Here is a 57,671-nt window from a genome sequence, read left to right as displayed (position 1 = left end):
CCATGCGGTTGCCGTGAGGTAAGTTTCCCTCCCAGTCACGCCACAGCGATGTGGGCCAGACCCAGCGACCATCTTTTAAAAATGTGATCGGGCTACACATTTCAAATTCCGAATTAGCCAAAGGCGGCTTGACTTTTTCCGGCCCCTCCCAAGTCTCTCCAGAGTTACTGGACCGCATCAAAAGCAAATCGGCGGGGACCATTCCCAGAGTTTCAGGATTTGAGAGTCCCTGATCTGGGTAATCGGTTCGGTCAAAGCGAATCAAATTTGCAATTAATTCGCCGTCATCCGTGATTGCCACACGTCCGAACATGGATGTGATTCGGTCTGTTGTATCAGGACAGAGGCGGCCCTGATACTTCCATGTCCGGCCCTGATCATAGGAACGTGATAGATGAACCTGCGCGTTAGTTGCTTCAAAGGCTTCACCCAGCATGTACATTCCGAGCAGTGCGCCATCGGGTAATACGACTACAGAAGGGAAATAAGCGTGGATACTCTTGACGTGCGGTTTGTCATTTTTGAAGAGGATCCCTGTTTCCAGGTTGTTAAGACGCATTTCTCTCTCTTTCCTGTTTTCGCATAAAAGCAAGTACATCACGGCGGCCCGCCTGGATTTGCTCACTCATGATTTTGCGAGAGAGTTCAGCGTCTCGTTTTGTCAGTGCTGCTAATAACTGCTCTTTGCCTGCACAGGTTTCTTCCGCGCTTTCCGGTGTGATGATTTTGTGTTTCAACTGTCGCAGGGCATAGAACACAGCCGTGATGGCCCGATTTTCCTGGATGACTTTTTTCAGTAGACGATTACGCGAAGCATCCACCAAGATCTCATGAAATTCTGTTTCACAGTCGACCCAGCGATTGAACTGCGCCGGAGTCGTGTGTTTTGCGTTACGTTCTACCATTGTGGCTGTGATTTCACGGTGTTCATCAATGATAAACTGTAGATCTTCTAACTGCTGGCGTGAAATATATAAAGCGGCTTCGCTTGCAGCAAAACTTTCCAGGAGGTCTCTTAGAACGTATAGTTCGTCTAAATCTTCCCGGCTGAGTTGCCTGACGAATGCCCCCGAGCCCTGAATGTGTTCGACAAAGCCTTCAGAGGCAAGACGACAGATGGCCTCACGTACGGGGATCGCACTGACTCCCAGTTCTGATGCCAGTTTCCTGTTAACCAACCGAGAACCAGGGGGCAGAACATTACGTTCCATTTGCTGTTTGATGTATTGATAGGAGTGCTCGGTCAGATTTTTGGGCGCTTCTTCCATAATGACTCAGTTATTCGGTTAAATCGTTTTATTGTAGATTTGCACCCTTTAATATATCGTGATATATCGTCTGGGTCAAGTTTCTAATATAGTTTAGGATGCTGATTCTCATCGAGGTGATTCCGATTTGCAATCGTGGATATTGAAGGTTGCGGATCAGGCAGTGAAATTTAGAAACGCCTTTGAGGGATTCTCCGTCAGTATCCCTGAGATTATTTCAAAATCCTTCCTGTGCAGGAGTGCTGGCACGATATGAAATTCTTGTGGCCACAAAAATAAACGACAATTGCAACACTGATGGCATATTTTCTAACCAATGATTTCAAGTATGCAGACTGGCATCGCCAAATTCCCGACTGGTAGTATCAAAATTCCTTGATGCAGAGTATGGTAATTAATTTGGCTACCTCCATCAGGACAGTCATATCTCAATTGAGGCAAAAGGAAATCTTTGGAAAGGTCCCTTTCATTTACCCCGCATACAACTTGTTTGCTGGAAGTTGTTGGAAGAACAGAGGTGTTAATCAGCAGCAGTTGAATGAGAGAGACACCCGGTACATTATTCGTCTGGATGTTTCAACTTCCATTCTTTCAATGGAATCATGGGTTTTCCGGGACCAGAGGAGATGAATTCAGAGTTCGTTGCCCGGTCATAGATCACCATTCCGGGGGTGATTTCAATTTTAAAATCACTGTCTTTTAGCTTAGGGTTAAAGACGCGACGTTTGACACACATTGTTTTAGTGATTGGTATTTTCGGTTTGCTATAGTATGTTTCCGTCCATCTTGCAGGCAACCAACCCTGTTTAGTCAATTCATGTTCGATTTCGATATCTGAATAGAGTTGGTCTCGATAGAAGGATGACCACTTTACTATGGCGCTTTCGTGCGCAGGGTCAACAATTATGTTATAGTAGCCTTTTCCTCTTAATTTGGATGGCATTGTTTGGAGGAGGATGCATTGTCGACCTTTATATTTGACTAGCTCTTGCTTAAAGAAATGTGATGTTACCGAAGTTCTTAGTAACTTTTGAGGAGTTACCGGTGAGTTGTGAGTATAAATGCTACCGTGCCCAGTGAGTAATAGGATGTCAATATAGTGTGAAAAGAACATTCCATATGGTCTCGAACCGGTTAGATGAAGCTCTGACTGGTATTTACCTGGTTTCCAGCTGTCACTCGTATTCTTGTCAATCGGTTGATAATTGAAATATTGTGTTCCATCATATAAATCTACTTCGTAATAGGGGATAAAGGACCTTATAGGGGCACATAGGACTTCACTTTCCTCAGTTCTACGAACACGATTGTTCTGGAAATCAAGGAGTAGCTCGGTAGAGACATTATATTCTGAATCGTGAATGGGAGTGACCCCCTGATTCTCGTCTATTCTGAGATATGAATCACGAGGAACAATCACGTGTCCGCGGATCTCATACAACATGGAGTCCGCAATTTTCTGTCGGGCGTTCCAGTCACTGAGCATCTTTGTCATCAGGGTGTCTGTCTTTTCAGCACCATTGCTCAAATTGGTAAAGATTAATAGCCAGCAGCCGAACGACAACACGCAATTGCTTCGAATACAACACATTGTTGATGAAACCTCCAAGTGAATTTCATGTACCATCTGAATGGAATTCTTGCTCGGAATCGTACTCAGCGCGTGAAATCCCCACAAGATGAATTTGATATGAGGGATCTCACCGCTTATACCGGTTGCTGTCCTATCATTTCATGGTCAGTCTGAAGAGCGGATTATTTTTTTTTCAGCTTGAGGTCCGCCAGGTAGATTGCCGTGATGGGCTTTCCATTCTCGTCTTTTTCGTGACTGGAGTAGTAGGAGATCAGCGCATGATCGGGTTCCAGAATGAGGATTCCAGGGTATGAATTATCACCACCGCTCGGAAGAGTTGCGAATTCGTGCAGTTGATCGTTTTGGAACCAGTACAGCGACGTCACCGGTTTTCTGTTTTTTAGCTGACGCCCTCCTACCAGATAATGTTTCCCCCACTTTGCTAGTAAAGGGCCACCGATGTAGCGATCCAATTGTTTACGATCCCAGGTTTCAAAGGGAGGCCGCGAACGCATGACCCAGGCCGGCTTGGATCCGCTACGACCGATGGCCAAGAGATCGCCGTTCTTCTCAAATAGGAACGCCGTTTCGTCTCCCTGTTTTTCATTGAATAGGCTCGCGGTTTTCCATACTAAACCGTCATCGCTTTCGAGTATCGCGGTTTCGATGAGTTCGCGATCTTTATCCCCTTCTGTGAAATGTTTGATGCGTCGACCACAGAGGTACGCTTTGCCGTCATAGGAGGCGGCCCGCCAGATATAATGACCGTAGGTGCCTTCCAGCATGATCGGTTTGGACCACTTTGTACCATCGGCGGTCCAGACCGCATATCCCAGATGTTGATTGAGGGTTCTGGTTTTTGGGGGAGCATCGCCGCAGTACCAGGTTCCCGTATACACAAACAGTTTGTCTTTGAAGATCAAAAAATGAGGGTCGCGTACATCGCGTTTGGGAACGGAGAATTCTTCGACCTGCTTCCAGGTTATGGTATCATCGCTCTGCATCACCAGAATGCGTGAGCTGGGAAACAACATGTGGCCACCCGGACATGTGCGAAAGGTGAGATAGTATTTTCCTTTGAACTCAATCATATCGGTAAACGCATTGTGTTCTCCATTATGAAAGACACGCCGCACGTTGGTGACTTCCACTTCGGGGAGTGTGGAGTTCTCTCCCGCGAGCAAAGCAGGTAGATTTATCAGGCAGCCAGAGAACAGGGCCAATAAGGGAATCAGAGAGGGGATCTGTTTTTTCATTGTAATGGACCTCAAAGAATGTTGGTATTCAATTTATCAGGGAATATCTGGTTTGGACATCAATAAGTATTTCAAATGGGATCGCATCACAGAACGTGCTCGTTCCACATCCCGGTCTTGAATTGCGCTGACGAGTTCAAAGTGCTGCCAGATGATGCGGTCGTTCACGTCGTCTTCTAAAACGGGGGACTCTCTCGGAGGGTAAGATGTTTCAAAGAGCGTCGCTAATAGCTTCTGCATGTCCGCGATAAACGATGAACCTGACATTTCCAGAATCAGCCCATGGAATTGTCGTTCGAGTTCGGTGCGTTGTTTGCGGTTCTTCTTTTTACTCGCAATCAGTTTGAACTCTTCGGCCAGAGTTGCCAGTTGTTCGATTTGTTCCTCACTCGCATTTTTGACTGCCATTTCCACAGCACCCACTTCCAGGGCATAGCGGAACTGTGCGAGATCGGCCAGTTTTTCCTGTGACCTTGCCAGAGACGGCAGGCAGTTGGCCCAGACTTCGACCGGATCGGGATGGCGAACAATGAGTCCTTTTCGTTTACGGCCTTCCAGCAATCCCAGCGCACACAAACGATTCACAGCTTCGCGGGCGATTCGTCGCGAGACGTTGTATTCCTCTGCCAGTTCGGCTTCGGTGAGAAAAAAATCACCATCATTGAACTCAGCAGATTGGATCCGGTGTCGAATGCGTTCAGACAGTTCCAGTGCCAGTGAATTCTGTGGCTCTTTGGTTATAAGTGTCATTATAGTGTGTTTTTAACGATTTTATGATTGAAAAATGGATGTTTTTGATTATTATATGGCATTTAATAGCGGTGTCAAATTCAAAGGCAATAAAAACGAAATGACCCTCTTACAAGAACATACATTGAATTGCGAGATCCTCGTCGCCGGTGGTGGGATGGCGGGCTGCTGTTGTGCTATCGCTGCGGCCCGTTGTGGGGTCAAGGTCATTTTATGTCAGGATCGTTCTGTTCTTGGCGGAAATGCCTCAAGCGAAATTCGCATGCATATCGTCGGGGCGAATGGAACAGGCGGCTTTGATCGTGGGGTGGAGCTGGAAACAGAGGCCCGTGAAGGGGGAATCATCGAAGAGTTGCGGCTGGAAAATTGTGTTCGCAATCCTCAGCGGTCAGCTTCGATGTTTGATTTGATCTTATTTGAGAAATGCAAGACGGAGCCAAATCTCACTCTACTGCTCAATACTGCGGTGACCGCCGTCACGTTAAACGGTGATCAAATCGAGCATGCGATTGCAGAACGTCAAAGTTCCGAAGACCGTTTTACGATCAACGCAAAGGTTTTCATTGACTGCACCGGCGATGGTCGACTGGCAGCAGAGGCCAGAGCCCTGTTTATGGAGGGGCGAGAAGGGCGGCAGCAGTTCAACGAATCACTGGCTCCTGAAACGGCAGACAATCATCGCCTGGGTTCTACGATTTTGCTGCAGGCCCGCCGTCATGATCGACCGATGCCTTTTATCGCACCCGAGTGGGCGCGGAAGTTTGAAAAAAACGAATTGAAACGGCGACTCTATGCGACACCCGGTGAAGAGCAACCGACGCATGAATACGGTTACTGGTGGGCAGAGTGGGGCGGTGTACTGGATACGATCAAGCAGAACGAAGAGATCCGCGATGAGTTGTTAGCGGTCGTGATGGGGATCTGGGATCATGTGAAGAACGGGCCGCCGGGAACGCCTGCAGGAGACGATCCCTTTGAAGCAGCGCACTGGGCGCTGGATTGGTTTGGTTTTCTCCCCGGCAAACGTGAAAGCCGACGGTTCATCGGTCAACATATTCTGACCGAACAGGATCTGCTTACTTCACGCGACTTTCCCGATGCGATTGCCTTTGGCGGCTGGTCGCTCGATCTACATCCCCCGGAAGGCATCGACGCACCCGACCTTGAGCCCTGTACTCAACATCCGGTGCCCTCGCTGTATAATGTGCCTCTGTCTGCCTGTATTTCAAAAAATAGAGCTAATCTGATGTTTGCTGGCCGTAATATTTCGGCAACGCATGTGGCCTTCTCTTCTACCCGAGTGATGGCAACCTGTGCGGTGATCGGGCAGGGGGTTGGGACCGCAGCCGCGTTCGCGGTACAGCAGAAGTCGCCGCCGTCGGAATTAGTTTCGAATCAAGGTGTGATGGCACAAGTTCAGCAACAGTTGTTGCGGGAAGATGCGTATCTGGTCGGGATTCAGAATCAGGATCACAACGATCTTGCGCGAGCCGCATGTTTTTCAGCCAGCAGTGAGCAGGTTGGCTATGAAGCGGCGAATGTGGTTTCAGGTCAGACGCGCTGCGTGCACGGACCTGCGGGGGCACCGGAGGGCCGTGCGAATCCTGGAGGTCACCGCTGGTTGTCTGATCCCAAAGCGGGTTTACCTGCTACATTACAACTGGAGTGGGATGTGCCGATTCAACCGCGTGAAATTCAACTCATTTTTGATACGGGCTTGCATCGGCATCTGACACTCAGTCATCATGATGGATACACGTCAAAGATGCAGTGGGGAGATCCGCAGGTTGAAACGGTGCGCGATTATCGCATTGAAGCCTGTGATGGAAAAACCTGGTTTCTGTTAGCAGAGGTTGAAGGGAATTACCAACGTCGACGTATGCACGAAGTCGAACTAACATCGTCAGTGTCAGCAGTCCGTGTTGTTGTGACCGCATCGAATGGTGTCAACCATGCTCGGATTTGTGAAGTACGTGTTTACTGAGGACTGATTTTTTAACCACGAAATACACTAAATTCACGAAAACATTAATGATCATCCAATTAAAATATCTTTAATCGTGTGTGATACAATCTCTGCTGCTTTCAACAATTTCTCATATAGAAAAATTTCGTGTATTTCGTGGTAGTAATCTTTCCATTGATTCAGTTTGGGTAGTAACTTGATGCAACAGCGTTTGTTTTTGTATTTTCTGATGATCTGTATCGTTTCTACCATATTGTCATTTAAGACTGGTTTCGTTATGGCAATAGATTCAGAAGCTGAGGAAATGAAGATCGAAACCGAGGAGCTCTTTCCACGGATTCTGGGAGTGACGTTTTTTAGCCGGAATCTCAAGCAACGAAAACGGGCTGTGGTTGTCTTGCCCGAACATTGGCAACAGATCAAACCGGAAAAACGCCGCATGTTGGTGATTTTGCATGGTCGTGGTCGACATGAACTCTCATTAATTGAAGACAAGGCCGTTCGCAAGCAGTTACTCGATTCCGGTCTGTTTGTGATCCTGCCGGACGGCGATGATGGCTGGTATATTAATTCGCCGGTGCGCAAGTCGGACGTTTATGAAACATATCTGGAAGAAGTGCTGGCAGTCGTCACTCAGGAATTTCAGTTGCCCACTGCACGTCAACAATGGGCGATTGCCGGCTGGTCGATGGGGGGCTTTGGTTGTGTGAACTTCGCCGCACGTCATCCCGATCGATTTATTGCTGTCAGTTCGATGATTGGGTTACTCGATTTTCCGCGAACCGGCTTACCGAAAGGTCAGTCGTACCGTGTGCCCACCGCCCGCTTTGGTTCGGACGAAGCGGTCAGGAAACAGTTTAATCCCATTGAGCGGGCCGAGAAGCTGAAGGGGATGTCCGTGCTCATCATCACCGCTGACAAGGCATTCGACCGGACGATGAATGAACATTTTCGAGAACGGCTGATTGAACTGAAGCAACCACCCGAATGGATCATGCTTAAAGGGCGGCATACGTTTTCTGTAGTGAGTGAAGCCATTCCGCATGTGTTGGAGTTTACGAAACAGGCTCTACAATCCAAATAGGCTCTTTTAAGGAACCTTTGCAGTATTTCAGCGTGCCTTTATACTTATAGAGATTTTTGATTTTGATAAAATAAGTTTCTTATTTTTTGTTTGCACTTTTTGCCACCGCAAACAATACACTAATAACTAAAATGGTAAAAAATATAACCCTAACTAAAATCCTGACAATATTGTAGGGTTTCTTTTCAGTTGAATCCGAGTTGGGAATTGGAATATCAGGAGTTTCCATAAACTCAAACGCTGAAAAAACATATTCTGACAGGTTTCGATTTTTAATTAGAAGGCTGCTATCCATCAACTGTAATTCGTAAAGATAGCCATTTGCTATGAAAATTCGAATTATTCTAACGGAACTATTTTCCTTAAAACGAATATGAAATTGATAACAGGGAACTTTTCTGAAGGTGATCATTTCTCCGCTTTGTATTGAAATAGAATCCTGTTGATTAAAAGGACTCTGGATCTCTTTTATTAAAGATTCATTGAGCACGACACCTGCTGGAATTTTCTTTGCTGTGAATAAGAGCTTCGTCCCAATGTCATCATAAAACCCTGCCAGTGAATCAGGGGGTATCTCTTGTTCAATCCACTTAAATTGAGGCGATGGCAAGGTGAGTTTACAAGAATATTCTGGAAACTCCATTACGATTGGAGTTTCTTCATCAACCGAATTAAGGTTGAGTAATATTAATGAAGTGAATACAAAAAGCATGATTCTTTCTCGAAAATTTTTTTTATATTACTGAGATTTCATTTTGTTTGAAATGATATCTGACAGGAATTTGTAATCGGATTTACTATTTGTGGCTCACGAAATGATAACTCTAAGTCTTTAACAATTCATAGTTTCCACTCTTCAGAATTCATTCGAAATCTCTTTCCTGCCTTATTAAAAATATCTTTTTTAAAAAATGTGCGTTAGATTGGTGGGGTTTGATCTAATGAACTTACACGGTGTTTTGTTTTGACGTTGATTCATCGGCTTGAGGCCAGAGAAGGTTTTTCGTTTTGCAGAATCAGGAACTTGATGAAGAATACGTCGCTTTAATTGCAGGCAGTCAGCCTGTATTGCGCGGTTTATTGATGGCGTTGATTCGTCGGGCCGCGGACGTGGATGATGTGTTGCAGGAAACGAATACCGTTTTGTGGCGGAAGCGTACTGAGTATGACTGGCAGTTGGATTTCACGCCTTGGGCGTGTCGGATTGCTCAACTGCAGGCGATGGCGTTTTTTAAGCGGGTACGGAATCGCGGACAGGCGGCCCTCGATGATCGGACACTAGAGCAGATCGCCGTCATTGCCACACAGCAGGCGGTCAATACAAAATCACACGCTGAAGCGCTCGCGTATTGTATGGAAAAGCTCTCGCCGGAACATCGTCAGTTGGTAGAAAACCGATATTGTGAGTCGATGCCCGTGAATCAGATTGCTTCACAAGCAGGACGCTCGGCCGATGCAGTTTCGATGACCTTGTATCGGATTCGTAAGACACTGATGGAGTGTATTCAAAAGACGGTAGCCCAGGAGGCGCATTTATGAATCAACCCAATGATGCCATTCGCAAAGAACTGGAGGCTCTGACCTGCCGTCTCCTGGATAAGCAGTTGACTACGGATGAAGACGCGCGGCTGACCGAGATTCTCAATACATATCCCGATCTCATTAAAGATTATACGAATCAAATTCATCTCGATTCACTCTTGTCTGCCAGCTTGTATGAATCGGTCCCGGAAGGAATCAATGTTGTAGATCAGGAAAATTTATCTCACGAAAGTCAGACAACTCATTTGGGAATCCCTGCCGCGGAGCTCCCTGCTTCCCGTCGATTTTCTTTTCTGTCGCAAGGGATCGCGTTAGTCATGGTGGTTCTGTTGGTCAGTGCTGTTGTTTGGTTGAACCAGAAGGTACCGCCTCGACAAGAAAACCAAATCGCATCTCGCCCGGACTACGTCGGTATGCTACTCGATACGGAAGATGCGGTTTGGGGACATGACGATCTCGAAGAAGACATTCCCTATGGCACGCAGTTTAAAACAGGGCAATCTCTGTGGTTGAAATCGGGAATTGCCCGTATTCGTTTTCAGAGTGGTGCGGGAGTGGTATTAGAGGGACCAGCAAAAATTGAATTTCGTTCTCCTTTGAATGCACTGCTGCATCATGGAAAACTGGCTGCGTATGTACCTGATGAGGCGCAGGGGTTTTCTGTGGATACTTCCAAAATACGAATTGTTGACTTGGGAACGCGTTTTGGCACGGTTGTGGATCGGTCGGGCGAAGCGGAAGTGCATGTCTTTGAAGGCGAAGTTGATGTGAAACCAGTGACGTCCGCGAACAAGAAGCTTGCCAACCTCAAAGCCAGCCAGGCACTACGGTTTTCGAATGGAACAGTGCAGGGAGCAGAAATCAGTGTGACGCCAGCGAAGTTTGCGGATGTGCCGACGCTCGAACAACTTGTCGCGGCGAAGTCCGGAAACTATCCACCGCAAGAGACAATCCATTTTGAGAATCACCAGCCATTGAATCAAATTTCTCTGATCAAGGAGAATTCTGCTCTGCCTGAGGGAATTCTGGTGGGTGAGGATTTTGAATATCCGTCGACTTCGCTCTATCAACAAAACGGCGGTATCGGATTTGATCATGAAGGCTGGTGGGTTGATCAAAATTTCACCCGGTTGATGGTTCCTGAGAAACGAATGCAGTGGGAGGGACTGGATGGGGGACCGATGATCTTAGAGGCCCGCGGTCGCCATCATGCCTATCCCTCACTCGCACATCGGATGGCCCGCAAACTGGAAACACCACTTAAAGATGATTTCTATTTCAGCGTCCTGGTCCAATATCACGGCCTGGATGGAGATGACTTCTTCGGTCTCTGGTTTGATGATTCAAAGGGTCGTTTGGGAAACAGTCATTCCCTGGTGCCGAGTGTCGGGTTTAAAGAGGGGCAGTTCTTCGCTCGATTTACTGTGAAAGATGAAGTCTTATTTCAAGAGCCCGTCGATCATGAAACGTTTTTGCTGGTAGGCCATCTTGCCAGGAAAAATGCTCCTCATTTTAATCATCTGGAGTTCTGGGTGAACCCGGTTGGTGATCGGGTAGAAACCCCGGATGTTGTTGTAAACCTACCGAAAGAGGGGAAACTCCTGAAATCGATTAACGCTCTAGGCATGCGGATCGGGCAATATACTGAAGTGACCGATTCGCTTTTTCTGGATCGGCTCGTCATTGGTGATTCGTATGAAGCAGTCACACAACCTGCTGCTGTTCAGAAATAGTTTATCAATGTTTGTACTGAAAGTTTTGTGATGTTTTGCGCTGTGCGGGCTTTTCTTTTTAATACAAGACTACTTTCCATACTGGTTTGTGGGACGCTGCTCTCTCACATTCAGCAGATCTCGGGAGAGGAATCACGACTGGCACAGGGATTAGTCAATCCGACATTCGATTCACACAAAAAAGAACAACCGGGATTTGGCTGGAACGGAGGCTGGGTACTTTCGAAACAGCAACCGGCTCTGTTTGTCGATGTGAAGCAAAAGAAATCACAAAACAAACAGCAACAGGCCATTCAACATGAAGCGCTGATTCAAGGTTCCGGCAAACGCAATAATCCGTTGCGGAGAGAGTTGCAGGAAACCTATCAGGGGCAGGAACTGTTTCTGCGGTTTCGATTCCGTTATGCGGTCGATGAAAGATTGCGTGATCAGGGGGAATTTTTTGTGTTCTGGCTGGATCGTTATGAAGGCACTGATGAGGCGGTCCACGCTTCACACATTCCGAATATCGGCGTGCATGTGGCTGCCAGCGGTCCGCAAAAGGGGAAAGTCGTGTTTATGGTTCGAATTGGGAGTCATAAAACCGCCTGGAGTTCTGTTGAGCTGGAACGCGATCGGGATTACCAGATTGTTGGCAGATTATCGAAGCCGGAAAAATCCTTGCGTGCAGGGTTTACTCGATTTGATTTGTGGGTCGATCCGAAACCAGACGAATTCGACCAACCCGTGGCCACCGCGGTGAATCCGCAGAGTGTCAATGCGGTGCGTTGGGTCGGTTTTGCGACTGGGTATAAAACGGAAGTGGATGACCGGATTTATGTGAGTGATCTGGTATTGAGTCGCACCTGGAGTGATGTGCTCGATTTATCACCGTCACAAATTCCTTCAATGAATCAGAAAAAACAGCAAGCCTGGCAGTCGCAGGTTGATTTTCGTAAAGAAATTTATCCCTTACTCAAACAACGCTGTTTTTCCTGTCATGCGGGCACGAATCCCGATTCCGGATACAGACTGGATGTGTATGATGAATTGCTTGGGTTCAGTACCGGCGAAGAATTGATTGTGCCGGGGGAAAGCGCACAAAGTAAGCTGATTCAGTTAGTCTCCTCAAAAGTCGCCGAGGAACGCATGCCTCCTGTAGATTCAACGCAGCCGTTGTCTGAACAGGAAATTGCTTTACTAAGCGCCTGGATTGATCAGGGGGCAAAATGGGATCATCAGCTACTACCGACGCCTAAAGCCGAATCCGATCATTGGGCCTTTCAAATCATTAAGCGTCCCGTAGTGCCCGTGATGCAAAACTCCAAACGCGTGCGTACGCCCGTAGATGCGTTTATCGAGCGCGCGTATCAGAAACAGGGCATTCAACCCGCTCCCGAAGCCGACAAGGGAACATTGATTCGGCGACTCTATCTGGATCTGATCGGTTTACCGCCAACGGCAGAGCAAATCGAGACGTTTGTGAACGATACGGATCCCCGCGCGTATGAAAAACTGGTCGATCGCTTATTGGCATCGAAACATTATGGCGAACGTTGGGCGCGGTACTGGCTCGACCTCACGCGCTGGGCGGAGAGTCACGGTTACCAGCATGATCTGCCGCGACCTTATGCCTGGCGGTATCGTGATTATGTCATTGAGAGTTTTAATAACGATAAACCCTTTGATCAGTTCATCAGAGAGCAGTTGGCGGGAGATGAACTGAAGCCCTATGCAGACGAGCATGTGATCGCGACCGGTTTTTTAGCATCGGCTCGAATCAGCGGCAATCAGATGGATAAGGCGGCACAGCGAAATGATGTGCTGGTGGATATTGTGAATGTCACCAGCAGTGCGCTGCTTGGTCTGACCCTGGAATGTGCTCAATGCCACAACCATAAATTTGATCCATTGACACAGCGTGACTATTATCGGCTGCAGGGCTTTTTTGTGAATGGTCAATTGGGGAACCTGTCACTTCAGGGTGAATCGCTTTCCAACCCTACTGACATGAAAGCGTGGATGCCGAAAGGGACGTTTGATTTTTATCAACGCGAAGCGAAGAAGCTAATCAAACAGAAGCGATTTCAGCACACGACGAAACCGCATACCTGGGGCTATTATTCTCCGTTAACAGGGCATGGAAACATCGAGCGGCTGCCGGTAGTCAACCGTGATCCGATCCCGTATTCCAAAGAACGCTTGAAACTGACCAAATCGCAAATCCTGATTCGCGGCGATGTGCACAAGCGGGGACCGGAAGTAGGAAAAGGCTGGCCGGCGGTACTGGGGGCCACTTCGAAATCGTCAGAAACGATGTCACGGACCGCACTGGCGGACTGGATGACGGACCGGAAGAATCCGCTGGTATCCCGCGTGTGGGTCAATCGGCTCTGGCAGTATCATTTCGGACGGGGTCTGGTGGCAACCCCCAGTGATTTTGGTGTACAGGGCGAGAAACCGACACATCCCGAGTTGCTGGACTGGCTCGCGGCTGAGTTGATGGATCAGGGCTGGAGCACGAAGCACATTCATCGGCTGATTGTGCTTTCATCAACCTATCGGCAGGCACGTTCCTTTAACGAAACCAACTTAAAACAGGATCCCGAGAATCGACTGCTCTGGAGCTGGCCTCGTCGTCGGCTGGAAGCGGAAGCGATTCGCGATTCGATTTTATGTGCGACGGGTGAACTCAAACGCGATCTCGGAGGACCGAGCGTGCCGCAGGAACGCGAAGAGGAAAATTTGCGACGTACAATTTATCTGTTTCAGCGGCGGAGTGAAAAGCCGTCCGTGATGGCGATGTTTGACGCGCCGGACAGTATCGCCAGTTGTTCCCGTCGGCAGGTGTCGACCGTCGCGCTGCAACCTCTCTTTATGTTGAACAGCCAGTTTATGGATCGACGGGCGCAGGTCCTGGCGAAAACGATTGTTGAGGAAGCCGGCGATCATCACGGTCAACAGGTCGAGCGTGCGTTTTTACGAGTATTGGGTCGCAAGCCGACTGCACAGGAACAGAAGCGTGCGCTGCTCTTTTTTGAAGGAGAGAAACCTGTTGATAACCAGAAACGTCGGCTATCGATGCTCTGTCACGCGTTGCTGAATTTGAACGAGTTTATGTACATCCCTTAATTCAGAGATTTTTAATGTTATCTGATGAAATGAATCAAAATTGGTTTTCTCCCGGCATCGATCGACGATTTGTGAGTCGGCGTGAAATGCTGGGGCAGAGTGTGCTCGGCTTTGGTGCAGTGGGATTATTGTCTTTGCTGGCCGATGAAGGGCTGTTGTGTGCAGAAGAGGGAACTCACATCAGTAGCGGCGAACGTCATTTTCCCGCGACCGCTAAAAGTGTGATCTTTCTCTTTATGTCGGGAGCACCGAGTCAGGTTGATACGTTTGATCCGAAGCCATTGCTTACCGAACTGGAAGGGCAGGCGGTCCCTCCGAGTATTGCCGCCCGCGTACCAAACATTCCGCGTGCGGGCCTGGGTTCCAAGCTGATGGCATCACCGTTTTTATTCAAACGATATGGTGAGAGTGGCATTCCCGTTTCGAATCTGTTTCCCGAGACCGCACAGATGATTGATGAAATTTGTGTCTTGCGGTCGGTAAATCATCGGGTGCCCGTACATGGACCGGGAGAGTGTATTGCGTTGACTGGTTCGGCCATTGGTGATCGACCCAGTCTGGGTGCCTGGATGACGTATGGGCTGGGAAGTGAAAGCCGCGATCTGCCAGGGTTTATTTCGATGCTTTCCAACAGTACCGGTCCCGCCCCGCAGACACCGGGTTGGGGGGCAGGGTTTTTACCATCGCGATTCCAGGGGACACTGGTGGATGGAAAGCGGGGGATTCCGTATACCCAGATGCCGTCCGGTTATTCGAATCAGAATCGCCGTCAGCAACTCGATTTCATCAAATGGATGAATCAGGAGCATCTGGCGCAGCTCGGTCAGGATTCTGAACTGGAAGCGCGGATTGCCTCTTACGAACTCGGGTTCCGCTTGCAAACCTCCGCACCGGAAGTCTTTGATCTGGAGAGCGAAACGGCTGAGACTGCCAAACTGTATGGTCTGGATGATAAGCCGACTGCGGAATTTGGCAGGCATTGTCTGATTGCGCGTCGACTCGTGGAGCGCGGTGTAAGGGTAGTGCAATTACGAAATGGAGGTTGGGACGCTCATGGTTCGCTCAAGGCCAATCATCTGAAACGGTCCCGGGCGACGGATCGACCAATTGCGGGTTTGCTCAAAGATTTGAAACAGCGCGGTTTACTGGAGGAGACTCTGGTGATCTGGGGAGGCGAATTTGGACGAACGCCGACCACGGAAGGCTCTGCAAAGGGGGACCGCCGCGGCCGCGACCATTTACCGACGACCTATTGTATGTGGATGGCCGGAGGAGGCATGAAGGGGGGCCAGATCATTGGCAGAACGGACGACCTGGGATACACGCCCGTCGAACGTCCCGTCTCTCCCACCGATCTACACGCCACACTGCTTCACGCATTGGGTATCGATCAGCACAAACTGTTTTACATGCATAATAATCGAAAAGAAATCGCCACCGTATTAGGGGGTGAAGTCATTAATGAGGTGTTTTAGTTCCGATTTTCATAATCGTTTTTAAATCTTATCGAAGGAAGAAATCATGAGTTCATCAGGCAGAAGAGAGCGGCATGGCTTTACTCTGATTGAATTGCTGGTGGTGATTGCCATTATTGCCATTTTAATCGCATTATTATTACCGGCAGTCCAACAGGCGCGCGAAGCCGCGCGTCGCAGTACATGCAAGAATCAATTAAAGCAAATTGGCCTGGCGTTACATAACTATCATGAGACTCATCGGATCTTTCCGCAAGGGGGCTATGGGCAATCGATTGGTTCGGGAACCGGTAGTTCGACGGCCAATAACGTGAGTATGAGCTTTCTTGTGATGATTCTTCCGTTTGTGGATCAGGCGCCTTTGTATCAAACGTTTAATCTCAATCGTGGCTATGCGTTTTCCGATAATCGGCAAGCCTGTCTGAACGTGCCACCGGTTTATCATTGTCCTAGTTCCAATAAAACGAAATCCACGCATACGAGTGAAGTCTTTAATTCCACACCGACATTCGCGTCACACTATGTCGGCAACATGGGGCCGGTGGGAACGAATGCAACTTCTTCGGCACCTTATCCGCTGGAGTGTGAAAACCCCTCATCGGGTACTTCGATTCCCAATTGCCGGAGTGGAAATGATGTTTCCAATCTGGGAGTCTTAGGTGGCCCTCGTTCCCAGGTGCGGCTGCGGGATATCCTGGATGGCTCTTCCAATACCATTATGGTCGGAGAAATGTCTGCCCATAAATATCTGGCCGAAGCGATTGCCCCTCGGTCCTGGAATCGTGGCTGCCATAATGATTCATGTGGTAGCAGTAAGAACGTGAAGTTTGGAATTAACGTGCACGGATTCGTTTCCGGCGAATTCAATAATATGAGCTTCGGTAGCACGCACGAAGGGGGCGCTCACATTCTGATGAGTGATGGCAGCGTGCATTTTGCTTCCGAAAATATCGATTTGAATGTGTATCTGGCGACAGCCAGCCGCGAAGGGGGCGAAACCAATACGCTTGAGTTCTAATCGTATCGATTCAATCTGCATCTCTCCTGAAGTTGTTTCTCGTGAGATGCTTTTTTCATTAAAACCTATAACTGAGTTGGTAGTCTGATCATGTTTCATTTGAATGTTTCCAAGCTGACAGTGATGTTATTGGGCGGTCTGTGTTGCTTGTTAAGCCAAAGCTGTGGATCAAGCGGGGGAAGTGAAACATTGTATGATGTTTCAGGGACGGTGACTTATGCCGGCAAACCCGTTCCCTATGGTTCTGTGTTGTTCGTCGCAGATGCTGACGAAGGAAATACCGGACCTCAAGGTGTAGCGTCGATTGAAGATGGTAAGTTTGATACGGCGAAAGCAGGGCGGGGCGTCGTTGGCGGCGCGTATACGGTCATCATCAAGGGACGCAGTACACAGTCTTCACAAGAAGAGGACGAAGGGGGCGCAGATCCCCCTCTCTTTTCCGATTTCCAAACTACGGCCGTCTTTCCCGAAGAGAACTCAGTCCAGAAATTCGAGGTACCGGAGAACCGAACACAAAGCAACGAATAATTGCGTTTCCGTCTTACAGATTGAACTCGATACCTTGTGCAAGTGGCAGTTCGGTTGAATAATTAATCGTGTTTGTTGTGCGTCGCATGTAGGCTTTCCAGGAGTCAGAGCCTGACTCACGCCCTCCGCCGGTCTCCTTTTCACCTCCAAAGGCGCCGCCAATTTCTGCGCCACTGGGGCCGACATTCACGTTGGCGATGCCACAGTCTGATCCGACGGGTGAAATGAACAATTCTGCTTCCCGGATATCATTTGTCATGATGGCTGAGGAGAGCCCTTGCGGAACCTGGTTGTGCATTTCGAATGCTTCTTCCAGCGTGCGATAGCGCATGACATAGAGAATGGGGGCGAACGTCTCCTGTTGCACGATTTCGGTCTGGCTGTGCATCTCCACAATTGCCGGATGCACATAACAGCCACCCGCGGGAACATCTTCCAGGATCGGGTTCCCATAATGGACTGTGCCCCCCTGACTTTCAGCGGTTCGCAGCGCGTCTTGCATGGCATCCAGGGCAGCCTGATCAACGAGGGGACCGACCAGCGTGCCGGCACTCAAGGGATTTCCGATGGGTAATCGCTGGTAGGCATTCTTGAGCGAATCTAGTAATTGATCGGCAAGCGTTTCGTGCACAATGAGGCGACGCAGTGTGGTGCAACGTTGACCACAGGTGCCAACGGCGGAGAAGAGCGCGGAGCGAACCGTCATTTCCAGATCTGCGGATTCGGTGACGATCATGGCGTTGTTACCTCCTAATTCCAGCAGGCTGCGTCCCAGGCGACCGGCGACAGTTTTGGCGACGGCGCGGCCCATGGGGATCGATCCCGTTGCCGAGATGAGAGGGATTTCCTGATGCTCGGTTAACGCTTTGCCAATTTCCGCGCGTCCTATGAGCAGGTTCGAGATGCCATCGGGGACCTCGGGAAAATCCTGCGCGACATTATTGACGATTTGCTGACAGGCAATCGCACACAGCGGCGTTTTTTCTGAGGGTTTCCAGATCACCGAATCACCGCACACAAAGGCTAGCATCGAGTTCCACGCCCAGACGGCAACTGGGAAATTAAACGCACTGATGACTCCGATGGGACCCAATGGATGCCATTGTTCCATCAGGCGGTGCCCCGGACGTTCGCTGGCGATGGTATATCCATAAAGTTGACGGCTCAAGCCGACCGCAAAATCGCAGATGTCGATCATCTCCTGGACTTCTCCTAACGCTTCCTGCGTGATCTTGCCTGCTTCCCAACTGACGATGGCGGCCAGATCCGCTTTGTGTTCGCGCAGGGCTTCGCCGATTAAGCGTACGAATTCACCGCGTTGGGGGGCGGGGACTTGTCGCCATTTCAGAAAGGCATTTTTGGCGGTGTCGACAACCAGACCGACATCGCCGAGCGTGGCTTCCTGTAACGTGACCAACGTCTCGCCGTCAATCGGCGATTTTCCTGTCAGGACTTCTCCCGCGCCCGCTTGCCAGGTGGTTCCGATGCCAACTGCGGAGGGCTGACCGGGAATGCCGATACGTTGTAAGACATCTTGTATTGAATGAGTCATAGTTTAGCTCACTTGATAAAATTCGATTTTTCAGAGAGAAGACTGTCTGTCTGATAGTAACGACCAAATCGGTTATTGATAAACAGATCGAACGGCACATCTTCCTGTTTGAGAAACCCGGTTCCGTTTATCTGATCCTGCTGAACCAGATCGACGACCGCGCAGATGCCGGCTCCTGTGGTCAATTGAATTGCACTCCACTGTTCTCCTTTGACTTCCTGCGCATAGAGTTTGCGCAAGTCGCTTTTTTCGACAAATTGTCCGTTTCGTTTTCCCGTGACGGTGCAGAATACGATCACGACATCCTGGAATGTGATGGGAATCGCGTGTTCCATCACATCTTTCAGTAATTCACGCCGGTCTGCGAGCCTGAGATCCTGTAGCAGGAACTTCATTAACATGTGATGGCCGGGGTAACGAATGGTTTTGTAATTCAATTCGCGAACCTGTCCATGCATGGTTTCGCATAACGTTCCCAGGCCTCCGGAAGTATTAAATGCCTCATAGACATTGCCATCGAGGGTAAACTGTTCCAGTCCTTCTAGCGGGAGCCGATTCTTGATTTCGTGCGCGTGGATCTCTTCGCACGGATTACAATATTCATTAATCAGGCCGTCGGTAGACCAGGTGAGATTATAGGAAAGCGCATTGGTCGGATGTTGTGGCAACGCGCCGACGCGCATGCGAATGGTATCGATCTCATCAAACCATTCCATCACATGTTTTGAAACAATCGTCACAAAGCCGGGAGCCAGACCACATTGAGGAACAAACACCTGACCGGGGACGGCATCGTTGGCGATCTCTTTGACGGCGACCGTTGTCTGCCGGTCTTCGGTGAGATCAAAATAGTTAATGCCTGCTTCTAACGCAGCGCGGGCGACGCCCGGATTTTCTCGAAAACTTAACGCCGAAATGACTGCGGTGCAGCCTTGCATCATGTGCACCAGGTCCGCATGCGAGTCGGCATTCAGGGCATGGGTTTCAGCGGAAGGAATGCGTTTCTGTATTCGTTCTAACGCCGCGGGAACGCGGTCCGCGATTCGCAGTTGATAATCACCGGAATCGTTAAGCAAGGATGCAATCATGCGTCCGATTTTTCCCGCGCCGATGAGTAAGATGGTTTGAGACATTCCAGGTCCTCCAGACGTGAATTCAAGATGTGGTATTCTCAGTAGAACAGTCTCTACTCAATTATATACGTTGGAAAAGTCGTTTCTGATTGAGTTACGATTTTACGGATAATTATCGTATTAAAAGAGAAAGGTGACTTGACTCTCAATTCTGAGAGGAAAGAATAAAATTTGAAGGAGATAAAACATGTCTGGCGAACAACTTGCAACTTATGACTGGAAACGCTTTCCCGAGACAGCCGACTTTCTGAATGAGCGGATTGTCACGTTTTCTCAACAATCTCCCACCCTCGGAAAATTTGCGAATGATTTGCAAGCGAAAACGGGGACTCGCTTGATTGATTGGGTGGATCATCTCGAATTGCAGTGGTCCGATGAATTGGAGGCGACCCTGGTTCGTTTGGGATATGAAGAAATAACCGATGTTCGATTCAAATTGTTTCAACATCCGGCCGCGCATTTTCCGCCGATTCAATCCAGTTCCTCATCCGCAGAACGACTGTTTCTGCGCGTGGAATCTGTGGCGGATTTCCTGGCCATTCATCAATACTCACTGCAACTTCCGATTGAAGGGGAAATCGGTGCTGCGGTGCGACATCGACTGGCGTTTCAGGAAAACGATTTTGAGCTGCATGCCATTGAACGGCACGGTGTTCGTCTTGATTCCGTGGAGAGATCTTTTCAGACTGACCCGGAAGATCTGCTCTCTCATACCGAAGCCTTTCGTCTTCGCAAACGTGATTTTTCAGATGATGTTGCTGGATTCGAACATGCCGAGTCACTGATTAAAATTGCGATTGAAGATTTGGGAGTGGATCGCACCTGCGATCTCTTTTTTGCTGCCGAGCGTGCTTACTGGCAACAACGCAATGCCGTGGCCCGCATTCAAAAAGCCCGCCAGGATACAATGGGTTTGGGTTGGGCGAATCACGACCACCATACCTATCGCTCCAGTCGCCAACATTTTCAACGATTAATTGCGATATTTGAGTTACTGGGGTTTGACCTGCGCGAGCGTTTTTATGCGGGCAAAGAAGCGGGCTGGGGGGCTCAAGTATTGGAGCATCCCACAACAGGAGTCGTGATCTTTGCCGACGTCGATTTGTCGCCAGAAGAAGTCTCACAGGACTTTGCACACGAACCATTGCCGGAACTGGAGGAACTGGGAACGGTGGGACTCTGGTGCCGTCTACATGGCGAGGCATTTCTGCAGGCGGGCATGCATCACCTCGAATGCCTGTTCGACTTCGACGCGGCCCGCGATCAACTGGCGGCCGAAAATGAAGTCAAAACGATGAAACCGTTTACGGATCTGCCGCATCTCAAGCAGGCGTTTACCGCCGGTGAAATCTGGCCGGTTGAAGAAACGCGGATTGCTTCACTGCTTGAAGAAGGTTTGATTTCCGCAGAAGAGGCCGACCGCTTCTGCAGGGAAGGCGCGATCGGATCTCACATGGAAATTCTGCAACGTGAAGAGGGTTTCAAAGGCTTTAATCAGACAGGGATTAATGACATCATTCTGGAAACGAACCCGCTGAAAATTCATCAGCCGTGAGTTTGGGAATTGGAATTTGTACTACCACGAAATTCACGAAACACACGAAAAATATTTGATGAGTCCAATCGGTTTCCTAAAGAGTGGCCAGCTCAATTCAGAACAGGTAGGGGCGGACCCATGTGTCCGCCCGTGGTCGTAGAGGTATCGTTGTGATTTGAGATCTTATCATCGATGCGGTTATGTTTCGTTTTGAAATGCGCGAAAGTGGGATAGCGGCGGGCGAACACATGGGTTCGCCCCTACATTTTGTTTTTATCGTTGGGCAATGTTTGGTTCCGTAATGAATTGCCACGAAACAAAGGTAGATAGATAAAGTCGTCAGGTCCAGTAGAAGCGAGACCTTGATTCCATAAGCATTTCATAAGGAATTCAGACTTCAGGCAATTCCCAGGGCTTGCGCCATTCTTTGCGGCCGCGGAGTTGGTTGGCTTCGTTGTCATTCACGAATGTTTCTGTTTTAGGGTCGAGAACAAGCGTTCGACCAACGCGGGCGGCGATGTTGCCGGCGTGGCAGAGGACGGAAGCGGGGTGTCCCACGCTTTCCAGGTCACAGACCGGTTTGTTTCGGGTTTTGATGCAGTCCAGGAAGTTTGCTACGTGAGCTGCGGCGTCGCTGCCCCCTTTGACTTCCTTGATTAACTTACCGCGGTTTCCGTAGACGCGCCAACGGCTGTTGCCGATGGTCATGTGGGCTTTGTCGCCGTAGATCACAGCACCTTCGGATTCGCCGTGGTAATGATAGGGAGCCCAGATCCGCATTTCATAGGTCAGGATTTTCGGTGTCTTGCTCGTGTATTCATAGGTGACCTGCAAGGTGTCGGGCCATTCCTGCATATCGTCGAAATACCATTTTCCGCCGGTCGCTGAAATTTTTGTGGGGAGTGAGACCGCTTCGTCTCCCTGTGCTTCACAGGCGGCATTGAGGGCGGCGAACGCCATGTCGAGTCGATGCACGCCATCATTGCCCAAGTCTCCGGTGCCGTAATCGTGGAACCAGCGCCAGCGGCCATGAAATCGATTTCGGTTGAACGGCCGTTTGGGGGCGGAACCGAGCCACATGTCGTAGTCAACAGTTTTGGGGGGAGTGCTGTCGGGTGGGTTTCCGATATTTCCCTGACGCGTGCTTTCCCAGGCTTTCGCGACGAGGCAACATCCGAGTGCACCGCTGCGGATATATTCGAGGGCGGATTTTAAGCGTTCTGTGGAACGATGCTGGGAGCCCATCTGCACAATGCGTTTGTGCTTTTTCAGCGCAGCCACCATGCGTTGGCCTTCCACAATATTGTGGCCGTCCGGTTTTTCGACATAGACGTCTTTCCCGGCCTGACAGGCGAGGATGGTCGGAATGGCGTGCCAATGGTCGGGGGTTCCCACCACGATGGCATCAATGCTGTTGTCGTCGATCAGGTGACGAAAGTCCTGAAAGACCTGGGGTTGTTTGCCCTGTAACTTGGTGACCGTTTCGACGGTATTTCCCAGACGGGCTGAATCAATCTCGGCGATTGAGACAATTTCCGCGTTCTGATTCGCGGCAAAGTATTTATTGAGCGCAGACGCACGGCCCGCAGCCCCGATCATACCAACGCGAATACGTTCGCTGGCGGAGGCCTTCGCGACTTCATCCAGAGCGATTGTGGCAGTGATTCCCGCGGCGGAATTTTGTAGAAACTTTCTGCGATCCATGAGATTCTCTCCAGGTGGGCTAAACGGTTCAGGAGGAAAGTTTAAGTGAAGGTGTGTGTTCTGCGTGTTGTTCATTATAAGAACCAGATTCGACAGTGCAAAATAAATCTTACTCATTTCAAGAATCAGCCTCGGTTTGCACTACTGCCGGATTTTCATCTCAGGCGCTGGAATGCGATCAACTACAATGAATGAATCCGAATGGAATCTGAGCTGGGCGTTGTACGCAGAAAATAAAAGCCTACTACATGCTCTGTCTGTCATTTTAGTGGGTCTGTTTCAGCAGGAGAATTACATTGCTGGTCTGGTTTGTCCTGATTGATTGTTTGATGAGCTTCTTTTCAACGACGTCACATTTTGGTGAACTGCATGAGGCGGTCAAGCGAAGTTTATGCGCCTTAATGTCTCGGTTATGGTATTTGCGCGTTCGCGCAGGTCATGGTTTTGGTAAAGAACGGACCATTTGGGATCAAAATGGTAGTGAGCATCGAGAACTGAACTTGAGAAGGTCTTTGCAAAATTTCGAATGCCTAGCGGGTTTTATGGTGAAAGTATTCGCAGCTGCGAAAGTCATTACTATCCGAAAAAACGTTGCCTCGCGCGCGCGACGCAGAAACGGAGTTTCGCGAGAGGCACGGCTGTGTCAAGGTGTGGTTTGTCTCTTGGAAAACGAGAGGTTTTGGAGCCGTGAAAATATCAAGACGACTTATTGATTTTAAATACAGGTGTTGAAATCTAACGGAAATGGGGGAAGGGATTAATTTTAGTTCATTAAGGAAATAGAAGAGGGGGTTTTCTTTTAGTTTGTTGGGGCCGATTATTGCGGGCATTCTGTTTGTTCGTATCTAATGGGTTCGGTTTGACACTAGTTTGGTAAATTCTAAGTCAGAACTGTCTTAAAAAGGTAAAAAATGACTTTATTTAGTTCATATTCAACCATTTTTGGATTACAATGACCGATGATTGAAATTCAGGCCCGATCCGATTGATCAAACAAACTTCCTCCCGGCCTGAACCTCATCCATCCTTAAGAGTTTGATTTCCGTTAACGTATTGATTGTGTTCATCATTCACGGTTTCGAGAAGGAGAACTGTGTTGCGGTCTTACCTCTATTTTTCATTCCTGATTGTATTCGTCTCTGCTTTGAATCTCTTCAACGCGCAGACGGTGAGCGCACAAGCTCCGACTCAAAAAGCAGTTGCTCAGAATCAGCAAGCGGGCATAGAATTCTTTGAGAAGAAAATTCGTCCCGTTTTGGTAGAACATTGTTATGAATGCCATTCCGGAGAACCCGATGTCGAAAGTGCGTCCTTTGTGGTCGACACACGAGAAGGAATGTTGCAGGGGGGCGACTCCGGCAAAGCAGTCGTACCCGGAAATCTCAAGCAGAGTTTAATTCTGCAGGCAATCGAGCATGATCCTGATTTTTATGCGATGCCGCCGGATGAGAAGCTGCCGGTACAAGTCATTAACGATTTTAAAAAGTGGATTCAAATGGGTGCGCCCGATCCACGTAAGGGAAAAGCAACAACCCGTCCCAAAACGAAAAAGCAACTGGCGATCGACTTTGATAAAGAACGCGAGTTCTGGTCGTTTCGACCTCTAAAAAATCCCAAGGTTCCGGACGTCAAAGATAAAACATGGTCTGCGAATCCCATTGACCGCTTTATTCTTGCGAAGCTGGAACAGTCTAAGCTGAAACCCGTGTCAGATGCCGACAAACGCACATTGATTCGTCGCGTCTATTTTGATTTGACTGGTCTCCCTCCGTCACCGGAAGAAATTCAAGAATTTCTGAATGACAAATCGCCACAGGCTTATGAACATCTGATTGACCGATTGCTGAATACGCCACAGTTTGGTGAGACCTGGGGACGGCACTGGCTCGATCTTGCCCGCTATGCCGATTCGAATGGCCTCGATATTAACCTGACGTTTTATAATGCGTGGCGGTATCGCGATTATGTTATCAAGGCGTTCAATGAAGACAAACCATACGATCAATTTATCCGAGAGCAGATTGCCGGTGATCTCCTGCCTTATGAGAATGATGCCGAGTTGTCTCGCAATATCATCGCCACCGGATTTCTGGCGATGGGAGCCAAAATGCTCAGTGAGCGGGATAAAGAGAAATTACGTATGGATGTCGTTGATGAGCAGATCGACGTGACCGGCCGTGCTTTTATGGGCATGACACTGGGATGTGCCCGCTGTCACGACCATAAGTTCGATCCGATTCCCATGACCGACTATTACGCGTTGGCAGGCATCTTCCGCAGTACGGAAACGGTGAAGGGGAATCGACTGAATAACCAGTTTGTTTCCGGATGGATGACACGTCCTTTGCCAATTAAACCGGAGCATGCGGCGGCACTGGAAAAGTATCAATCGCAGTTGAAGTCATTGGAAAAGAAACTGAAAGCGAGTTCGAAAGAACTCAAATCGCTTCAGAACAAAAAAGATCAGCAGGAGCACTTAAAGTCACTGCCTGGGATTGTCGTTGATGACGTGCACGCGGTGAAAACAGGTGAATGGAAAGAATCGATTTACTCTAAAAATTATTTAGGGACCGGTTACATACATGATCTTAATCAGAGTAAAGGGGAGAAATCAGTTCGTTTTGTCCCCGATCTGCCCGCAGCCGGAAAGTATGAAGTTCGTTTTGCCTTTGCAGGCAGTAACGGGCGTGCCAATCGTGTGCCGGTGACGATTCATTCGCATCAAGGTGCGAAGACGGTTTATGTCAATCAATCAAAACCAGCTCCCATTGATAGTATGTTCGTCTCACTGGGCCGCTTTGAATTTGAAGCCGGTAAAAACAGTTCAGTTGTCATCTCGAATAAAGGTACTTCAGGTTATGTGATTGTGGATGCGGTTCAGTTTCTTCCGCAATTTGAATTGCCAAAACAAGAGGCTGCTCTGGCCGGAGCAATCGAAGCACGGAAGCCTGAGGATACCACCAGGCAGAAGAAGATCAAAAGTCTGCAAGTTGCCGTGAAAAAATTAAAGTCGCAGATCGCCGAGTTGAAAGAGCAGGCACCACCTCCGGCACCGGTGGCGCTTGCTGTAGGTGAGCAGCCTGAACCAGGAGATTATCGTATCGCGCGGCGGGGAAATATTCATCAACTGGGTGACAAAGTCGATCGCGGGTTTTTGACGATTGCTTCTGTTGTGAAATCGCGTCCCGTGAGTCCGCGTCAGAGTGGACGTCTCGAATTGGCCAACTGGTTGAGCCGTCCCGAGAATCCACTGGCGAGCCGCGTGATTGTGAATCGGGTCTGGAAACACTTGTTTGGAAATGGCCTGGTACGTAGTGTCGATAACTTTGGTCACCTGGGAGAGCAGCCCACGCATCCTGAACTGTTAGACTATCTGGCGATTCGCTTTGTTAAAGAAGGTTGGTCGATCAAAACTCTCATTAGTCAGATTATGTTGAGTAAGACATACCGTCTGAGTTCGGAATTCAGTGCGGCTCAATATGAGCAAGATCCGGGAAATCATACCCTCTGGCGGATGAATCGCAGGCGGTTGTCAGCGGAAAGTATTCGGGATGCTGTGTTATCGATTTCCGGAAAAATTGATTTGAAGCAGGGCGGTTCTTCAGTCGACCATTACCCCGAGCAGGCGGTAAATCCCAACAAGAATCAAAAAGTGAAAGAGAATCCTCATCAGTATCGTCGCAGTGTCTATTTACCCATTGTGCGGGGAAATGTACCAGCGGCTCTCGCGGTCTTTGATTTTCCTGCACCAGAAATGCTGGTTGGAAATCGACCGGTGACAACGGTTCCCGCCCAGGCGCTGTTTATGATGAATAGCCCGTTTGTGGTTGAGCAGGCGCAGGCCACTGCACAGCGCTTATTAGAAGATGCAAAACAAAATGATCAGGAAAGAATATCTCAGTTATATTTGACTTGTCTGGGACGCGAAGCAGAAGCAGCAGAGCAGACTGAAGCGCTCCAGTATATTGAATCTCTGGCGAATTCGAATTCCGATCCATCGGCGGCTCGATTACAAGCCTGGGCCTCTTATTGTCAGATTCTTTTCGCCTCCACTGAATTTCGTTTTCTCAATTAATTTTTAATCAGATTGATTTGTTATGGAACCGTTCCAACCTTCCCGTCGGCAAATGTTGAAGTCATCCGCTTGTGGCTTTGGTTATCTCGCGCTGGCGGGTCTCAGTTCTGAAGCGGCGATGAAATCACGGTCTCCTTTGCTGGAGAAGAAACCTCACTTTGAGCCACGCGCCAAACGTGTGATCTTTCTGTTTATGCATGGCGGTCCCAGCCATGTGGATACATTCGATTACAAACCTCGTTTGAACAAAGAAGATGGCAAACGACTGCCGTTCAAAGCGGCCAAGAACATCGAGAAATCATCACAGGAAAATTTACGATTGATGAAGTCTCCCTGGAAATTCAAACAGCGCGGGGAAAGTGGACTTTGGATATCTGAACTGTTTGAAAATGTCGCCGGTCATGCCGATGATTTGTGTGTGATCAATTCCATGCATACCAATGGCCAATCGCACGGGCAGGCAGTGATGAAACTGCATACTGGTTCGGACAGTCTCGTGCGTCCTTCGGTTGGTTCCTGGATGGTGTATGGTCTGGGGACGGAAAATAATAATTTGCCCGGCTTCATTTCGATTTGCCCTTCGCGGGGGCATGGTGGGGTTCGGAATTATGGGAGTGCGTTTTTGCCAGCCGCCTATCAGGGAACGGCAATTGGTGATGCTGATACGGCTGCGAAAGAGGCGCGGATTCGCTTTCTCACCAATCACTCTGCTTCAGAAGAACAACAACGAAAACAGCTTGGTTTATTGCGAGCGATCAACAGGAGACACCTGGAAAAAGTGCAAGTTGACAATGAGATCGAAGGGGTGATCAATTCCTATGAGTTGGCTTTCAAGATGCAATCAAATGTTCCGACTTTGATGGATTTATCTTCTGAAACAAAAGAGACTCACGAGTTGTATGGCATCCATGAGAAGTCCACAGAAAACTTTGGTCGTCAATGTCTGATGGCTCGCCGCTTTGCAGAAGCGGGTGTGCGCTATATTGAAGTGGCGTTGGGGAACAACAAATGGGATCAACACAGCGGATTGAAAGCGGGCCACGAACGCAATTCTCAGATGGTGGATAAACCGATTGCCGGTCTGTTAACCGATTTGAAACAGCGGGGTCTATTGGAAGACACGCTTGTGGTGTGGGGTGGCGAATTCGGACGCACGCCAATCGCACAAGGGAAAAATGGTCGCGATCATAACCCACAAGGCTATAGCATGTGGTTAGCGGGAGCGGGGGTGAAACGTGGCCACGTGCATGGCGCCACCGATGAATACGGTTACTATGCCGCACGCGATAAAGTACATATTCATGATTTGCATGCCACGCTACTGCATCTGATGGGTATGGATCATAAGAAACTGACCTATCGCTATGCGGGTCGCGATTTCCGTCTGACTGATGTCTATGGTGAAGTGGTGACTGATATTATCTCCAGTTGATCCACCCATGCAGGTCCCTAAAATCCGATCCATAGGGTAAGGGACATGGCATTATAAAGGGGAACCCGGCCCACTCTTTTTTGTCTTAATCTATGGCGATGCTACTGATCGATGTGAACTGGTTGTTGTTGCTAAGCACAGTCACAGCTGAGTCTTTCGATGAATCATAAATCCCTTGAATTTAAGGGTGGTTGCAGAATTTTGACGGAATAGTTACAATCCTCGTCTCAGTGCTTTTTTTGTGCGCAACTCGTTGTGAATTCATGAGATATGAGCGAGTTAGTGGTCTTTAAAGTACCAAAATACTATCACACAGAAATTCCAGAATCTGAAGAATCAAAATGTCGGACAACAATGACGCGCTGGTTGAAGAAGCAATGGCAGGCATTGCGGGAGCACAATCTCTTGCAGAATTGGATGAAGTGCGCGTCCAATATCTGGGTAAGAAGGGGAAACTGAAATCCCTGCAAGCACAGTTGAAGTCGTTGTCGCCTGAGGAAAAACGCGAGTTTGGAAAAGTTCTCAACGGCATTAAACAGAGTATTCAGACCGCATTGGCTGAGAAAAAATCACAACTGGAAGAGAGTGAAAACTCAGGGCCTGACATTGAAGCCATTGATGTAACACTTCCCGGCGTACGTGCCTTGCCAGGGCATCGTCATCCACTGGCAACGACGATGGAAGAGGTAAAGTCCATTCTGATCGGCTTGGGTTTTCGTTACGATGATTATCCTGAAGTCGAAACGGAATTTTATAATTTCGACGCGTTGAACACACCCGACTGGCACCCGGCGCGTGATATGCACGATTCGTTTTATACTACAAAAGGGAACGTGTTACGGACGCATACGTCAGCGTTTCAAACACGGGCGATGAAGGAATTCGGTCCGCCTCCCTTGCGGGCGATGACATCCGGACGTTGTTATCGGCGTGATGAAATTGACGCCTCTCATTTTCCTATTTTCCATCAACTCGATGTGATCGCCATCGATGAGAATATCAGTTTTGCAGATTTGAAATGGGTGTTGTATCAATTAGCCAGCGCTTTGTTCGGCGAAGATGTCCAACTCCGTTTCCGTCCCAGTTACTTCCCGTTCACAACACCCAGTGCGGAAGTGGACGTGATGTTTAACGGTAAATGGCTCGAAATTTTGGGAGCGGGCATGATTCGACCCGAAGTGCTGCAAGCCGGCGGTGTGGACTCTGAAAAGTGGCAGGGTTTTGCCTTTGGATTAGGACTGGATCGCATGGCGATGATTCGACACGGAATTAGTGATATCCGGTTGATGTATGAAAATGAAGAAGCGTTTTTGCGTCAGTTTTAAACTCCATTTCCTTGTAAAAACTGACACAATTTTTCTGGCAGAGAAGAGAGTAAGATGCAAATAAATACTGGTTGGTTGCGCGATTATCTGACTGAAGATTGCAAAGAGAGCGAACTGCTTGATGCATTCATGACGGTTGGTTTGGAAATCGAAGAAGAACATGACCTCTCGCATGCACTGGAACCAATTCGGATTGGTTTTATTCGGGAAAAACAGCCATTAGACGAAGCAGGCAATTACTTTGAATGTCAGGTTGAAATCGAAAAAGGCAAACTGATTACCATCGTGTGTGCTACCGCGCATCCCGTCGAAGTTGGCTGGGGAGTCCCTGTTGCGGTTGCCGGCACCAAGCTGCCTACTGGTGCTTTGATCTCAGAAGGGAAGTTCAAAGGCGTTCGCTCTGAAGGGATGATCTGCCTGGATGGTGAATTGGGAATGATTGCAAAATCAGATGGCTTACAGGTCTTTCAAGATGAAGCGACTCTCGGTGAGAGTCTGCCAGCCGTCTCACCGTTTCAGGAATCATTGGTCGAAGTGGCCGTCTTGCCGAATCGACCGGACTGTCTGGGAATGATTGGTATTGCCCGTGAAGTGGCAGCAGTGCTCGATATGAAACTGAAGTATCCCAGCGAGCGTGTCATTAGCCCTGCTGAGAATCAGACAGAGTCCGTCGCTGTCGAAATCGCAGATGAAACGCTTTGTTCCCGGTATACCTGTCAGGTGTTTGATAACGTTCAGATCCGCACTTCACCACACTGGATGCAGAGCCGTCTCCAGACGGCGGGTTTGCGTCCGATTAATAATGTCGTGGATATCACGAATTTTGTAATGCTCGAATGGGGACAGCCTTTACATGCGTTCGACTTTGATTCATTAAAGGGGAATCGGATTGAAGTCCGTCGAATTCGGAAAACAGAGAAACTGAAGCTGCTGGATGAAGCCGAAGTGGACGGCACGCATCAACCGCTGGTCATTGCTGATGCGGAGAAGCCCATTGCGCTAGCGGGGATTATGGGTGGCTGGGATTCCCAGACGACGACCGAATCGAAACGAATTTTGCTGGAAGCAGCCTGTTTTGATCCGGTTTGTATTCGAACGTCCTCCCGGAAGCTCCGCATCAGTACCGATTCTTCCTACCGGTTCGAACGGGGAACAGACCCGAATGGCATGTTGAGTGGGGCCTTCAACCGAGCCGCGCAGTTGTTGCAGGATTCGGAGCTTTCCAATGCAAAACCTGCTTCGAACGTAACCGACTGTTATCCCACTGAGCGAGAACAGACGAAATTCACTTTGGATTCCGGGCGACTTTCCAAGATATTGGGGGCGGAGATCAGCGATGATCAGATCAAGGAGTGTCTTTCCAAGCTGGAGATGACGCATGATAGTGATCTTACGATTTCTGTTCCAACCTGGCGTGTTGATGTCAATAACGAGGTCGTTTTAGCTGAAGATGTTGCTCGCATGTTGCGATATGACAGCATTGATATGAAGCCGATGATCGCGACAACAACCAAAGGCCGGATTTCTGAGACGGATAATCTCAGAACAAGTATTGCGACTTTTCTCAACAGCAATGGTTTTCTGGAATGTCGTACGCCTCCCCTTACAACGGAGAAACTCGCTTTATCATTCAGTCAATGGCAGGGCGAACGGATTCAGGTTCAGAATCCGATTTCCAAGGAGATGACTTCACTGCGACAAAGTCTGGTGGGAAGTCTGGTTGAAGTTGTGGAACGGAACGCACGTCGCGGTGCCAGCAATTTCCGTTTCTTCGAAATCGACCGCACATTTCGGCAGAACCAGGATGACATCGATGAACGTTGGATGATTGGTGGAGTATTGGGCGGAGTTGTGAATGATTCTGCCTGGATCGCTTCTGAAAAAGAAATCGATTTCCTACGAGCAAAAGGGCTTGTTCAAAACCTGCTTGCTCAGATGAGTGTGGATGAAATCACATTTGAGGGTGATGAGCCTGCTCACGGATACCGTGGTGAAGAATTCGCAGCGCTGAAGCACGGTGATCAGCGAATTGGTGCACTGGGACGAATCGACTTAAATGTCTTAGGCATGAAAGATCGTGCGCGCGTTCCACTTTATGGATTCGAATTAGATATATCCGCACTCAACCGAATTAAATCGCCAGCCAAAATGTTTGCCGGTTTAGCACGGACTCAGGTGATTGCCCGCGATATTTCGATCGTGGTTCCCATTGATTTACGATATGCTGAAATTGAAAAATCGCTTGAAAACGCGTTTGCATCTGCTGTAGAGAGTCTGGAAGTTGAGCCGCGAAAAGAAATGGAATCAGCCGTTGATTTGCAGCCGAAGCTTGAGAGGGTTATCTGTATTGATACCTTTGTCGGTGAAAGTGTAGGGGACGGCGCGATGAGCTTGACGATTCGCATGCTGTTCCGCGATGACACATATTCTCTAACATCCGGCGAGGCACAGCAACTGATGGACTATGTTGTTAAGCAACTCCATTCGGAGCATGGAGCCGTTCAACGATAACTGAGAAAGCTGTTTCTTCAGTTAGTTAGATTGATCTGAATGATACAGTTTTTTGAGTAGTTGTATTTGTCCCGTATGGTAGACATCATGCGCGGCGATGCCTGAGATAAGCTCAAAAAAAGTGGTGCTCTTGCTGCCGGCGACAAACTGATTCAGTTTTTTGACGGGAAGCGCTTCGATTGCTTTTTGGAGAGACACGTGAATTTCGACCAGCAGGGCGACATCTTGTTTCCAGCCCTTTTCAGAGAGATCTTCTGGCGTGAACCAGTCTGACCCTTTCCGAGGAAACGAGCCTTTCTTTTCGTTTAACAGTCTACGGCGAACTGTGTATTTCCAATAAGCGGCATGTAAAACGTGTTCCCAGATTGTATGTCGCTCTGGTTGCGGGCGCCATTGGACCTGGGAGAGGGAGAGCCCACGAATTGACCCGCGCAGATTAGCACCATGCCATGATTTTTTGCTAAAGGCCTGGCCGGTGATATCTAGTAACATTTGAATTTGTGGGTGATGCATAATCTGGTTCCGTAAAGCGAAACAAATTCCTCTTTCAAGAACGTTCAATTTGACTAAACCGATCTCATGAGGAATCTGATGAAATGATCACATTGTTTGGAGCTTATTTTGATGTCCTGTGAGTACTCTGATTTATTATGTAAAAAGTGAGCCAGATTCTCTCATCTAGAGTTGATTTTACCTAGTAGTTCATATTATATATAATATATAATCGTTGAATGGAGGTTGTTTTGGGCAAGTCTAAGGGCTTTCCAGTCCTTAAGATAATGGATATGCTCAGGTAATTCAGATTAAAATAAATAGATGTTTGGATCTTCTGCAATGAATCGCATGCTTTCAGTAGCCTTTGGATTCTTTACTGTGGTATTCGCACCCATGGCTTTGCCTGGAGCTGAGGGTACCGATCTCAAACAAGAGGCGTTTTTCGAAAAGCATATCCGACCGTTATTCATTAATCGGTGTTACGACTGCCACAGTGAGGATTCTGTTGAGAGCGGTTTGCGTGTTGATTCCCTGTCTGGTTTACTGAAGGGGGGAGATCGTGGTCCTGCAATCGTCATCGGAAAGCCTAAAGAGAGCTTTTTGATTAGTGCGGTGAACCATAGCGGCCAGGTGCATATGCCGCCGAAAGAAAAGCTCTCGCAAAAAGAAATTCGTGACTTGACCGAATGGGTTCGGATGGGGGCGGTTTGGCCTAACTCAAAACCGATAGTTCATACGCAAACGAACCAATCTGATGGCCCACTTTTTAGTCAGAAAGAGAAAGAATTCTGGTCATTTCAGTCACCAAAGCGACCAGAAATTCCCAAAGTAAAAAACAGGGGATGGGCCAAAAGTCCCATCGATTTCTTTGTATTATCGCGATTAGAACAGGAGAAAGCTTCTCCTGCTAAACCGGCGGATAAACAAACTCTGATTCGACGCGCCACATTTGATTTGATTGGTTTGCCACCAACGCGTGAAGAAGTGGAGCAGTTTCTCAAAGACGATTCCCCGGATGCATTTGCAAAAGTCATTGATCGCTTACTCGCATCTCCGCGATACGGCGAACGCTGGGGTCGTCATTGGCTTGATGTGGCCCGGTATGCCGATTCGAATGGTCTCGATGAAAATCTGGCGTATGCCAATGCATTTCGATATCGCGATTATGTGATTGCTGCATTTAATAAGGATAAACCCTTCGACCAGTTCCTGCAGGAACAGTTGGCGGGTGATATCCTGGCTGATCAGACCACTGATGAAAGTCGGCTTGAGAAGATCACGGCGACAGGATTTCTTTCCATCGGTGCCAAAATGCTGGCCGAAGACGATGAAACCAAAATGCAAATGGATATTGTGGATGAGCAACTGGATACCGTGGGCCGTGCTTTTATGGGGCTTACCATGGGGTGTGCGCGCTGTCATTCACATAAATTTGATCCTATTCCGATTGAAGATTATTACTCTCTGGCGGGAATCTTCAAAAGCACAAAGACCATGGAAAACTTCCAGGTTGTTGCACGCTGGCAGGAACGAATTCTGGCCAGTCCCAGTGAGATTAATGTTCTAAAGCAGAAGCAAAAACAAATCGCTGACTTGGATTCTCAGATTCAATCTGTTGTGAAAAAAGCAGATGACGAGCTACTGAATTCAGCACGTGAACGAGTTTCCGATTACTTATTGGCTGGAGAAATCAAAAAACATGCCGATCAATTATTGAAAACCACAAAACCGATTGGTGATGATCCAGAAGCTTATGCGTCCCATTCTGCGATCATTGTTGAAGCAGAAGATTATCAGACGGGTAACGTGAAGAAATCCTTTACCGGATATGGTGAGGGAATTGGTGTCATTTATAATAACGGACCTTTACCCAATATTGCCGAGTATGAAATTGAAGTCCCTGATAGCGGCCTGTATCAGTTTGAAATCCGTTATGCCGCACAATCAGCTCGTCCGCTTCAGTTGTCTATCAACGACAAATTGGTCAAAAATAATGCAGCCGGCGAAGTGACGGGGAGTTGGTTGCCGAAGTCCCAACAATGGAAAATGGAAGGCATTTTTCAATTTGAGCAAGGGAAGAACAAAGTTCATCTTGAGAGTAAAACCCCCTTTCCACATATCGATAAAATCCTGATCTCTCAACCTCGCAAAGTCCCAGATGAAAACAAGAGTCTGATTGCTGAGGTGGCTCCGCCTCAAGTAAAACTCATTGACAGCGTTACGATGCAATGGGCCGATTATCTGACGAAAGATTCAGCGGGCAAATCGTCTCCCTTTTTTGTCTGGAACGAAGTCGTTCGGACCGGAAAGACTCCAGAAAATCTGAGCACTAATTATCAACGATTTGAAATACTTAATGATCTACCTGAGAAACAACGCTTAACAAAAGCAGCTCAGATTTATGGAGAGTTGTTCTCCGACGTTGAAAAAGAATGGCAGACACTGCAAAAAAGTAAAGCGGAAAAAGGAACGACATCTTTAACCGATGTCGAGCGAGAAGCGATTCGCAAAGTGCTCTATGATTCCAATGGACCTTTTGCTCTACCCGCGGATCACGAAAATTATTTTGCTGCAGAAATCAAAACCGTCTTAGCAGAAAAAAGAGAAGCAAAGCAAGGTTTGGAAAAAGCGTTACCCAAATATCCGACGGCAATGGCTGTATCCGAACAAAAACCGGAAAACATTAAGGTACATCTGCGAGGAAGCCACTTTACGCTCGGCAAAGAAGTGCCGCGGCAGTTTTTGCGAATTATCGAAGGAGAAGATCAGATTCCCCTCGATGACCAACAAAGCGGACGGCTCAAACTCGCTCAATGGTTAACCAGCGGCAAGCATCCTTTAACGGCTCGAGTAATGGCTAATCGTATTTGGCGCTGGCATTTTGGAAAGGGGCTTGTCAGAACGCCCGACAATTTTGGAAAACTTGGTGAACGTCCCACGCATCCAGAATTATTGGATTGGTTGGCAGTACAATTTGTTGCAAATAAGTGGTCCATCAAATCAATGCATCGTTTAATTATGCTCTCTTCCACTTACCAGATGAGTACGGCTTATCATCCTCAATTAGCAGAAATCGACCCTGAAAACCGATTGCTCTGGCGTATGAATCGTAGACGTTTGGAAGCGGAAGCGATTCGAGATTCAATTCTCGCCGTTTGTGGAAAACTCGATAATGAAATGGGTGGTTCGTTGTTGAATGTCGAAAATCGGAAGTACGTGACGAGCACTGCTAATGTTGACCCTGTGGTCTATGATACGAATCGTCGCTCTGTTTATTTACCGATCGTACGAAGTGCCTTATATGAAGTATTGCAGGCATTTGACTTTGCCGATCCGAGCGTTCTTTCGGGAGATCGCACGCATACGACTGTGGCACCTCAAGCGTTATTTATGATGAATAGCGATTTTATGATGCAGCATACGAAAGATTTTGCAGATGAAATTATTCATGAAACGCAGTTGGATGATTCTGCCAAAATTAATCGAATCTATGAGCGGACATTCAGTCGCCCGGCCACAGCGAAGGAAATCAATCAGGCGTTAAATTATATCAGTCAATACAAGCAGGACTTGCAATCATTGAAGATGTCGGAAGAAGAAAAAGAACAACGGACCTGGCAGAGCTTGTGCCGGATTCTGATTGCCAGCAATGAATTTCTATTTGTCAATTAGTTATCAGATTAATAGAAGACTTTTAATAGTCGGTTTTGAATGGGATATCACATGAATAGTGGGACTAATTATTTCGGGCATACATTGATGTCGCGGCGGGAGATGCTCCAAAAAAGCTCTGCCGGGTTTGGGAGTCTCGCTTTGGCTGCATTGCTGGGAAGTGACAGTCAAGCAGCACAACAAAAATTAGTTCAAAAACCCCATTTCACGCCTAAGGCAAAACGTGTCATCTTTCTGTTTATGCACGGTGGTCCTTCGCATATGGATACCTTTGATTATAAACCTCAGTTACAGAAAGATAGTGGAAAACCGCTTCCCTTTGATAAGCCACGTGTTTTTTCGGCGACAACAGGTAATTTGTTGGGGTCGCCCTGGAAGTTCAAGCAACATGGTGAAAGTGGTGCCTGGGTCAGTGAAGTCTTTCCGCATGTTGCGGGCTGTGTGGATGATCTGTGTATCATCAATTCGATGTATGGATCCAACTCTCGTCATGGTGGAGCGCTGTTACAATTACATACGGGGAGTGACACATTTGTTCGTCCCAGTATGGGATCCTGGATCACTTACGGATTAGGATCGGAGAATCAGGACTTACCTGGTTTCATTACAGTCTGTCCGACTCTGACACATGGCGGAGTGAATGCCTATAGTTCCTCATTTTTACCGGCCGACTATCAGGGAACTCCCATTGGGAATGCGAGTATTCCCGCTGACCGGGCTCTGATTCCTTTTATCAGTAACAAGAGTGGAATCCCCTTATCAATTCAACGTAAGGAATTGAATTATCTCCAGCAAATGAATCGGGAACAATTAGCAAAATCCGGCCCTGATGACGCACTTGAAGGCAGGATCAACTCGTTTGAGCTTGCGTACCGCATGCAGACCGCTGCACCTGAGTTGCAGGATATCAGTGATGAATCTGAGACGACTCAAAAGATGTATGGTCTGGACAATGATGTCACCAAGAATTTTGGACGTCAGTGTCTGATGGCACGCCGTTTTGCGGAGCGGGGAGTACGTTTCGTTCAAATCACACATAGTTATAAATGGGATCAACACTCAGGTCTGAAAACGGCGCTTCCTCGTAATGCGATGGAAGTCGACCAACCGATTGCTGCTTTATTAAAAGATTTGAAATCGCGTGGTCTTCTGGAAGACACGTTAGTGCTTTGGGGAGGAGAGTTTGGAAGAACTCCGGTGAGTCAGGGTGATGATGGACGCGACCATAATCCACAAGGATATACGATGTGGATGGCCGGTGGTGGTGTGAAAGCCGGGTTACAGTATGGGGCGACTGACGACTACGGATATTATGCAGTCAAAAACAAGGTTCACATTCATGATCTGCACGCGACGATCTTACATCTTTTGGGACTGGATCATAAAAAGCTGACATATCAGTTTGCAGGCAGAGATTTTCGTTTAACTGACGTTCATGGCGAAGTGATGTATGATCTCTTTGCCTGAATTTTAAGGTGAATTCGAAATTCAATTCTATGCTCATTTCTTTCCTACTCGAGAAATATTTTATACGAGGTGACTTTTGCCACAAATTCAAGTGAAGAGTACTCTGTTTAATGCCGAGGAGTTGAAAGAATTATGCTTCCGCTTACTGACTCATGCCAATTTAAAAAAAGATGAAGCGGAACTTGTCTCAGATTCACTGATAGAGTCGAACCTGCGTGGAATTGATTCGCATGGTATCGCACGCCTACCTCATTATCTGGAGCGAATCCGACAACAGAGCATTAACCCCCGTCCCGAGATGCAATGGGAAAAGCTGGGAACTGCTGTCGGGCGTGTTGATGGTGATCATGGATTGGGTCAGCTTGCGATGGTAAAGGCAGCGGATCACGCCATCGACCTTGCCCGAGATTCCGGTGCAGGCTGGGTTTCGATTTGTAACTCATCCCATTGCGGAGCACTTGCATACTACGGATTAAAAATTGCCGAGCAGGGGATGATCGGCTTTGCTTTTACGCATGTTGATCCAATGGTGACACCACACGGAGCCGCAGAACCATTTTGTGGGACGAACCCACTTTGTATTACTGCACCCGGGAAAAATGGGAAGTCACTTTGTCTGGATATGGCTACAAGCATTACCCCCTGGAATACCATCGCGAATGCCGCGATTGAAGGAGTTTCGATTCCCGGTGACTGGGCCTTGGATGCCAATGGAAAAGAGACAACTGATCCAAATGAAGTGGTTGCTTTATTTCCTTTTGGTGGATTTAAAGGATCAGGTCTGGGGTTGTTGATTGATGTGTTATGTGCGCTTTTAGGAGGTGCACCAATTGGACCAGACATTCCGAAGATGTATGGAGACCTTTCAAAGAAACGAATGTTGGGAGGCCTGGTTGGCGCAATTGATATCAGTCACTTCACTTCAGTAGATTCGTTTCAGGAAAGAATTGTAGAGATCATTCAACGTTGGGGGGCTTTACAACCACTCAAACAAGAAGGTCAGGTTTACTATCCTGGCGAACCCGAATTGAGAACAAGAATAGAACGATTGAAAACGGGGATTCCCGTTGGCTGGCAGTTAGTCAAACAATTTAATCAGCTTGCTTCGAAATATGGTCTGTCTCCACTTGAAGTTTCTGAGCTACAAACGGACGTTGATCCTGTGTTGGAAACTTCTGCCACGGAATCTTTGATTTGATTGAAAATTTATGAATGGGCCATTCCTGCTGGCAGCTACCCAACTTAATATCTCTGTACTCGATTCTGCGATCATCCTTGGTTATTTAATACTGATTACCGGGATGGGACTTTACGTGTGTCGACGACAAAAGCAGACCGTCAACAGTTATTTTTTAGCAGGGCGTTCTCTTAAATGGCCAACAATTGGATTGTCTTTATTTGCGACCAATATTTCTACCGTCCATTTGATTGGTTTGGCCGCCGATGGATATCGTGTTGGATTAGTGGTAGGAAACTTTGAATGTCTCGCAGCGTTTACATTGATTATGTTAGGACTCGTCTTTGCTCCGATTTACCACCGCAGTGGAGCCGTGACACTTCCTGATTTCCTGGAGCAGCGCTATAGCCCTGGTTCGCGGATTATGCTGGCAATCATGGGGGTTGTTGCAGCACTGTTTATTCATATCGGAATGACTCTCTATGCTGGTTCCACCATCATGCATGAGTTTTTTGGGATCGATGTCTTTACTTCGGTTTTGGTAATTTCTGCCATCACGACACTTTATACAGTGGTCGGAGGCCTCAAGGCGGTTGTGGTTACGGAGTCGATTCAAACCGTACTACTCATTATAGGCTCAATTGCCGTGACCTGGTTTGCAGCTGGCGCGTTGCATGAGCAGGGGATTAATTCATTCTCAAAACTTCAAGCAGCATTACCCGAAAAGCACATGAGTATGATTCATGAGAGTGGTGGATTTTCCTGGTATGCGTTTGTTTTAGGATATCCCGTTCTGGGAATCTGGTACTGGTGTGCTGACCAGACAATCGTGCAACGAGTTCTAGGGGCGCAAGCGGAGCGAGATGCTCAGATCGGACCGCTCTTTGCAGGATTCATTAAAGTTATGCCTTTGATGATTATGGTTTTTCCCGGAGTCCTTGCTTATGTTCTGTTTCAAGATCAAATTGGAGAGAATCCAAATAAGGCGCTACCAGTTTTAATTGACCAGTTGATTCCCTCTGGTTTAAAAGGGCTCATTGCCGCCGGTTTATTGGCAGCCCTGATGAGTACCATCGCCGGGGCATTAAATAGCACGGCGACATTAATCAGTATCGATGTTGTGAAAAAGCTCAAACCGGACACGAGTGATGCCAAGCTGGTTGTTGCCGGTCGAATCACAGCGATTGTCGTTATGATTCTGGCAATTGGTTGGTCAACAATGGGAAGTAAATTCGAGAGCATCTTTTCAGGGCTTAACAGCATGATTGCCTGTCTGGCACCGCCGATTACTGTGGTGTTTATCTGGGGAGTCCTTTGTCCACGAGGAACCGCTAAAGCGTCACTGGTCACATTGATTGCAGGCTCTGTTTTGGGAGCGCTTACGTTTGCGTTAGACTTTGGTTTTGGCTTGATCACCGGTGATTTAGGAATTCCGTTCATGCTTCAGGCATGGTGGTTGTTTGTAATTTGTTCGATGATTTTTGTTGCCGTCAGTCTGATGACTCCTCCACCTGAAAACGATCAAATCGAAATGATGTGTTGGAAACATCCACTGAAAGAAATTATATTCCGCAGGCTTTCTGGAGTTACCGATCCTCGCCTGATTGCTTTGTTGCTGACGTTGATTATGTCTTGTATTTATATCACGTTTGCGTAAGTGTTGGTCGATTATGAGTACGTTGAAAAAATCACTCTGATTTTATTTTTGAGGTTTCTGCAGCATTTCATCAATGAGTGGAACGATGTGTTTATTATATGTAAAACCTTCCTGACCATAGGCTAATGTTTCATTGTCAAAACGTTTTTTTAGCTTACCATCTGGACTGTAGACATAAGCTGCGGGAATTGCCGCCAGATTGATACTTTCATAAAGTTCTTCGTCAGGCGTACTGGAAATGATGTTGACGATATCCGCTTTTTGTTCGGTGAAGAATTCCATTAGTTCTTCACGATTTGATTCAGGAGGCGAGTTCTTACTTCCATCGTAGTTCATGTTGAAAGAAACACAGACGATTTTTTCGGGATATTTCTTTTGTAATTCGACCAGGTGTGGAAACTCGCGAAGACATGGTTCACACCAGGTAGACCAGAGGTCGACGACCACAATTTTTCCTTTTTGTTTCGCGATAAATTCTTGCAGTTGACCCCAACTGGCAATTTCTGCTGTGATCCCATCTTCCTCAAATGTTTGAGCACCGGGTATGGCCTGCTGTTGTTCTACCATTGGCTCGGAAGTCGTTTCTGTTTTCACAGTCTTCGATTCGGAAGGTACTTCCTGATTACAGCTGCTAAGTAAAACTACAGATAATAAAAGGCAGATCGATTTCGCATACATGAGCATTGCTTTTCCAGGTGGGTATTTGTCGATGAGGTTACTGGTGATTTTCATTTTGATATTTTAACCAGTCCCGCAGCTTTCGCTTTGGGAACAGGATCTTCGTAGGGGAGTGCTTTTAAAAATTCAACAAGGTCCGCAATTTGCTGTTTCGAGAGCTGGCTCGTTTTTCCGTGTTTGTCATCATGATTATAAATGGTCAACACTTCTTCCAGGCTTTGGGCTTTTCCGTGATGTAAATAAGGAGCAGTGCGATAAAGACCCAGCAGAGTTGGAGTGTCATAGGCGGGGCCCATCTTCTCTCCAGGGTTATCCACCGATGTTCCCACATCATGCCGAACGATCCTTCCCGTCGGAACAGAATCTGTCAGGAACGGTCCACTATGACAAGTGGCACATTGAGTCTGTTTTGAGAAGAAAAGTCGACGTCCACGTTTGGCTGCGGGAGTCAGTCCTTTTTTCGCATAGGGGCTCAAGGTGAATTCATGAGTGTTTGAGTAAGCTGCCATCGCATCCAATGCGCGGGATAACCCTTTGTTAGGTGCTTCCAAAGAAGGGTTGATCTTTCCCTGGGCCAGCCCCTTTCCCTGCATCAGTGGTCCTCGGATTGTATGCTCAAAATCCTGAACTTCATCGCGATCCGCTGACCAGTGAATGGGGTGCGTCCAAGCCATTCCTGCAAGTGATTGTGTATTTCTAAGCCCTTCTGGATTATGCCAGGTTTTTCCATCAGGTTGTCCATCGGGGTGACAGCTTGCGCAGGAAATCCAGAGGCGGCTGGACATTGGTTGTAAGGCGGTATAAAAAAGTCGTTTGCCCAATAAGATCTCTTCTCCCAGAGGATTTTCGGAGACCTTAATTCTTGCTCGAGGGCGTGGGAATTGTGTGCCGTATGCCACTACTTCAAAGTCGAGCGCATTGTAAACATAAACGGTGTTTCCATCGGGGGCGACGCGTACTGCCCGCGGGTTATGTCCTAAGTTGAGTGATGCTCGAAAAGTCAATTCGCGGTAGTCATCATCAATGACATTACAGATATACATGTCATCTGTTCCAGCGAAGATGACGAAAAAAGTTTTGCCATCTGGTGTGATTGCTGTGTCCCATGGATTTGAAGTGACACGGGCCCCTCTAAAAGAATCCATCGGGATTTTTCGTCTTCGCTTTCCTTCACCGGATTTCGTATCGACAATCGAAACGATCGGGAAGATGGAACCAGCACCATGAGCGACAGTCACCCGCGAACGAATATGTGGCAGATACGCTTTGGGACGACGAGGGTGTAAGGTGATTTGTCGAGCGAGATTGTCGGTACTTCCACCAGGCCACTCATCAATCGTACGGCCGCTTTTCACATCAATGTTGCGAACCAGGGCTGTATAGTACTCGGTAGTAAAGAGATTTTGATCATCGCTGGAAATCGCAATCCCTCGCAGGTGTTTGCCGTTCGAAAATTCGCGAATGACGTTTTTAGAGTTTGTATCAATTTCGACTATACGACCCGGATAATCGAGCGTGACAAAAACTTTAGTACCATCACTTGTGGAGACAACGCCGTAAGGTTCGTCAAATACTTCCGTCTGGCCGATTTTCTTACCGGTATCACCATCAAGGAACACAACTAAATCATCATCATAGACGGCGGTTGCCAGAGTGTGAGTGTTACCGAGAAACGTGACTCCCTCCGGATGCTTGCCTACTTTGGTTTCGGTTAATTTTTTGTTGGTATCCAAATCGATGATGGTGACAGAGCCGCTATCTCGATTGGAACAAGCCAGCAATTTCCCATCCGTTGAGATGTCCATCAAACTATTGGATTTGCCGGCACTGACAAACTGGGGGCTCAGCAACAAACTGATGAAGCATGCAAGTGTCAGAGGGTAAAAAAAACGAACGGACCTTCTGCGGTGAGACATTGAAACCCCTTTGCCAATTGTGAGACTCGTCTTAGTCTAATGCGGTGGGATGCATAAACCCCGCTAACCAATTTTGGAAAGCGGGGTCTACGAATCTTCAGAGTTATGGTAAGAAATCGTTAGTTCAAAATCTTAGATGTATCATTAACGACCTTCTTGATTTTGTCTTTGGACAGATCACCTTTTTTGAAAGAGTGATTGACCTTCACTTTTCCTTTGACCCACATCAAAACAGTAACATCAGCATCTTTAGAGATTTTGTATGATGAGGGACCAGCTTCACCTTCGAAGTTAGTTAAAGGTGTGTTTTTGATTTTCTTAGCGTTAGCCACTTTTTTCAGGGCAGCGCTAGATTTGTCAGCATCGTCTGTCAAATGAACAACGAAGGCGGCCATCTTTTGATCTTTATTTGCACCAACTTTTTCATCAATCTGTGCAATCAGATCTTCAACATTGCCATCGATTTCACGAGCGAAAATATTGACTACAGGACGTCCGCCATAGCTGCAACGGTAGCAAAGTGATTTACCAGCGTTAGGGCCGGTGCAGTCGTTAACTGTGTAAGCACCAGGTCTACCACCAACTTCGATACCAGACTTTAGTTCTGCAGCAGAACTGATAGAACTGGCAGCGACAAACATCATTGCTACTGAGAGTGTAAGCAGTCTTTTCATGTATTTCTCCTTGGTTAACAATACGCGACAAAATATTTCTGCAACTGCAGAAGGGTACGCCATTACACTGACGTATCCACGAATTTTAATGTGAGCCAAAAGGGAGTGCAAACGAGTTGGCACTTTTTTCTTTTCCCTCAAGGTGTCATAAATTAATAAATCCTTAATTAGAAAGTTCAGTCAGACATCAAATGAATGCCCTTGATTCAGGGCCTTTCCCAGATCGCAGGTAGTTTTTTTGATTCTTCACCAAACGTCTGTGAGACAACAAAACCACTGGCCTGTGATGTATAGAAAATACGTCCGTTCGAAACGACCGCTCCAAGACATTCACGTGAATCAATGGCGGGTCCGGTTGAAACCAGTTTGCCATTGTCTGAAAGATCAATCATATCCATATTCGCACCGAGAACGTAAGGCTCAGAAAGTGTGAAGCGACAGCAGGCGTAGTTATGGCCGATACTGTTGACGACTTTTCCGCTGACTCGATCAAAGACATTTCCTTTGCCTCGTAATGCATTCGAAAAGATGAATTCCTCACCTACGGTCACGACATTGAGTGCCGAAGTCACTGCATCCGATTTCCACACCAGTGATCCGTCTTTTGCATCCAGGCACCATACGAATCGATCCTGTGTGTTTTCATTGGCCCGGTTAAAACCACCGATGTAGATCCGTCCGTCACGCGCACTGAGAGTACACTTTGAAGTGACATAATATTTGTTTGTCAGCCATTCGACTTTACCTGTTTCAGGATCGAGGCAGGCAGTGATTCCATTGTTTTCGACAGGTAATCCGCGCCGCTTGCGTTGACTGGTGGCGTAACCAAAAAACGTGGAGTAATAAAGCTTGCCATCAAGTATCGCGATTCCACAATCATTGCCACCACGACCATATTGGGAAAAGTCTTTTTTCCAGATGACCTCGCCGGTATCTAAATCCCAGGCCCAGACGATGGGATGGTGATCTTTCGGGTAATAGGGATTGTCGTTGGAATAGATCCAGCTCATCACTTCGCGTCCGTCTGGTTGTACTGCTGGCTTGCCTCCGAACGTGAATGCCTTTTCCGTTCCCTGTGTTGCGTATTCGCCGGAGCCGGAAGCGTAGATTGCAATATTGCCATGCACGACCGGTGGAAATTGACGGCTCCAACTGGGGGAACCGGTAAAGGGAGCCTCCCAGAGTAATTTACCGGTTGCTGAGTCCAGGCAGCGCATCCGCGATTTTTTGATACCCGCTTGTGGGATCAGAAGTTTCCCATCAATATAAAGTGGCGAGGTAAATGACAAATAGACGTCTGGCCAATAGCGTCTCCAGAGTAGTCGCCCCGTATCTTGCTCAACAGCAATAATTTGACCTTCAGCCGTATGCGTGTAGAGACGCCCGCCACCACAGACCGGCAGATGTTTAACGGTCCCTTCCAGGCGACGTGCCCAGCGCATGCGGAGTGGAGGTTTCAGACCTTGAGAGTTCGCATTGGTTCCACCGAAGTCGCCATAATTAGTGTACCAGTCGAATTTCGGATCGGTAAGCGGCCCGGTCAGGGGGCTGCGTATTTTCCAGACTTGTAAGTCTCGTGTTGGTAACGCAGCCTTTGGAGAAGAAGTCGTTCCGTCAGCGTTCAAAACATAAAGATAACCATCTTCACAGGGAACATAGATTTTATTTTTCGCGATTGCCACGGGCGCTGTGATGGGAGCATCGAAGGCTGTAGTGAATGTCGTTGCCTCTCCACCCTTCAGAGGGACAACGTATAGTTTTCCATCAAGGCCTCCGTAGACAGTATGGTCGTGCGTTAAAATGGGTGAACAGACAGAAGCTGCCGCACAGAGCACTTCGGTGGTTTCCTCCCCGATGGTATGACGACACAGACCCAATCCTTCTTCAGGGCGAACACGGTAGACATCGTTGCCTCGAATACTAACGGAAGCAAAACTCAAGAGCCCCGGATCTCGAATCGATGTTTGAGTTCCCTTGATATAATCTGCTTTGATTTTTTCACCATCCAACTGCATCACTTCCACGCGGCCTGCGTTGTCGCGGCGATGCCATTGTACGAATACATTACCAGCGTCGTCGGCACTTTGCCCAAAGGTCGCCGGATATTCTGAACCGGCATATTTAGGAACTTCGCCTACTGCTCTTAGGCGTGGTTGTTTGCCAGCGTCCTCAAGAAATACGGTTCTCCCTCCTGCGGGAATGACGATTGTATTTCCAGCAAGGCAAATATCGCGAGAGCACACAAAGTGGTCGCGCCATGTGACTCGATCTTTGCGGTGTGCGAGCCAGTCTGCACCACTCCAGCGGTTTCCATTGAACTGAACGACTTCCTTCACGAAATCCCAGTTCCAGGCAACTTCACCATTGGGTTCGACGGCATAAACTTGTGCTCCCAATGTGGCAAAATAGACCCGATTTGCGTTCACGACGGGAGCAGAAAAAATCGGCTCACGACAATCAATCTCTTTGATGACAGCGCCGTTTTTACAGTTAAGAACGTAATAGTAACCGGCAGTTGTTCCAACGTGTAAATAGTTATCAATAATGGCAGGCGAAGCTATATTATTGCAGTTCCCCAAACCGCCACGCGTGGCAAACTTCCATATAACTTTATGACTCGTTGTATCAATGGCGAAGACAACCCCTGATCCATCAACGACGAAAACCTGGTCCTCACTGACTACAGGAGATGTAAAGATACCGTCTGTGAGTGGAACCGCTGCAGCAAGGGAGAGCGGAGTTTTTAAAGTGACGTCAGCCGCGTTTCCCGATCTTTGACTGCTTCCTTTTAACTGAGTCCAGCTATCATCTGCTTTGGTAATCGTACAGCACCAAAACAGGCTGAACAATATTTGAACCAATAACAAGGTACGGCTGACATTCATCATCAAAACGATCTTTCTCAGCTTACAATCTTGAGGTTAAGCAGGAGGGACTCATCTATCAAACTACTGATTTAAAGTGGTTAACAGTTTGAGGTACTCTGATCTATTCGGAAGGACGCGATGCTGATTCAGTAGAGAACCAACAGTTTGATCATAGTCATGGAAATTTTGGGAAGCTACTATAATTATATGATTTCGAAAAAAACGTCGAATTTTTTTTGTGTGATATCATACAAAAAAACGACTTCCAAAGTGGAAGCCGTTTTAATTTTTTGTGAGCCACAACTGAACTTAGAGCAGCTTTGTGACAGGTTCACCATCGTGGGCAACCTTGAAGGGTCGACCATCGGGTGAGAAAATTTCTTTGTCTAAAGGCAGGTTCAAAGCAGTAGCAATCGTTGCATTGAAGTCGGCTGGTAAGACGCCATCCGCATCAACACTGTGGCCCTCTTCGTCTGATTTTCCATAGAACTGACCACCTTTAATTCCACCTCCCATCAGTGCGGCAGAAAAGACGCCGGGATGGTGGTCTCGGCCTGCGTTCTGGTTAATCACAGGAGTACGACCAAATTCCGTTGTCAGCACCACAAGTGTTTCATTCAGGAGACCCAGGCTAGAGAGATCTTTCAGGAGGTTGCCTAATGCCTTATCCAGAATCCCGGCACGTGTTGGTAAAGTTCGATCATCATAGATATCGCGGTGCATGTCCCAGCCACCGAAAGTGACTTCCACACAACGCACATCATTTTCAACCAGACGTCGCGCCAGCATACAACCCTGGCCGAAGGAATTACGGCCATATTTATCGCGGTCTTCCGGCTTTTCTTCATTCAAGTCGAATGCTTTGAGCTCATCACTGGAAAGTAGTGTAGTGGCCTGGGAATAGAAATCCGTATAAGCCAGAACATCTTTGGTCTTAAATTTATTTTGAAACTTTTTATCAAACTTGTTGATCAAGTTGATTCGTTTTTCAAATGAATTGTCTGACAGATAGGAAGGCGATTTTGTGTTTTCCAGACCTCGATTAGGATCGCCGATTGGCAAGGGACTAAACGAAGGATCCAGGAATCCTGCGCTGGGGTGTCGTGCCGGGGCACTGATCAGAACCGTATCCGGCAGATTTTTGTTGTAACGCCCTTTAAAACGTTGAATCCAGGGACCCATGGAAGGATGCCGTGTAGTGGCGATCTTTTTATAGCTGGTACGCATCATGTATTCGCCGGGACCATGAGCGCCGGTTTCGGTATACATGGAATTGATGACCGCCATCTTATCAAACTCTTCGGCCAGCGTGGGAAGGAACTCACTGATTTGTGCTCCGGGAACACTGGTCTTGATCGCTTTGGTTTCACCTTGATTTTTATGTCCTGGCTTCAGGTCAAACGTATCAAGGTGAGTCATGGCGCCGGCCATATATAAATAGATCAAGCGTTTTGCTTTGCCACCTTTGGATTTTGCTGGAGCCGCTTCTACCAGATTATTGAATACGGGGAGTACGCTGACTCCCAAAGCTGACTTGGCAGCATATTCAATAAACTGTCGCCGCCCCAGTCCATCAAGTTTCGAAAGAAGTTCTTGCATTGCGAATGCCTTTATATTTGAAAATTTTCTTGTGATTGTAGTCTAGCCCAGAGCAAACGCTCTGGACGTCGTCTTATTGACAATTATTGAATGAACAGAAACTCGCGTGTATTCACGAGCGACCAGATGACATTTCCATAACCGGCGGCTCCATTCTTTTCGATTTCGTCCATTGCAATTTTGGATTCTTCTTTATCGGGACGTCGATTTAAAATTGTCATGAAAATGACATCCACTCCCTCTTTGACTGTTTTTTGTTCGATTACGTTATTGTAAATCGTAGATCCTTTCTCAAGCATCATATGAGTTACAGGGCCATTAAACATAAACAGAATTTGAGGTACCGAACCTGAGTCTGAAGAGGCAGAAATCAGTTCACGGTCCGATTGACCAAAGGTCCGTAAAAAGTGACTGGCCGGAACTGGTGAGGGTAACTCGGAAGCCCGTGCCAGCAATTGCCCTTTGTATTTATATTTCTTTTCACGTTTATAACGCTTACGGTCAACTTCCTCGCGTACTTTTTTGTCGGCATCGAGAACTTCCTGAGCTGAAGCATCATTCAAGTTCACAGCGATGATGTCAGATCGAACATCCGAAGGTAATTCTCGATACTCTTCAGGATCAACAACGGCCAACGTTAAGAATGAATCCCAGGCCTGTTCTGCTGTCATACGTCTTAGAATGGGACCGGGGAAATGATACGCTTCACTCAAGGGCGTATCAGTGGTTGTGGCTTGTCTTTGATAGGTCTTCGTGTTGTACAGAATTCGCAGATATTCCTTCATATCGAAATTGAGTCGTTTCATCTCTGATTCAAGATATTTCATCAATTCCGGATTTTCTGCAACGGTATGATCCATCATATCATCCACAGGTTCGATTTGACCGCGACCAAATGCCCGCTTCCACAAGCGGTTGGCGATGGTCAGAGCAAATCGGGGATTATCTTTCGATACCATCCAGCGGGCGAACGCTTTGCGTGGCGCTTCTCCCTTTTTGATATCAGCCGGTTTGCCAAACAAGGTCTTTGGTTCAACGACCGATTTCGGTTTGGCGTCCGTGTAGGCGTAATCATGTGGCAGCCGGATCTTGCGATTGATCTGATCGTTGACAACCATCATGTTAACCCGAATCATACGGTTAAACCGTCCCTGATTACGGCGTCTGTCTTTTTCCTCCTGTCCCAACTCGTTATATTCTTTTCGCAGACGGCGGTTAGGATCACTGCCCGTATAAAATCGTTTGTCTCTTCCATTGGCACGTGTCGAAGAACCAAATGTAAATGCCGCCATTTGATAAAATTCTTTTTGTTTCCAGCGATCAAAGGGATGATCGTGGCATTGCGCACAACCGATGCGTGTACCCAGAAATATTCGGACGGTATTATTCATATTGTCCAGCGGCATACCGGAGTCACGTTGCAGATAACCCGTAGCGGGGTTTTCCCAGATCAAGCCTTCTGCTGTGATCATTTCGCTGACCATATCATCCCACGGTTTGTTTTCCGCCAGAGATTGTTTAATCCATTGTCGATAGGGGCGCCCATCGACATTGTTGTTTAAACGGTCGGTATAACGGAGCACATCAGCCCAATAGTTATAGAAATGACTGGCGTAGCCATCGCTGTTTAGTAAACGGTCAATTAAGTTTTTTCGTTTATCCGGATGACGCGAAGCCAAAAAGTAGCGTGTTTCGCGATAGGTGGGAATCGTGCCGGTGATATCGAGGTAGATGCGACGTAAGAATTGCTCGTCTGTCGACATCGGATTGGGTTTGACTTTATGTTTGAAGTAATTTGATTCAACCAGCTTATCAATCTTTTCTGCTGATTTGATCGCACTGGAAAGTTTCGTCGTGCTGACTGGTTTTGACTTCACCATAAATCGAGGTGGGAGTGGTTCTTCTTTTTTGGGGGCTGGCTTCTTCTTGGCTCCTCGTTTTCGTTGAGCGGCTTCCGAATCATGAAGCCCCGAGAAGATGATGATGCTTAAGGCAACCACACCAAACAAACCGCTGATCTTCCAGCGTCGCGAGAATCCCCTCGCATTTTTGACTTGCTTTCCTGACATGCAATAACTCCCAGAGTTGTTCCTCGATTAATCACACATGACCGAACTCCAGACTATAAAGAGGATTATGGAATGGAGTGTATCACTATTTTATACAAAACCGACCAGCGATGACTAATATAAAGTCGATTAATTTTTTCTTAAGAAAACAGAATATTCGAATACAGGAGAACAAACAGTAACTGGTTCTGCCTGTGAATGTTAAGTCAGTGAATCTACTGGAGTAAAAATGGAAATCTTTTGACATTTACGCAACTCCGAGTCTTTTCGTGATTCTTTTTCAGTGGTGCAAACCACATCTTGACACAATCGTGCCGCTCGGGACACTACGTTTCTGTCTCGCGCGCGCGAGGCCACCTTTTTCTAATACTAATAACTTCTTCAGCTGCGAAAACATTCACCACAAAACCCGCTATGCATTCAAAATTTTGCAAATATCCTCTTAGGTTCAGTTCTCGATGCACACTACTATTTTGATCCAAAATGGTCTCTTTTCTACTAAAACCACGACTTTTGCGTACGCGCAGGTACCATATCTGAGACAAAACTGCGCAAATACTTCGCTTGACCGCTTCACGCAGTTCAGCAAAATCACTCTTAGTCAAAGTAAAACTCGTCGAACAGTCAGACAGATTAAACCAGGTTTCCATTCTCACTTTCTCAGTAGCAAATAGATAACGATGGAAAAGACACTCAAATTGTTACAATACGTCGTCATGTAAATCCATGAATTCCTGCACGCGATACCTGCGTGGGATTTGGTTCTGCCCATTCTACTCGATCTTATGTTGCACGTCTGAGATGAAAATTCAGCACTATTAACCAGAGTAGCATGGTGTCTTTCTGGCACAGAATACGCTGGTATATCGATATGGCTAATTTGGTTCTGATGCGTTGTGAAACGCCTTGCTTGAATCGATCCGAGAGTCTGATACAGTGAAGAGACATTGATTCCAGTCAATGAGAGTGCTCAAACCATTTTCCAATATGACATCGGGGAAGAGAGCAGATGAAACGGTTGATTCAGAGTTTGTTATGGCAGGCCTTTGTTTGGCTTTGTCTTTTCACAGTTTCCGAAATCAGTTTTTTGCAGGCTGCCGAACCAACACAAAGACCGAATATCGTGGTGGTGCTGGTAGATGACCTGCGGTGGGACGAACTGGGTTGTATGGGGCATCCTTTTGTGCGAACGCCTCACATCGACCGCATTGCTCACGAGGGAGCCCGCTTTCGGAATGCCTTTTGTTCCACCCCTCTTTGTTCACCTGTGCGGGCATGCTTACTCACCGGGCTTTATACACACAATCATGGAATTCTGGATAACATTAATCGAAGTAAACACAGTCATACATTAAAAACATTTCCGCAAGCACTACAAAAAGCAGGCTACAATACAGCCTATGTCGGTAAATGGCACATGGGCAACGATGACACCGCCCGTCCCGGTTTTGATTATTGGGTGAGTATGAAGGGGCAGGGAACATCGTTCAATCCGGTGTTAAATGAGAATGGCAAACGTGTACCACACAGCGGACATACGACGGATGTCCTGAATCAGAAAGTCAATGAATTCGTGCAGCAGAAAAGAGACAAACCGTTTTGTATTTACATTGCTCATAAGGCGTTACATCCGGAACTAACACAACGCGATGACGGCAGTATTACCGATCCCTCTGCGGCGAAATTTATGCCGGCAAAACGACATGAGAACTTATACGCGAATGATGCGATACCAAGACGTTTAAACGTGGTTGATAACTTAAAAGGCAAACGCGCTTTATTACGAGCCGTTCCAGGATTACCTCCTTTAAGTCGAGAAACGGGAACCAGCGATGAGGTCATCCGTGATCGGCTGCGTATGTTGGCGGGCATCGATGAAGGGGTGGGGCAGCTCTGTGCACTGTTGGACAAACAGGGGCAGCTCGATCAGACGGTCTTTGTTTTCACGAGTGATCATGGTTACTGGTATGGAGAGCACGGTTTGAGTGTGGAACGACGGCTCCCTTATGAAGAAGGAATTCGCGTTCCGCTGTTAGTTCGTTATCCCCCTTTGATCAAAGCAGGTACGCTGGTTGATCAGTTTGCTGTCAGCGTAGATCTGGCCCCGACGATACTGGACCTGGCACATGTGAAAGCGGAACAGAAGTACGATGGAACAACTCTGGTTCCTTTACTCAAAGGGGAACAACCCGATGATTGGCGTGATTCGTTCCTGATTGAATATAACAGCGATACTGTTTTTCCTCGTCTTGTCAAAATGGGATATAAAGCAGTTCGAACCCCGCGTTGGAAGTACATCCAGTTTAATGAGCTGGAAGGTATGAACGAACTCTATGACGTTCAGAATGATCCCTATGAAATGGAAAACCTGATTGATCAGCCAGAGTCTCAGCCAACCATTAAAACCTTACAGGCTGAATTAAAACGATTAATGAAATAAGCTTTATCGTTCACAAGTTTTCTGAGCCAGATTTGGTACCAGCCTGTCCACTGAATTTTGAATTTTGAAACAACTTCTAGTGAACTGACAGGTGTCGAACATATCCATTTTGATGAATTTGATAAATTTTCTGTCGAATTTCTGTGGATCAGTTTGACGGGTTCTCGTTTTTCAAATTAGAGACTCTATCTAAAAGGAATACTCGCTGTCTTGAGTAGTCCGGTTGATCAACCTTTTGTAGGGCGGGCCTTCGTCTATACAAAAAATCAACCACGCGTCTGGTGGCTTCCGTCGATCAGTTCGAGAGAACTGCGCGCATGCCACTGCACGCATCAGGAGAACTCGAAATGTTATTAAGAAAACCCAATCGTCAACGTAAGGCCACCCGTAAATCATATCATATTTCAGCTGCTGAATACCTTGAAGATCGTCAACTGCTCTCTGCGGTGAATTCCATCTCGACCGACATTATCGATTCGAACACGGAGTCAAACACCGTTACCGAATACGCCTCGATTGATGGGACCGGCAATAATATCAACAACCCGGAACTCGGCAGTACCGACACAGAACTTCTGCGTCTGGCCAACGCGGACTATGGTGACGGCCTGTCGACTCCTGCGGGGGAAGATCGTCCAAGTGCTCGTGAAATCAGCAATGTCATCGCTGCCGCAGACTCTTCTGAAACCAACGATCGCTATCTGACAGACATCTTCTGGTTATGGGGACAGTTCCTCGATCACGATATCACCCTGACCGAAGCCGCTCATGATGCAGACGGAAATCCGCTGGAATCATTCCCGATCGAAGTACCGACCGGTGACGTATTTTTCGATCCAACAGGCACTGGGGATGCTGTTATTAATCTGAATCGATCAATATTCGAAGAGGATGAGAACGGTGTTCGACAGCAGATCAATCAGATTACGGCGTTTATTGATGGTTCTGTGGTCTATGGTTCGGATGAAGAGTTGGCCGCCCAGTTGAGAACCTTTGAAGGTGGTCTGCTGGCAACCAGTGACGGTGACTTGTTGCCATACGGAGAAAACGGATTCTTTTTGGCGGGTGATATTCGAGCCAACGAGAACGTCGCATTGACTGCGATGCACACCATCTGGGTGCGCGAGCACAATCGGATTGCGACAGAGTTGGCAACTGAAAACCCGGACCTGACCGATGAAGAACTGTATCAACAGGCACGGCAGATCGTTGCTGCCCAGTTACAGGCAATCACGTTCAATGAATTCCTCCCGGCTTTGTTCGGCACCGGTGCTGTCAGCGAATACGATGGGTATGATTCCACGGTCGACCCCAGTATTGCCAACGAATTTTCAAATGCCGCCTATCGCTTCGGGCACTCCATGCTCTCGTCCGAACTGCTGCGGCTTGACGAGAACGGGAACGTCGCCGATGAAGGCAATATTGCGTTGTTGGACGCGTTCTTCAACCCGAGCGAACTGGAAGACCATGGGATTGATTCTCTGTTGCGCGGGGTATCCGTGAATTTGGCGCAGGAACTCGATAACGAAGTCGTTGATGACGTTCGCAACTTCCTGTTTGGTCCTCCAGGAGCCGGGGGTTTCGATCTGGCGTCATTAAATATTCAGCGTGGCCGCGACCATGGACTGTCAGACTATAACTCAACAAGGGTTGCCCTGGGACTGGAAGCCGTGGAAAACTTCTCCGACATCTCATCCGATCCGGAAGTCGCTGCCAAACTGGAAGCGCTGTACGGCACAGTCGATAACATCGACTTGTGGGTTGGTGGTCTGGCCGAAGATCATCTGCCGGGATCGAGTATGGGGGAGACGTTCACGGCTATCATCATCGATCAGTTCGAACGACTGCGTGATGGAGATCGCTTCTGGTATGAGAACGTGTTCTCCGGTGATGCACTCAAGGAAATCAACGGCACGACGCTGGCCGATGTGATTGAACGCAATTCGGATATTTCGGGATTGCAGGAAAACGTGTTCTTTGCACCCACTGTCATGCAGGTTGACCTGGCAGAAACCAGAACAACCGATGCCACCATTCGCGCGAAAGATGGAAATCTGGAAGTGGTCGATAACAAGACGCGGCGAGTGATTAGCAGTCAATCGCTTGATAGTGTTGACCGTTTGATGATCACGAGTAGCGACGGCAGGTCACAGCACATCACCGTTGTAGGGATCACCACGGCAGAACTCCCCGGTGGTCTGATTGTGGAAGCGGGAGATGGCCGTTCTGACACATTGATCGTCAAAGGTACGGATCAAACCGATTCGATCATCGTGAACGATGATTTCGTTGATGTCAACGGCCTGCAACTGGATTTCACCGGCTTGGAGCGCATTGTGGTTCGGGGCTTCGACGGTGATGACACCATTGAAGTCGCTGACGGAGTGGAGATCGATGTCGATGTGCGTGACGCCGACGATCGTGATCATCGGCATGATGGACGTCACAGGAGAAAGCACGCGGATCGTCGAGACGATGACCGTCGGTCGAATCGGCATGAACGTGACGTTAATCACGGAATGCTGGATCAGGTCTTTGCTTCCAATGACCTTGATCCCATTTTAGATTTCAATCACAGAAAACGCCGTCGATAGTGACTGGCTGATTACTTTTTGCAAATCACACAAGCAGGCTAGCTTTTCCCCGCTTAACCGGGTCCAGAACTTGACAGATCAGGGTTCTGGACCTGGGAAGGAGGAGCCGATTCGACCTACCAAACACCACCCAGCCTAGAAGCTCATTTTCAGTCTTCCGCCCGACTTTTGAAGAGCACCTGCAGCTACACTACATGCATAAATTCATGGGATTTACGCTAAAAGATCCTTTCTATTCCTTGTACCCACCCATTATAATATTTGAACATAGTTAAGAAATAGCCCTGCCATCCTATTCACGCCACTGGTTTTCACAACAGGATTGATTTAATGCGTTCGCTTTTTGCACTGAGATATTTACGGCCTGTGAGCATCCTTTCCATTGGCCTGCCTGTTTTGATTTTGGGACTGACAGTCAGTGTAAGATCAGCTGACAAGTCGGAATCGAAACCCAAAGTCGATTATTCCGCGGAGATGCCTCGTATTCTTCCACGAACTCCGGAAGAGTCTTTGAAGTCATTCAAAATTCATGATGATTTCCAGATTGAGCTTGTTGCCGCAGAGCCTTTGCTCCGAGATCCGGTTGCCATGTGTTTTGACGCTCGTGGTCGTGCTTATGTTGTTGAGATGCCCGAATACAACGACGCAAAAAAAGAAGGCTACAGCTCAGTCAAGTTGCTGGAAGATACAGACGGCGATGGAAAGTTTGACAAGAGCTTCCCTTTTTTAAGCGATCTCACTCTGCCCACTGCGGTATTCAGTTACAAAGGCGGCGTTTTTGTGGGCGCTCCACCCCACTTGTATTATTGTAAAGACACGACTGGTGATGGGATTGCCGACGTCAAAGAAATTGTGATGACCGGCTTTGGCCGTGATCGTGGTGATGAAGGGATGATCAATTCGTTTCGTTGGGGATTGGATAACAAAATCCATTTTTCGACAGGCATCGATGGCGGGATGGTCACAGTCACTGCGGATAAACAAAAGCGAAAGTATAACACTAAAGGTCGTAACGTCATTTTCGATCCGGAGACACGCACTATCGAATTAACGACCGGTGGTGGCCAACACGGGATGAGCCTGGGGAACTGGAATCGGGTTTTTGTGTGCGCGAACAGTGTTCCGATGCAGGTGCTGATGTATGACGATCGGTATATTGCCCGCAATCCGTATCTCGCGCCACCAGCGGCACCGGTTTCCATTGCTCCGGGCGGCAAATACACAAAGCTAATGCGAATCAGTCAGGTCGAACCGTGGCGTATCTTAAGGACTCGCATTCGTTCACAAAGTAAAAAAGGAAACGCTGAAGGAGGCAAACCTTCTGGTTTCTTTACCGCGGCTACTGGTATCACGATCTTTCGTGGTGGGGCATGGCCCGCTGAATATCAGGGGAATATTTTTGTCGGCGAACCAGCCAACAATCTGGTATATCGCGCCGCGCCGAAACCCAATGGTTTGTCATTGATCGCGCCCCGTGCCGATCAGGATAAGGAATTCCTGGCTTCGAGTGATGTCTGGTTTCGTCCGGTTCAATTCGAAAACGGTCCCGATGGGGCATTGTATGTATTGGACATGTATCGAGAGCTTATCGAAGGCGCTCCCTTTATTCCGGAAGAGGTAATCAAACACCTAGATCCGGTGGGAGGACAAGATAAAGGACGCATCTATCGAATTGTCCCCAAAGGATTTCAACAGCCAGCGCTTCCTCAATATGGGAAGCTCTCATCACGAGAACTGGTTGCTTTATTGGAAAGTGACAACGGCTGGACCCGCGATACAGCGCAGCGATTATT

39 protein-coding genes (2 of these 39 running past the window's edge) are annotated in these 57,671 nt (G+C 47.7%); 22 read left to right on the top strand and 17 right to left on the bottom strand.

Annotation, left to right across the window (positions count from 1 at the left end; genetic code table 11):
• The 5 genes from V202x_RS16110 to V202x_RS16090 all read right to left on the bottom strand — a co-directional run.
• A protein-coding gene (locus V202x_RS16110; protein WP_145177021.1) for a sialidase family protein crosses the window boundary here: on the bottom strand, positions 1 to 559 show its 5' portion. It extends 557 nt beyond the left edge of the window; the window shows 559 of its 1,116 coding nt (coding positions 1-559); it begins with the start codon at positions 557 to 559; the stop codon falls past the left edge of the window.
• Positions 549 to 1,268, bottom strand: coding sequence for a GntR family transcriptional regulator (locus V202x_RS16105; protein WP_145177018.1), 720 nt, complete (start codon positions 1,266 to 1,268; stop codon positions 549 to 551). The genes V202x_RS16110 and V202x_RS16105 overlap by 11 nt, the downstream gene beginning before the upstream one ends.
• Before the next feature lie 559 nt (positions 1,269 to 1,827).
• Positions 1,828 to 2,763, bottom strand: a complete 936-nt coding sequence (locus V202x_RS16100; RefSeq protein WP_145177015.1) for a hypothetical protein — start codon at positions 2,761 to 2,763, stop codon at positions 1,828 to 1,830.
• A 260-nt stretch (positions 2,764 to 3,023) separates the two neighbouring features.
• The gene (locus V202x_RS16095; RefSeq protein ID WP_145177012.1) at positions 3,024 to 4,097 is read right to left on the bottom strand and encodes a hypothetical protein; all 1,074 of its coding nucleotides are present in this window, start codon (positions 4,095 to 4,097) and stop codon (positions 3,024 to 3,026) included.
• 36 nt (positions 4,098 to 4,133) lie between these two features.
• A complete protein-coding gene (locus V202x_RS16090; RefSeq protein ID WP_145177007.1) occupies positions 4,134 to 4,847 on the bottom strand; it encodes a FadR/GntR family transcriptional regulator in 714 nt (237 codons plus the stop codon).
• A gap of 34 nt (positions 4,848 to 4,881) precedes the next feature.
• Here V202x_RS16090 and V202x_RS16085 point away from each other — a divergent pair, with 34 nt between their 5' ends.
• Complete coding sequence (locus tag V202x_RS16085) at positions 4,882 to 6,831, top strand: FAD-dependent oxidoreductase (protein WP_232098526.1); 1,950 nt, start codon at positions 4,882 to 4,884, stop codon at positions 6,829 to 6,831.
• Between the two features lie 286 nt (positions 6,832 to 7,117).
• Positions 7,118 to 7,897 carry an alpha/beta hydrolase gene (locus tag V202x_RS16080; RefSeq protein WP_197992922.1) on the top strand — a complete coding sequence of 260 codons (780 nt, stop codon included), beginning with the start codon at positions 7,118 to 7,120 and terminating at the stop codon, positions 7,895 to 7,897.
• A gap of 79 nt (positions 7,898 to 7,976) precedes the next feature.
• Here V202x_RS16080 and V202x_RS16075 read toward each other — a convergent pair whose 3' ends face one another.
• Positions 7,977 to 8,609 (bottom strand): hypothetical protein, encoded by a 633-nt coding sequence (locus tag V202x_RS16075; protein ID WP_145177000.1) that lies wholly within the window; start codon positions 8,607 to 8,609, stop codon positions 7,977 to 7,979.
• A gap of 296 nt (positions 8,610 to 8,905) precedes the next feature.
• On the opposite strand from V202x_RS16075, the gene V202x_RS16070 reads away from it, so the two are divergent.
• The 6 genes from V202x_RS16070 (at position 8,906) to V202x_RS16045 (ending at position 17,304) form a co-directional block, all read left to right on the top strand.
• Positions 8,906 to 9,436 (top strand): sigma-70 family RNA polymerase sigma factor, encoded by a 531-nt coding sequence (locus V202x_RS16070; protein WP_145176997.1) that lies wholly within the window; start codon positions 8,906 to 8,908, stop codon positions 9,434 to 9,436.
• Positions 9,433 to 11,172: a FecR domain-containing protein gene (locus tag V202x_RS16065; RefSeq protein WP_145176994.1), complete on the top strand. Its 1,740-nt coding sequence runs from the start codon at positions 9,433 to 9,435 to the stop codon at positions 11,170 to 11,172. Before V202x_RS16070 ends, V202x_RS16065 begins: the two co-directional genes overlap by 4 nt.
• 30 nt (positions 11,173 to 11,202) lie before the next feature.
• Complete coding sequence (locus tag V202x_RS16060) at positions 11,203 to 14,283, top strand: PSD1 and planctomycete cytochrome C domain-containing protein (protein WP_145176991.1); 3,081 nt, start codon at positions 11,203 to 11,205, stop codon at positions 14,281 to 14,283.
• Positions 14,284 to 14,297: 14 nt separating this feature from the next.
• Positions 14,298 to 15,758 carry a DUF1501 domain-containing protein gene (locus V202x_RS16055; protein WP_232098525.1) on the top strand — a complete coding sequence of 487 codons (1,461 nt, stop codon included), beginning with the start codon at positions 14,298 to 14,300 and terminating at the stop codon, positions 15,756 to 15,758.
• Positions 15,759 to 15,804: 46 nt separating this feature from the next.
• Positions 15,805 to 16,776 (top strand): DUF1559 domain-containing protein, encoded by a 972-nt coding sequence (locus tag V202x_RS16050; protein WP_145176988.1) that lies wholly within the window; start codon positions 15,805 to 15,807, stop codon positions 16,774 to 16,776.
• Between the two features lie 90 nt (positions 16,777 to 16,866).
• Positions 16,867 to 17,304: a hypothetical protein gene (locus V202x_RS16045; RefSeq protein WP_145176985.1), complete on the top strand. Its 438-nt coding sequence runs from the start codon at positions 16,867 to 16,869 to the stop codon at positions 17,302 to 17,304.
• A 13-nt stretch (positions 17,305 to 17,317) separates the two neighbouring features.
• Here V202x_RS16045 and V202x_RS16040 read toward each other — a convergent pair whose 3' ends face one another.
• A complete protein-coding gene (locus tag V202x_RS16040) occupies positions 17,318 to 18,856 on the bottom strand; it encodes an aldehyde dehydrogenase family protein (RefSeq protein WP_145176982.1) in 1,539 nt (512 codons plus the stop codon).
• An 8-nt stretch (positions 18,857 to 18,864) separates the two neighbouring features.
• Entirely contained in the window at positions 18,865 to 19,989 is a 1,125-nt protein-coding gene (locus V202x_RS16035; RefSeq protein WP_145176979.1) for a saccharopine dehydrogenase family protein, read from the bottom strand.
• A gap of 187 nt (positions 19,990 to 20,176) precedes the next feature.
• Between V202x_RS16035 and V202x_RS16030 the strand changes: the two genes are divergently transcribed.
• Positions 20,177 to 21,544, top strand: a complete 1,368-nt coding sequence (locus V202x_RS16030) for a hypothetical protein (RefSeq protein ID WP_145176976.1) — start codon at positions 20,177 to 20,179, stop codon at positions 21,542 to 21,544.
• Between the two features lie 372 nt (positions 21,545 to 21,916).
• Here the strand turns inward: V202x_RS16030 and V202x_RS16025 are convergent, their stop codons facing one another.
• Positions 21,917 to 23,230: a Gfo/Idh/MocA family protein gene (locus tag V202x_RS16025; protein ID WP_197992921.1), complete on the bottom strand. Its 1,314-nt coding sequence runs from the start codon at positions 23,228 to 23,230 to the stop codon at positions 21,917 to 21,919.
• Between the two features lie 172 nt (positions 23,231 to 23,402).
• Between V202x_RS16025 and V202x_RS27565 the strand changes: the two genes are divergently transcribed.
• From V202x_RS27565 to pheT, 6 genes are all read left to right on the top strand, one after another.
• Complete coding sequence (locus tag V202x_RS27565) at positions 23,403 to 23,552, top strand: hypothetical protein (RefSeq protein WP_197992920.1); 150 nt, start codon at positions 23,403 to 23,405, stop codon at positions 23,550 to 23,552.
• Positions 23,527 to 23,943, top strand: coding sequence for a hypothetical protein (locus V202x_RS16020; RefSeq protein WP_197992919.1), 417 nt, complete (start codon positions 23,527 to 23,529; stop codon positions 23,941 to 23,943). The genes V202x_RS27565 and V202x_RS16020 overlap by 26 nt, the downstream gene beginning before the upstream one ends.
• A gap of 380 nt (positions 23,944 to 24,323) precedes the next feature.
• Positions 24,324 to 27,305: a DUF1553 domain-containing protein gene (locus V202x_RS16015; protein ID WP_197992918.1), complete on the top strand. Its 2,982-nt coding sequence runs from the start codon at positions 24,324 to 24,326 to the stop codon at positions 27,303 to 27,305.
• Between the two features lie 22 nt (positions 27,306 to 27,327).
• Positions 27,328 to 28,737, top strand: a complete 1,410-nt coding sequence (locus V202x_RS16010; RefSeq protein ID WP_145176963.1) for a DUF1501 domain-containing protein — start codon at positions 27,328 to 27,330, stop codon at positions 28,735 to 28,737.
• Between the two features lie 341 nt (positions 28,738 to 29,078).
• Positions 29,079 to 30,062 carry a phenylalanine--tRNA ligase subunit alpha gene (gene pheS, locus V202x_RS16005; RefSeq protein ID WP_144987507.1) on the top strand — a complete coding sequence of 328 codons (984 nt, stop codon included), beginning with the start codon at positions 29,079 to 29,081 and terminating at the stop codon, positions 30,060 to 30,062.
• Between the two features lie 54 nt (positions 30,063 to 30,116).
• On the top strand, positions 30,117 to 32,573 hold the full coding sequence (gene pheT, locus V202x_RS16000; protein WP_145176960.1) for a phenylalanine--tRNA ligase subunit beta: 2,457 nt from the start codon (positions 30,117 to 30,119) through the stop codon (positions 32,571 to 32,573).
• 21 nt (positions 32,574 to 32,594) lie between these two features.
• Here the strand turns inward: pheT and V202x_RS15995 are convergent, their stop codons facing one another.
• Positions 32,595 to 33,086, bottom strand: coding sequence for a DinB family protein (locus V202x_RS15995; RefSeq protein WP_145176957.1), 492 nt, complete (start codon positions 33,084 to 33,086; stop codon positions 32,595 to 32,597).
• Between the two features lie 321 nt (positions 33,087 to 33,407).
• Here V202x_RS15995 and V202x_RS15990 point away from each other — a divergent pair, with 321 nt between their 5' ends.
• The 4 genes from V202x_RS15990 to V202x_RS15975 all read left to right on the top strand — a co-directional run bounded on the left by V202x_RS15990 (position 33,408) and on the right by V202x_RS15975 (position 41,041).
• Positions 33,408 to 36,740: a DUF1553 domain-containing protein gene (locus V202x_RS15990; RefSeq protein ID WP_197992917.1), complete on the top strand. Its 3,333-nt coding sequence runs from the start codon at positions 33,408 to 33,410 to the stop codon at positions 36,738 to 36,740.
• Between the two features lie 51 nt (positions 36,741 to 36,791).
• Positions 36,792 to 38,207 (top strand): DUF1501 domain-containing protein, encoded by a 1,416-nt coding sequence (locus V202x_RS15985; RefSeq protein WP_145176951.1) that lies wholly within the window; start codon positions 36,792 to 36,794, stop codon positions 38,205 to 38,207.
• Positions 38,208 to 38,283: 76 nt separating this feature from the next.
• A complete protein-coding gene (locus V202x_RS15980; RefSeq protein WP_145176948.1) occupies positions 38,284 to 39,405 on the top strand; it encodes an Ldh family oxidoreductase in 1,122 nt (373 codons plus the stop codon).
• 10 nt (positions 39,406 to 39,415) lie between these two features.
• On the top strand, positions 39,416 to 41,041 hold the full coding sequence (locus V202x_RS15975) for a sodium:solute symporter (protein WP_145176945.1): 1,626 nt from the start codon (positions 39,416 to 39,418) through the stop codon (positions 41,039 to 41,041).
• A gap of 42 nt (positions 41,042 to 41,083) precedes the next feature.
• On the opposite strand, the gene V202x_RS15970 is transcribed toward V202x_RS15975, so the two are convergent.
• The 7 genes from V202x_RS15970 to V202x_RS15940 all read right to left on the bottom strand — a co-directional run bounded on the left by V202x_RS15970 (position 41,084) and on the right by V202x_RS15940 (position 51,494).
• A complete protein-coding gene (locus tag V202x_RS15970) occupies positions 41,084 to 41,773 on the bottom strand; it encodes a TlpA family protein disulfide reductase (RefSeq protein ID WP_145176942.1) in 690 nt (229 codons plus the stop codon).
• Entirely contained in the window at positions 41,770 to 43,635 is a 1,866-nt protein-coding gene (locus tag V202x_RS15965; RefSeq protein ID WP_145176939.1) for a c-type cytochrome, read from the bottom strand. The genes V202x_RS15970 and V202x_RS15965 overlap by 4 nt, the downstream gene beginning before the upstream one ends.
• 119 nt (positions 43,636 to 43,754) lie before the next feature.
• Positions 43,755 to 44,309, bottom strand: coding sequence for a hypothetical protein (locus V202x_RS15960; protein ID WP_232098524.1), 555 nt, complete (start codon positions 44,307 to 44,309; stop codon positions 43,755 to 43,757).
• Positions 44,310 to 44,515: 206 nt separating this feature from the next.
• Positions 44,516 to 47,197: a PQQ-binding-like beta-propeller repeat protein gene (locus V202x_RS15955; RefSeq protein WP_145176936.1), complete on the bottom strand. Its 2,682-nt coding sequence runs from the start codon at positions 47,195 to 47,197 to the stop codon at positions 44,516 to 44,518.
• Positions 47,198 to 47,485: 288 nt separating this feature from the next.
• Positions 47,486 to 48,775: a DUF1501 domain-containing protein gene (locus V202x_RS15950; protein ID WP_145176933.1), complete on the bottom strand. Its 1,290-nt coding sequence runs from the start codon at positions 48,773 to 48,775 to the stop codon at positions 47,486 to 47,488.
• A gap of 83 nt (positions 48,776 to 48,858) precedes the next feature.
• Positions 48,859 to 50,844, bottom strand: coding sequence for a DUF1549 domain-containing protein (locus V202x_RS15945; protein WP_145176930.1), 1,986 nt, complete (start codon positions 50,842 to 50,844; stop codon positions 48,859 to 48,861).
• 326 nt (positions 50,845 to 51,170) lie between these two features.
• Entirely contained in the window at positions 51,171 to 51,494 is a 324-nt protein-coding gene (locus tag V202x_RS15940; protein ID WP_145176927.1) for a hypothetical protein, read from the bottom strand.
• Positions 51,495 to 51,853: 359 nt separating this feature from the next.
• On the opposite strand from V202x_RS15940, the gene V202x_RS15935 reads away from it, so the two are divergent.
• From V202x_RS15935 to V202x_RS15925, 3 genes are all read left to right on the top strand, one after another.
• Positions 51,854 to 53,284, top strand: coding sequence for a sulfatase (locus tag V202x_RS15935; RefSeq protein ID WP_145176924.1), 1,431 nt, complete (start codon positions 51,854 to 51,856; stop codon positions 53,282 to 53,284).
• A 347-nt stretch (positions 53,285 to 53,631) separates the two neighbouring features.
• Positions 53,632 to 55,878, top strand: a complete 2,247-nt coding sequence (locus V202x_RS15930; protein WP_197992916.1) for a peroxidase family protein — start codon at positions 53,632 to 53,634, stop codon at positions 55,876 to 55,878.
• 330 nt (positions 55,879 to 56,208) lie between these two features.
• On the top strand, positions 56,209 to 57,671 hold the beginning of the coding sequence (locus V202x_RS15925) for a PVC-type heme-binding CxxCH protein (RefSeq protein ID WP_145176918.1). Its footprint extends 1,546 nt past the window's final position; only the first 1,463 of its 3,009 coding nucleotides appear in the window; it begins with the start codon at positions 56,209 to 56,211; its stop codon lies beyond the right edge, outside the window.

Origin of the sequence: Gimesia aquarii (assembly GCF_007748175.1) — a bacterium.
GTDB classification, from domain to species: domain Bacteria; phylum Planctomycetota; class Planctomycetia; order Planctomycetales; family Planctomycetaceae; genus Gimesia; species Gimesia aquarii_A.
Note: the sequence above shows the minus strand (reverse complement) of the source record. Positions and strands in the feature narration are given on the sequence as shown.

What these genes read in the sequence shown, in the direction of transcription:
- V202x_RS15955 (WP_145176936.1), bottom strand. Translation starts at nt 47,197, where the DNA reads ATGATGAATGTCAGCCGTACCTTGTTATTGGTTCAAATATTGTTCAGC.
- V202x_RS16030 (WP_145176976.1), top strand. Translation starts at nt 20,177, where the DNA reads ATGTCTGGCGAACAACTTGCAACTTATGACTGGAAACGCTTTCCCGAG.
- V202x_RS16040 (WP_145176982.1), bottom strand. Translation starts at nt 18,856, where the DNA reads ATGACTCATTCAATACAAGATGTCTTACAACGTATCGGCATTCCCGGT.
- V202x_RS27565 (WP_197992920.1), top strand. Translation starts at nt 23,403, where the DNA reads ATGCGATCAACTACAATGAATGAATCCGAATGGAATCTGAGCTGGGCG.
- V202x_RS16045 (WP_145176985.1), top strand. Translation starts at nt 16,867, where the DNA reads ATGTTTCATTTGAATGTTTCCAAGCTGACAGTGATGTTATTGGGCGGT.
- V202x_RS16105 (WP_145177018.1), bottom strand. Translation starts at nt 1,268, where the DNA reads ATGGAAGAAGCGCCCAAAAATCTGACCGAGCACTCCTATCAATACATC.
- V202x_RS16085 (WP_232098526.1), top strand. Translation starts at nt 4,882, where the DNA reads ATGGATGTTTTTGATTATTATATGGCATTTAATAGCGGTGTCAAATTC.
- V202x_RS15990 (WP_197992917.1), top strand. Translation starts at nt 33,408, where the DNA reads ATGAATCGCATGCTTTCAGTAGCCTTTGGATTCTTTACTGTGGTATTC.
- V202x_RS15995 (WP_145176957.1), bottom strand. Translation starts at nt 33,086, where the DNA reads ATGCATCACCCACAAATTCAAATGTTACTAGATATCACCGGCCAGGCC.
- pheT (WP_145176960.1), top strand. Translation starts at nt 30,117, where the DNA reads ATGCAAATAAATACTGGTTGGTTGCGCGATTATCTGACTGAAGATTGC.
- V202x_RS16080 (WP_197992922.1), top strand. Translation starts at nt 7,118, where the DNA reads ATGAAGATCGAAACCGAGGAGCTCTTTCCACGGATTCTGGGAGTGACG.
- V202x_RS15975 (WP_145176945.1), top strand. Translation starts at nt 39,416, where the DNA reads ATGAATGGGCCATTCCTGCTGGCAGCTACCCAACTTAATATCTCTGTA.
- V202x_RS16090 (WP_145177007.1), bottom strand. Translation starts at nt 4,847, where the DNA reads ATGACACTTATAACCAAAGAGCCACAGAATTCACTGGCACTGGAACTG.
- V202x_RS15945 (WP_145176930.1), bottom strand. Translation starts at nt 50,844, where the DNA reads ATGTCAGGAAAGCAAGTCAAAAATGCGAGGGGATTCTCGCGACGCTGG.
- pheS (WP_144987507.1), top strand. Translation starts at nt 29,079, where the DNA reads ATGTCGGACAACAATGACGCGCTGGTTGAAGAAGCAATGGCAGGCATT.
- V202x_RS15935 (WP_145176924.1), top strand. Translation starts at nt 51,854, where the DNA reads ATGAAACGGTTGATTCAGAGTTTGTTATGGCAGGCCTTTGTTTGGCTT.
- V202x_RS16075 (WP_145177000.1), bottom strand. Translation starts at nt 8,609, where the DNA reads ATGCTTTTTGTATTCACTTCATTAATATTACTCAACCTTAATTCGGTT.
- V202x_RS15940 (WP_145176927.1), bottom strand. Translation starts at nt 51,494, where the DNA reads ATGGAAACCTGGTTTAATCTGTCTGACTGTTCGACGAGTTTTACTTTG.
- V202x_RS16060 (WP_145176991.1), top strand. Translation starts at nt 11,203, where the DNA reads ATGTTTTGCGCTGTGCGGGCTTTTCTTTTTAATACAAGACTACTTTCC.
- V202x_RS15930 (WP_197992916.1), top strand. Translation starts at nt 53,632, where the DNA reads ATGTTATTAAGAAAACCCAATCGTCAACGTAAGGCCACCCGTAAATCA.
- V202x_RS16100 (WP_145177015.1), bottom strand. Translation starts at nt 2,763, where the DNA reads ATGACAAAGATGCTCAGTGACTGGAACGCCCGACAGAAAATTGCGGAC.
- V202x_RS16010 (WP_145176963.1), top strand. Translation starts at nt 27,328, where the DNA reads ATGGAACCGTTCCAACCTTCCCGTCGGCAAATGTTGAAGTCATCCGCT.
- V202x_RS15950 (WP_145176933.1), bottom strand. Translation starts at nt 48,775, where the DNA reads ATGCAAGAACTTCTTTCGAAACTTGATGGACTGGGGCGGCGACAGTTT.
- V202x_RS16095 (WP_145177012.1), bottom strand. Translation starts at nt 4,097, where the DNA reads ATGAAAAAACAGATCCCCTCTCTGATTCCCTTATTGGCCCTGTTCTCT.
- V202x_RS16025 (WP_197992921.1), bottom strand. Translation starts at nt 23,230, where the DNA reads ATGGATCGCAGAAAGTTTCTACAAAATTCCGCCGCGGGAATCACTGCC.
- V202x_RS16035 (WP_145176979.1), bottom strand. Translation starts at nt 19,989, where the DNA reads ATGTCTCAAACCATCTTACTCATCGGCGCGGGAAAAATCGGACGCATG.
- V202x_RS16050 (WP_145176988.1), top strand. Translation starts at nt 15,805, where the DNA reads ATGAGTTCATCAGGCAGAAGAGAGCGGCATGGCTTTACTCTGATTGAA.
- V202x_RS15965 (WP_145176939.1), bottom strand. Translation starts at nt 43,635, where the DNA reads ATGTCTCACCGCAGAAGGTCCGTTCGTTTTTTTTACCCTCTGACACTT.
- V202x_RS15985 (WP_145176951.1), top strand. Translation starts at nt 36,792, where the DNA reads ATGAATAGTGGGACTAATTATTTCGGGCATACATTGATGTCGCGGCGG.
- V202x_RS15960 (WP_232098524.1), bottom strand. Translation starts at nt 44,309, where the DNA reads ATGAAAAGACTGCTTACACTCTCAGTAGCAATGATGTTTGTCGCTGCC.
- V202x_RS16065 (WP_145176994.1), top strand. Translation starts at nt 9,433, where the DNA reads ATGAATCAACCCAATGATGCCATTCGCAAAGAACTGGAGGCTCTGACC.
- V202x_RS15970 (WP_145176942.1), bottom strand. Translation starts at nt 41,773, where the DNA reads ATGAAAATCACCAGTAACCTCATCGACAAATACCCACCTGGAAAAGCA.
- V202x_RS16055 (WP_232098525.1), top strand. Translation starts at nt 14,298, where the DNA reads ATGTTATCTGATGAAATGAATCAAAATTGGTTTTCTCCCGGCATCGAT.